Genomic DNA, 44,225 nt, shown 5'->3' on the forward strand with positions numbered 1-44,225 from the left:
CCCGCATCATCAGCTTGGAAGGCTGAGGTAATAGCCATTATACGATGCACGCACATCGTCTTAACGAGTTTGATAATGCCACATCTAACTGAAAACGAAACCTTTTTCTTTCATTTTTATTCTAAGTGCTCGCATAACCACCACTCCGCTAGTTTTTCCATCATGTTCGGCGTTTTCAGAGTGAATAAAATGTGACTAAAATCTCGTAAAAGGAAGGTGAGAAATAATAGTAAATGTCATGCTGCTTTTTGCGATAAATCTACATTAATTTATAAACCTGTTTTAATGGTGCTTGGCAGTCATAAATCTCATGAAAATTAAGGAATTTGGAGTGTTAACATAAACCTGGTTTTTATTCGTGTTTTGGATTTCGTTAATAACAATCTGAATGCATAAATTTAACTTATTAATTTGTCAAAATATTCAGTAAACTAATCCCAAATGACTAGAGTTATAGGCACTTATAAGCCTTTGCAGAAAAAAGTAACGAGTTCAGTTGATAATTCACGCAAAAGTCTCGTCATTCCGTCTATCGTTTGGTACATTTGCCGCACATTTTGTCTCCCCTAAAATTCCCATGCCTTCTCAGTTCCGAATTAACAAAATTGTTGAAATTGGTGACACTCTTCACCGCAGTGGTTGTGCTCCTTACAAGCTAGAGAAATACACTCAATTCTATGCAAAAAAGCATGGTGTGGATGTGATGATCCAAGCAACGCCAACTGCGATTAACTATCAATTTCCAGACGATAACAACGCCGTTATTCTTAAGCGTCTAAAGCCTGCGTCAATTAACCTGAGTTTGTTGGCCAATACGATCATTCGTATTAACCAACCGAGCAGTGAGCCTGTACCAGAGCCTGTCGGTTACTCTAAATTTGTGACGGCACTTGCCAATATGGGTATTCCGCCTGCGTATTTGATGCTGGTGGGCAGTACGTTGGAAGCGGTTGGATTTTCTGCGTTATTGGGTTTGATGGTTTGGGTATGTCAGCAAGTTCTTCATTCACGTCGTGCTATCGCGGTTGAATTCATCTCGGCACTGTTAACGGGTATTTTCGTGGCGTTTTTGGCAAGTACAGGTTTACCGATTCCTGTGTGGGCGTTGTGTATCGCCTCGATTGTCTTGTTTGTCCCCGGTTTATCCATAGCCAACGCATTAGAATGTTTGGCGTTTAATGACTTGGTTTCTGGTACCAGCTTGCTAGGGCAGAGCGCCTTAACCCTGATTAAGCTGTTTGTAGGGATTATCATGGGGCTCAACATCGGTGAAGCGATATGGGGACAAGCGGTCTCCATCGACTATACCAATGCGGTACCGATGTGGATGCACATATCTGGCTTGGTGCTGATCTCTGTTTCTATCGGTGTGATGTTCAATGCGCGACCTAAAGACATCTTACTTGGTTTACCAGTAGCGGTTCTCGGTATGTGGGGCCCGTTCTATCTAGGTTTTGATAGTGGTTGGGTTGTCGGTACTTGGGTTACGACGGTTCTTATTACTTTGTACGGAACTTGGATTGCTAAAAAGATGGAGCTCACGGGCTCTATTTATATCGTGCAAGGGATCATCATCTTGGTTCCGGGTAGCCGAGTATTAGTGAGTGCCAGCCAATCGGTGTTTGAACAATCGATTCTGCCTATCCCGAGTATTGGTTTGTCGGCGTTATTCATGTTCTCTGCAATCGTGGCAGGGCAAATCACCGCTTACTCGATTTACTCACCAAAAGTCGAACGTTAAGCCGTTCCGCTTTTCAAACCTTTAAACAAACACAGCTTAGCGGCTGTGTTTGTTCGTTTTAGGTACTGCTCTTTTTTAAGACAATTAGCTCTCCGTAAAACTTGTTAGATTTATGCTCGCTAAGCCTGACAAGAGCCATTAAAATGGAACAAATTCTATTTAAATGAAGTATTAACGTATGTCCTTACCTCCTTGTCCGCAATGCCAATCTGAATATGTCTACCCAGACCAAAACAACCTAATCTGCCCTGAGTGTGCCTATGAGTGGAATCCAGAAGAAGAGCGTTTAGAAAGAGAAGCCGCGCGTGTTAAGGACGTAAATGGCGTTGTATTGGAAAGTAGCGATAAAGTTACCTTCATTAAAGATCTAAAAATTAAAGGCAGTTCTAGCGTACTGAAAATCGGCACTAAAGCCGTGATTCGACGCATCAACGAAGGCAAAGATCACCAGCTAGATTGCAAGTTGGATGGTGGCGGTGAAATGTTGGTTACGGCGAAGTACGTTAAGAAGCAATAGTCGATAATCGGTCAAAATTGCGAGTTGCTACTGAACTAAATAGCGTAAAACCGGCGGAGAATTAACATCATATGGACATGGTTAAAGCTGCTCTTTCGCATTCAACTGCCTTTCATCACTATGTGAACGCCTGTGTTGAAGATGGGTTAGATATTTACACGGGCATTTCTGATGGCAGTGATGCCTATTTAGAAAGACGAATTGCTTATTCAAAAGGTGGGGGTTTGCCAGAAGGGTGGACGCCTGCTTCTACTTATTTTTGTTTCGAGTCTGGACGTATTCTTGGAGTGATAAGAGTTCGTCATGGCACCAGTCCGTACATTCACGATGTCATCGGACATATCGGCTACGAGACTTTGCCACAAGCGAGAGGGCGGGGTATCGCAAGTCATATGTTGTCTTGGGTTCAACGGTACGTATTGTCCGAAAGCGCTATTATTACGTGTGAGAGGGGCAATATAGCTTCGCAAAAGGTCATTGAGAAGTGCGGTGGACAATTCCTGAATACCTTTTATTCAGAGCAAGATAAACAAGAAGTCTTACGTTACCAACTAGAACCAAAATGAACATTTAAGCGTGGCATTTTTGGTTGTGTCTGGGGCTCTGAATTCCGGCTTAAACGAAAATGAAACCATAGCCAATTATTGTTGGAGGTATTTTGAAGTATTCAACAAGAGCTGCTCAGTCATCAGATTATGAATTTCTGTTCGAGCTAAAAAAGGCGGCTGAATATGAGCCAATCAAGGCTGTTTTTGGCTGGGATGACCAAATTCAACGAGACATACACGCCGAAGAGTGGGCAGAGGAAAGGCCTGAAATCATTGAGTATCAGGGCAAAGCGATTGGCAGTGTGTTGCTGCAAGATAAAGGTGACCACTTCTACTTTTGCCGATTTTTCTTGCTGCCTGAATATCATGGTAAGGGTATTGGAAGCCAAGTTTTGACTGATTGTTTAGCTCACGCAGACAAGCTCAGTAAGCCAGTAGAGCTGTGTTATTTGCAAGGTAATCGAGTTGGGGAGTTGTATCTCCGATTTGGTTTTGAAATCACCTCGCAAAACGATCAGTTTGTGTATATGTTGCGCAAGTAGATATACATTTAAAATGATCACACCGTGTCTGTAACTTGATAGGCACCTGACACCCATCTAACGTAAAACCTTGTAAAGCTCCCTATGCTTGATGACTAAGCGATTACACTTAGAAAAGATCGAGCGTAAGGGAGTGTGCAATGAATTATTACCCGACTTCAAAAATCGTGGGTGAACAAAGGTTTGGCTTTGGGCCAAAACTAGGTCAAACAACCTATTATTCTCCTGTAGAACAGTTGGATAAAAAGCCATTCGTTCACCAAGCTATACAAGACTTACCGAGTACTGAATCTACTCTGATTAAAGTAGGAGAGAATCGTGTACAACGAATGAAGGCCAAGGGTGACGAACAACAGATGCAAGCCACGAAGAAAGAAGCGCAGTCTTTTCTTCGAACGCAGTATCGACAACAAGCTCAAGCTCGCCACCTACAAAGTGTTGAAACTCCTTATGGTTTTCAAGAGCGCATCATTCAGTTTTGGAGCAATCACTTCGCCATCTCGGTCGATAATCGAAAACTGATGCCCTTGGCCGCCAGCATTGAAAACGATGTGGTTCGCCAGCATTGGAATGGTAACTTTGGCGAGATGCTGATGGCTTCTTCTAAACATCCTGCGATGCTTCTGTATCTCGACAATCAACTCTCGATTGGTCCCAATTCAAAAGTCGGAAAGCGCCGTAATAAGGGGCTCAATGAGAACCTCGCTCGTGAGATCTTAGAACTCCACACTCTTGGCGTTGACGGTTCTTACACTCAGCAAGACGTCATTGCCTTAGCAAAAGCGATTTCAGGCTGGGGCATTAAATTCAAATCTCCTGATGCTGGGTTTCGATTTGCTAATAACCTGCATGAGCCAGGAAGTATCACACTGCTTGGAAAGGCTTATTCTCAATCCGGCGTCTCGCAAGGAGAGTCGTGTTTAAAAACCTTAGCGACCCACAAAGACACTGCTGCGTACTTGGTTGGTAAGCTGTGCCAGCATTTCATTGGCGACATACCTAAAGAACTCTCAGAGCAAATGGTTGCTGAATATCTGAGAGGCGAGGGGAATTTACTGCCTGTTTATCGCTTGTTATTGAACAGTGCTGAGGCGAGTAAACCTAACCCTAATCGTTTTAGACCGCCGAAGGAGTGGCTGTTTGCCGTTCTTCGTAGTGCCGATATTTCTTTAAACGAGAAACAGGCATTCAATGCACTCAACAATTTAGGGCAGCCTCCTTTTAAACCGGGTTCACCTGCAGGCTGGTCGGATCAAGACAGAGACTACAATAGCCCTTCGGCGTTGACTCAACGTATGCAAGTTGCGAATAGGCTTGCGTCTGCTGCAATAAAATCGGCTAAAGCGTCAGGAGTTAAGCCGAAAGCGGTAGTGGATAAAGTGATCGCGGGTTTATATGGCGATGCTATTGATGAACACACCCAAATTGTATTGAACAAAGCCGACAGCGCTGCAATGCAACTTTCCCTGTTGTGGCTAAGTCCGCAGTTTCAATATCGTTAGGAGTGGGTATGAAAAAGTCAGATTGTTCTCAGAATAAAGCGCCACATAGTATTAACCGCCGCCAGTTCATGGGTATTGCGGCGGCTGTTGGCGTCAGTGCGATGCTGCCATTTCCAAGCTTTGCCAAAACAGGTTCAGACAATATCTTCATTTGGGTATCACTGCGTGGCGCGATGGATGGTTTAAATGTTGTAGTGCCGCATGCCGATCCGGATTACTCTAATTTGAGACCCAACATCGGATTAAAACCTGAACAGCTAGTGAAGTTGGATGATTTCTTTGGGCTTCATCCATCTCTAAAGCAGTGCCATCAATGGTATGAGAGTAACGAACTCAGCTTTGTACACGCTTGTTCAACCGCTTATCGTGAGCGTTCACATTTTGATGGACAGAAGATATTAGAGAATGGTACTTCCGACCCGTTTAACACCGTAGGGTGGATTAACCGTTTACTCACGTTGAGCTCAGAAAAATACGATGGAATAGCGATTGATTCGGGCTTACCACTCATCATGCAGGGCGAATCGACCGTGGCAAGTTGGTACCCAAACCGCTTAAAAACACGTGATAAACAAACGGAACTGCTGGAAGAGTTGTTTCAAAGTGACCAAATGCTGTCTTCAAACTTTGAAAGTGTCATGAAGATAGATCAACTGGTAGGCGACCAAGGTGTCGGCAAACAGTTTAAATCATTGATGGGTAAAACAGGCGACATATTGTCGGCTGATAACGGACCAAACATCGCAGCGTTAGAACTCGGTGGGTGGGACACTCACGCCAATCAAGGCAACGTAAATGGACGGTTGAGTAATCAGCTTAAAACTTTGGATGTTGGGTTAGCGGCTCTCAAAGCTTCACTAGGTGAGCGTTGGCAGAAGACAGTGATCATCGCGGCCAGTGAATTTGGTCGAACAGCAAAAGAAAATGGCACTAAAGGAACCGACCATGGCACCGGCAACGTCATGTTTGTTGCGGGTGGTGCGCTGCCATCGTTGAAAGGAGCGGGTGGTAAGGTTATTGCCAATTGGCCGGGATTGAGCCAAAGCCAACTATATGAAGGCCGAGACCTTAATCCAACGATTGATATGCGTTCGGTTATCAAGGGTGTGCTCAACCGACATTTATCGATAGAAGTGAAACAACTCAACACTATCTTCCCTGATAGTGCCGATATTAGACCGATGAATCTTGTCTAGAGGTTTACCAAGACCCAGTTAGATGCGATTCAGTCGTTTGAATCGCTTTCTATTTGTGACTCGCTTGTTTACGATTTAATCGCCAACAGTGCTCCGAACGTCACTAAGCCAAATCCACATGCTTGATTAAGCCTTTTCTTTGCTCTCAATAGATGCTTTTGCAATGTATTCGAAGTAAACAGCATAGCGACAACGCCAAACCATAAACCGTGAAGAACGATCATGTAAAGCCCATAGCCGAGCGCGACATGCTGGTTTTCTGCATCAGGTGAGATGACTTGGCTGAAGATGCTCAAAAAGAACAACATGGTTTTTGGGTTGAGCACGTTACATAAGAAGCCTTGGGCTAAATAGCTCCAAACACTGGTGCTTTGCTTTGCATCTTCCATCGGTGCAAGCTTGTTGTCCGCACTCAAGATACCTTTTAGCCCTAGAAAAATAAGGTAGGTTGCACCTGCGTATCTAATCATGTCAAACAGCTGCTCATTCTGTGAGATTAAATAACTGATCCCAAGCATTGAATAACTGATGTGAGCACAAATCGCTAAACTCACACCGATTGCAGTCCAAATCCCTGCTTGTCTTCCTTGGTTGACACTGTTTTTCAAAACTAAAACGAAATCAGCGCCTGGGCTGATAACAATCAATAGTCCCAATACTGCTAGGATTAACCACTCCATAATGACTCCAACTCTTTATATTTGATGAGCCAGCATTGTATGGTTTTTTATTGCTGCCTATAATCGAAATGAATTCCACCTATCTGTGAGAAAAAATCACACATGAGACATTTGAAAGCATTTCATATTTTCCACGTAGCAGCGCATTCGAGTAGTTACAGTGAAGCGGCGGATAAACTCAATATCACACATGGCGCGGTGAGTAAGCAGATCAAGGTATTGGAAAATCACTTATCCCAAGTTTTGTTCTACAAACAGGGCAGGAATGTGTGTCTCACCAAAGAAGGGGAATTACTCAAAGGTTACACAGAGCAAGCGTTCCAAGCCTTGGAGACTGGAGTCCATAAGCTTAATCAGCTGAATCATCAAGCGTTGGAAGTTTCATGCGAACCCACATTGACCATGCGTTGGTTAATGCCTCGACTCGGTGATTTCTATAACGAATCCGGAATTGATGTTCGATTGTCGACTGCTGGTGGGCCTGTGAACTTGAATGCGACAGGGCTCGATATGGCGATTCGCCGAGATGACTTTAAATTAACCGAGCGTTACGAACAGATACCACTAGTTGAAGAGTGGGTAGGCCCTGTGTGTTCCCCGGGTTATTGGCAGCAGGTAAAAGATAACTTAGATGATGTGAAATTACTGCACAGCAGTACACGGCCAGGTGCTTGGAGTCATTGGGGTGCTATCACTATAGATAAAGTTAATGGTGGAGAGTGGTCAAAAGCTCGAGCGAACCAAACATTTGCACACTTCTACTTTTGCTTTCAGGCGGCTGTCGATGGGTTAGGCATAGCGCTTGGGTCTTATCCACTTGTCGCCGACGATCTTGAAAGAGGTAACTTGATCGCGCCGTTTGGCTTCGTACCTTCTGGTCACCAGTACATATTGCTCACGCAAGATAGCAACCATGAAGAGCCAGAAAGCCCGTTTGTTGTTTGGCTGAAGAATGAGTTATCGCAGTGTGTTCCAACTTTATAGGAACGACATCCGACCTAGAAGTGTGCTTGTCTTATGTCAGGCTCTAGTTCGTTGTTGTGGAAATCACTCAATAGGCAAAGACAGCACGCCACCATTGAGTTCGACTTGTTTTAGCCATTCGGTTGGAATTTCGCCATCTCCTTCGTAGAAACACGCCGCTAATACCGCGCCAATTACAATCGCACGACCGCAGCTGTCACCACCACATAAGATGTTGTCGCGAATGCCTTGTTGATAACTCTGAGCACCTGCAATAATGCGAATCAGCAAGGGGAACGCGGCACTCAGTTCACAATGCAATCCAAACTTCTTCGCGGCATCTGTAATCGAAAGCTCAGGATCAGCCAGTGCTTCGTCGATTTGATCGTGTATGAACTTGCTACAAGTTTGTCGCACCATTTCTACCGATTGCAGTGGAGAGTTGCCTTGAATTGCCGCTTGAACCAATAAGGTGATGGCTTGTGCCCATTCCACGGCTTTGTCGTTGTTGTTGGTCACTCGTACCGCACTCTCTACCATTGCCGGTAAGGTGTGAGAGGTGTAAGTACACGCCACTAAAGGAATTAGCTTTGAAACAGCAGGTAGCTGGGTGTCATCAGCGCCACAGGCTGTGATTGGAGCTTCTGTTAGCTCTAGTTTATGTATGTTCAGCAAGCTCATACGAGTCGCTTTATCAATGTAACCTTGCCAACTGCCACCAAAATCAAACCAGAAACGGAAGTGCTTAATGTAACTCGCTTCGTCGTAGTGTTGATTATCGGCTAGGCTATCGACCATCGCCAATAACTGAGCACCGTATTGTGATTGGTCGCCAGCGGTTTTACCTTGGTGGGCGAAGTAGCCTTTGTCTTGATAATCGAACTGGTTTGGTGAGCGAAATTCTGGTTCAAAACCCGCCACGTGCAAGATCCTCTCTTGGTCATACAACCAATGCAGCCCCATGGAAGCGGCGTCTCCAACCAATGCGCCAACAACGGCGTAAAAAGCTCTTTCTTTATGATTGTCCATGCTGAGTGAAGTCCTTGAGAAGATCCAATGGAATTTGATACTTCAAGTATAGTGACTAAATGATGGGTTTGCTGTGTTTCAGTAGAGAGTTTTCAAGCAATTAATCCTGATTGGTCAATGAGTTAAACCAATCAGGGTAAGTGGATGAATATTATGACTTAGGTGGCTATGTTGACATCTAACAGACGCTTGAATACACGTCTAAATAAACAATGACACTAGCGGTTAAGGTAAACACTCGAGCGTTGTTCAATGACTTTGAAAATACGTGAAAGGGTGAAACATAACGCGAAGTAAACCGCACCAACAATCAGCCAGATCTCGAAGATCAAACCGGAAGAGTTCGCCATTTCAGTGCCAACAAATGTCATCTCTTGAATCGAAATCAGGGATACAATCGAGGTATCTTTTACTAGAGAAATTGCCTGACCTGCTAAAGGCGGTGTGATGGCCGTTAATACTTGCGGGCCAACCACAAATCGATACTTAGACAACGCCGATAAGCCGAGTGAATCGGCCGCTTCCCATTGCCCTTTAGGAATACTTTCTAAGCCAGCTCGAATCACTTCTGCGATGTAAGCCGAAGAGAGCAAACCAATACAGATAACACCAGACGCCAAGTTTTCCCAAAGGTTAGCAGGACCAAACAGAAAGGCTTGAACAGCGTTAATCTCGCCGTTGTGTTCACGTAAGATACTTTCTAAACCAAGTAATGGAATCAGTTGGTTAGAAACGAAGAAATAGAATATGAAGACAAAAACCAGTGGTGGAATATTTCGAACCAGTTGGATAAAAATCAGTGCAGGCGTTCTGAAGAAAGCGATTTTAGAGTGCCTAGCAACGCCAAGTAATGTGCCAAAAGAGAGTGCTAAAACCATGCTCCAAACACTCAAGCGCAGTGTCGCGATCAAGCCTTGGAAAAAGTAAGGAATATTGCCTTGAGAAGGCGGAATGAAAATCAGGGTAAACGCATCTTCCCAGCGCCAATGGTAGTTAATACCAACAGCGGAACGATAATAAAGCCAACCTGCGAACGCGAAAATGATCGCAAACAACACTCCATCTAATAGATTGAGGCGTTGATACCAAGGCTTCGTGTGAAGGTTGGGCTTGGGCGTTGATAATGCGCTAGTACTACTCACGTCATTCCTGTTTAAACAATGATAATTAATATGCTGTGAGAGTGGCTATGAGTTTATAGCTATCTCGGGTGTTTCTTAAAAGACAGTACCAGCAAGGTACTGCCTTGATTGGTTCTTTAGCGTCTAATTGGCAGTTGATTACTGACCTTGAGCAATCTGGTCTTGCCAATCTAGAGTAGAGAACCAGTACTCGTAACGCTCTTTCAACCAACCGTCTTCAGTACGTGCTTTGATCCACTCGTTGAAGAATTCTGTCTTGTCAGTTTCACCTAGGCGAACTGCAAATGCTTCATTACCTTTTGATAGGCGTTCTTCGAATGGAATAAATAGCGTGTCTGCGTTTTTAATCGCTTCGTGTTCTGGTTTCGGGCTAGACGCGATAACCGCGTGTGCGTTGCCGTTTAATACTTCTTGGAATGCTTGAGCATCGTCATCGAACTGTAGAACTTTCGCTTTAGGGAAGGTTTCACGAGCTACTTGCACTGTGAATGCACCACGACGCGCTGCAATTTTTACACGGCGAGAATCAAAATCAGAGATTTGTGTAAAACCTTCTGCTAGCTCTTTATTCGCTGCCAGTTGAACGCCAGAGTGCGAGTAAGGTTCAGTGAACAATACGCTTTTAGCGCGAGCTTCAGTGATAGACATACCGCCAATGATTACATCAAACTTGTTCGAAAGTAGAGAAGGAATAATGCCATCCCATGCCGTCGGTACGAATTCAACTTTCCAGCCAGAATCTTCAGCAAGACGTTTTGCTACATCGATTTCAAAGCCAACAAGATCGCCTTGTTTGTTACGCATCGCCCAAGGAACAAATGTCGACATACCAACGCGTAGAGAGCCACGTTCGTTTATTTTGTCTAGGTTAGGCGTTTCAGAAGCAAGTGCAGGCAAACTGACGGCAAGCGCAAGTAGGGCTGTAATTGCGGTTTTAAATAGCTTCATGCTGATAAATCCTTATTGTGTTCGCCAGTTAGCTCCGAGCTTATGCTCAAGCCAAGCTGCAACGGCAGAAAGTGAAAGTGTAAGTGCAAGGTAAATGATCGCCACAGAGAACCAAATCTCAAATGGCATCGCGGTTTCAGAAACTATGTTTCTGGCTTCGGTTGTTAGGTCAAAGATAGCCATGACACTCACAATTGAAGAGTTTTTAATAAGAGAGATCACTTCATTGGTCAAAGGTGGCAAGGTGCGTTGCACCACCTGAGGAAGAATCACATCCCAGTAAGTATAGGTCTTTGATAAGCCCAAGGATTGAGCTGCTTCAAATTGTCCTCTCGCAATACCATTTAAACCAGCACGAAATATCTCGGCGGTGTAAGCGCCTTGGAAAAGTGCCAAGGCTAAAACGGCAGTGCTAAAACGATCCAGCCCTAATACGGGGCCAAATACAAAATAGAGCAAATAAATTTGTACTAATAACGGCGTGTTACGAATCAACTCAACATAGCTGGTGGCTAAGGTGCGTCCAACCACCGAATTGGAGTTTCGCAATAGGGCTGTGGTTAAGCCAATCACCAGCGTTGCAACCAAAGAAATCAGAGAGATATTGATGGTAACCAGTAGCCCTTCAACTAACTCTGCAGGCCACCATTCGCCATCTTCATAGAAAGCAATATAGTCCGGCACGCGCTCCCATTGCCAGCTGTATCCCATGGTTTGTGCGCCAGAATCGAGAATCCAGACAACAGCGGCCACTAGTACAACAATTTGTATTAGAGCGGAAAGGGCTGGTTTAATAATTCGAATCAACATCAATAAGTCAGGATCTGATTTAGGAACGCTTGAGTACGTTCATGTTGAGGGTTTTCAAAGAGCGCTTGTGGGGTATTCGATTCCACAATTTGTCCTTCATCCATGAAGATAACGCGGTCGGCCACTTGTTTTGCAAAGCCCATTTCGTGGGTCACACACACCATAGTGATGCCTTCGCTCGCCAGTTCAACCATCACATCGAGCACTTCGTTGATCATCTCCGGATCAAGCGCTGAAGTGGGTTCGTCAAACAAGAGTAATTCCGGCTTCATACACAGGGAACGGGCGATAGCCACGCGTTGTTGCTGACCGCCAGAAAGTTGCACTGGGTATTTGTTGGCTTGTTCTGCAATGTGCACACGCTCGAGATAGTGCATTGCTATTTTTTCGGCTTCTTGTTTGCTTTTTTTAAGCGTACGAATTGGAGAAAGAGTAAGGTTCTCAAGCACGGTAAGATGGGGGAATAAATGAAAGTGCTGAAACACCATTCCGACTTGGCCCGGTGTGTTGAACTTACCCGGGAGTACTTTTTCTAGCACGGAAAGTTCGCCACTTTCGAAAGGTTCTAGCTGATTGATACAACGGATCAAGGTTGATTTACCCGAACCAGACGGCCCGCAAATCACCACTATCTCTCCTTGTTCAATATTTAAATCGATATCCTTTAGGGCATGAAAATCACCATACCACTTGTTAAGTGACTTAAACTTAACCATTTCCTTGAGATTGTTCAAATCGTTGTTCATACCTAGTAAAGAGACAGGTTTACCTTAACAATATAGAAATATGATTGCACATAAAATTAGGGACTTATGAGAATTTAATAGCATCTTGTAGGGCAAATTAAAAAGCAGCGCCCAAAATGAACGCTGCTTCTGTTGTACGAAAGAAAAAAGTAATGGGTTCAGTCAGATGTGAAAATTCATCGTTGTATGACCAATATCTTTACTTTCTCTCTATTTTCCCGATTCTTAGTGAATCGCAGACTCTAGAATCTCACGTGTTTTCTCTGGCGTGATTGCTTGGTTCTCACCAAGTTGTAGGTAGCCGTGTGATTCAAGTTGAGCAACAACATTGTCAATCGCCGTTGCTTTGTTTGTTTCGTAGCCGTCGAACATGGTTGCTACGTCTAGGCTGTGGTAGAACGCTTCGATTGCAGCGATTGTGCGTTCTGCTAAATCAGCACCCGCTTCTAAGCCAAATACGTTACGACCCATTTGCTCTAGCTTGCCACGTTTCGCTTCGATTTGGTTACGAAGTAGTGAAGGTTGAACAATCGCAAGCGAACGTGCGTGGTCTACGTGCCATAGTGCAGTGAATTCGTGGCCAATCATGTGAGTTGCCCAATCTTGAGGAACACCTGTACCAATCAGGCCGTTAAGCGCTTGGTTTGCTGTCCACATTAGGTTTGCACGCCATGCATCGTTGTCATGCTCGTCGTATTGCTTACCCAGTACAAGTAGGTTCTTAAGCAGTGTTTCTGCGTAACCGTCTTGAACCATTGCGTCTGTTGGCATCGTGATGTATTGCTCACATACGTGAACCCACGCATCAACTAATCCGTTGATCAGCTGGCGCTCAGGTAGAGACTTCATTACATCTGGGTCCATAACCGCAAACTTAGGCTGTACTGCAGGGTTCATGAATGCCAGTTTCTCTTGAGTCGCTTTACGCGTGATTACCGCACCCATGTTAGATTCAGAACCTGTCGCAGGAAGTGTCAGTACCGCACCGATTGGCGTCGCTTCAGTTACTTGGTGTTTGCCCGTTAGGATGTCCCAACCGTCGCCGTCATATTTAGCCGCTGCAGCAACGTACTTAGAGCCGTCGATTACTGAACCACCGCCAACAGCGATAATGAATTCTACGTTTTCTTCTTTAACAAGAGCGACTGCTTTGTCTAGCGTCTCTTTGGTAGGGTTTGCTTCAACGCCAGAGAACTCGATCCAAGAGTGATCTTTCAAAGATTCTACAACTTGGTCGTAAACACCGTTGCTCTTGATTGAACCGCCACCATAGATGACCAGTACTTTCTTCGAAGTATCAACCGCTTGGCTGATAGCGTTGATTTGGCCTTGGCCGAAGTGAATTACTGTAGGGTTAACGTAAGTAAATTGCATCAGAGATTCCTTGTGTAAAGCGAAATTTGTTATTTTGGTTTATTGCTCAATTTCTATATTTGCATATTAGTACAGTAATCTAGGTCAATGAAGAGCTGTTCCTCCAAATAAATTGCCTATTTCTACAAACTTGATATTCTTCCTCTGCTTTAGCTTACTTACTCTTAGCACTTAGAATGGAAAGTCGCCACTTATGAAAACACTCGCTCAGTTATTACAGTCTTATGTAGAACACAAAGGTTGGGATGATCTCGAAGGGATCAGAGAAACTGAAATTAGCGGCGTGTGGTTGTATAGAAGTAGTGGCGGGAATCAGCGTCAGCCATTTACTTACCAGTCTGGCATTATCATGCTCGGACAGGGTAAAAAGAACATCTACATTGGCGAAAGGCCAGTGACTTACGCTGCAGGTGATTATCTTGTGGTAGGTGTGCCAATGCCGTTAGAGTGCGAAGCCTTGCCTGTTAATGGTGAACCATTGCTTGGCTTGTCGATAAGCATTGATTCTCAACGTTTACATAGCTTAGTGAAAAAGCTCGAAGACCAAGGCTTCTTAGAAAGTTATTGCAACAAGCACAAACAGAACTCGAGTGGCTTAGAATCGACGCCGATGGAAGAGCAAATGCTAGAGAGCTTTACCCGGTTGGTGAAAACGCTGCATTGCGACATTGAAGCCAATATATTGGGCGATGCGATGGTGACAGAGATTGTCTACCGCGCATTAACCGGTTCAGAAGGGCGTGTGCTGTTTGATTTAGCTCATCATGATGGCCATTACGCACGTGTCGCTAAAGCGCTGTCTAAAGTGCATGAAGAATACGACCAAACCATCACTGTTCAATCGTTAGCCGATGAAGCCAACATGAGCGTGTCTGCCTTCCACTATGCATTCCGTAATGTCACTTTTGAATCACCACTGCAATATTTGAAGAAGGTTAGGCTCAACAAAGCCAAAGAGCTGATTCAACTAGAAGGCCTTCGTATTAGTGATGCTGCACGTCGAGTCGGTTACTCCAGCCCATCTCAATTTAGCCGCGAATTTAAGCGCCACTTCAATACTACTCCAAGAGCGGTTTAGTTCTTCTTTCAACGAAACTATGTGTTGAGAGCTATAATGCCAAAAGCTATGGTGACGATTGCTCATATTTGTTGAATTATATGAGTAAATGTATCTAATCATAGGCATTGTCAGATTGTAGGTATTTGATTCTCGAATATATTATTAACGTACTTATATAAAATAAGCTCTCGAAAATAATTAATTAAATAGCCTAAGAGTTTATGCACAGGTATAGGGGAGAAACTCACTAACTTAGCTATTAACGAAGTTTTTGTGTGAACAACCTATCAAATATTATCTAAAATTCTGGAATTACTCACCGTACTATCAGAGAGAGTATTCAGGATTATTGAATAGACTTAAAATTAAAGATAATTTAGCAGTTGATAAAGCCTAGTACAACGGATAATTAGTCGTTTGATGACTAATTATTCTGTAACTTGCTGATTTATAGTCAACTGAGAGTCTGATGGATATCACGTTTACCCTAAAATAATTCACTTAACATGGTGCTACTTTAATCATTCTTCCAAATACGATTGTTAAATATAAATACGTATACCTATTTTATTTAAAGGATAATACCGATGAGTAGCGATATCATTAAAATTTCAAGAAACACTGAAAACGCACCAATTAATTCTGTATCTACACAAACGGTCGCTTTTTCTCATTATAATAACTTTTCTGCTCAACTTCCGATTGACCCTAAAACGGGTGAAATAGTCATCGGTGATATTAAAGATCAAGCAGCACAATGTTTGAATAATATTAAAGCGATTGTTGAAAGCATCGACCATGTTATGGATGATGTCGTGAAGATTAATGTTTTCGTTAAGAATATTTCTGATATCGATGCTATTGATGAAGTTTACAAAAGCTTCTTCCACAACAGTCTGCCAACACGCACTGTCGTGGGTGTCGCTGCACTGACAAACAGCGATGCGCTGGTTCAAATGGATGCTCTCATTTCTAACGGTGAAGGCACTAAACCACAAGCTCCTTGCGCGCTAATTAAGGTCTCAAGAAATACGGATAACGCACCTCAAAGTGCTGTGTCTACGCAGACTGCAGCCTTTTCTCACTACAACAATCTTTCAGCTCAGTTGCCTATAGATGTAGCCACAGGTGAGTTGGTTGATGGTGGTATCAAAGCGCAAACAGCGCAATGTCTATCAAACATTAAAGCTATTTTAGAAAGCATCGGACACGTCATGAATGATGTGGTTAAAACGACTATCTACCTAAAAAATATCGCAGATGCGGAAGTGGTAAATGAAGTATGTGCTAAATTCTTCCCAAGCTACGTTCCTGCTCGTACTGTTGTTAACGCAGCTGAATTAGCAATGGGTGCTTTAATTCAAATTGATACATCCATTTCACATGGCGACGGTACACCGCCGCAATTACCAGAAGACACTCGCTTACTGGTTATTGAAACCAATAATACTGTTTCTGCACCATTCATGCCTTATTCGCATACTGTTGCTTTCTCTCACTACAATCATATTTCAGCCCAATTACCTTTAGATCCGAAAACAAATGAAATCGTTGCTGGCGGGGTAAAAGAACAAGCGGAACAATGTTTAAACAATATTAAGGCGATAATTGAAAGCGTTGACCATAGCATGGACGATACGGTGAAAATTAATATTCAACTTAAGGATATTTCAGATATTGATGTGGTAAACGAAGTCTACACCACATTCTTTAATGCTGAGCTGCCTGCAAGAACGGTAGTAGGGGTTTCAGAAATCCCAATGAATGCTTTAGTACAAATTGATGCTGTCGTTTCTAACTGTGAAGGGACACCTCCACAAGACGTTGTTGCATAAATCAATTGAACCCTTCTCGATAATATCGATCAGATCTCGGTTTAGCTTCCAAATAGGGAGCAAACTCAACAGGCCGAGATCTGATCCGTTCACTTCATTACTCAAGTCCATCGAAGCGACACACCTAAGCTTATCCCGTAAACATGGTATTTATAAGGTTGAAGTGTTTTAATATGAAAAACAGACGCTTAACGTAATAAAGAAAACCAGTTTATGCAATTTCGAGCCATTTTACTGCTATGCCTTACCCTAATAGGGTGTTCGTCCAATCAAGAGTTGGTACCCGACCCAACAACCATCACGCTATTTTATGGTGATACATCCATCGCCGCAGGTGTTTTAGAGGATAAAACATTCAGTTCAGTCCTTGCCGATAGGGTTGAAAGCGTTACGTTTTCGGGCTCAATATCAAAGAAAGACTCTGGCTATTTTGTCGATATGTTAGTGATTCGAGAAACAAAAGAGCCACGTTCAACACGACAGCTTAACACCTCGCTTCTAATGAAACCGGGAGAGTTAGTAGATGTTGGCGGCGTGAATAACGATGTGTTCAGGGTAATCCTCGAGTAACAAAAATAAAGTGTTCAATTAATCTGATTTTTTGCTTTACCTCAACCTAACTTCAAGTCTTAAGCTTCTCTTACTGATTAAGAAGGATCTTATTATGCAAAATAACTACGTAAAAGAACTCGCCGTTAAAACTTACCAAGAAGACCTTCAAAAAGAGTACGTTAGATCTAAAGCTCAGCCATTCCACGCCCCAAGTTTTATCGGTGGGGTGCTGTTGTCAGTTGTGCTGGTAGGACTGTTTTAATTTATGCAGAATTTCTGATCCATTGCCAACTCTCAACATATCTATTTGCTGCACTTTAATGCTTACGGCACAATCTCTTAGGTTGAATTGTGACGCTAATGTCGAGAGGAAGTGAAGTATGGCAAGTCCAAGAGTATTAAAGTCACAGATTACTGATATTACCTGTGGCGAGAATGTCACTATCATCGAGCCAAGTAACGTTTATGGCTGTGAGCTTAAAGATGATGTGTTCGTTGGCCCCTTTGTTGAGAATCAAAAGAACACCGTGATAGGTGCGAGAAGCAAGATTCAATCTCACACCTTTATCTGTGAGTATGTGACCATTGGAAGTGACTGCTTTGTTGGTCACGGAGTCATGTTTGCCAACGACTTATTCAAAGAGGGCAAGCCAGATCCTAATCCTGAAAGTTGGGGGCGTACCTTGATAGCTGACAACGTCACGATCGGTTCTAACGCTACGCTACCCGAAACTAAATCGGGTCAGGTATTAAGCGATACCTTGATCTCTTGCCATCTGCTTCGCGATCTTCGGCGCGTGCCATAGACTCGGGAGCAAGATAAACGATACCGGAACCGCTGTGATTACAATGAACGACTGTAGAGCGGAGATGCCGCCTGAACCCATCGAGATAAGTGTGATCGCTACCGCACCCATGATGATACCCCAGAAGGTACGTACCGCTGCGTTTGGCTCTGTCGTACCCGTCATTACCACACTGATTGTGTAAGTCATTGAGTCACCTGTTGTCACGATGAACGTGGTCGTCAGGATCAGGAACAGAATTGCAATCAAAGTCGGGAACGGCAGTTGAGCGGTAATGGCCAGTAGCACAGCAGGAAGGTTAAAGCCTTCGAATGCACTAGAGATCACACCTGGGTTCTCTAATTCAAACGCTAAACCGCTACCACCAACGATGCTGAACCAGAAACACGTTACAAGCGGTGCAACGATGCTGATAGAAACGATCATTTGGCGAATAGTACGGCCACGTGAGATGCGAGCAATGAAGATCGCCATCATTGGGCCATAACCTAAGAACCAACCCCAGAAGAACACAGTCCAGCCACCTAGCCATGCTGTATCTTGGCGGTATAGCGCCATTGGGATGAAGTTATCAACCATTTCGCCCATACCTTGCAGGTAGCCATCAACGATGAAGCTCGTTGGGCCAACAAGAAGGATGTAGCCGATTAGACACACAGACAAGATGATGTTGTAACGGCTTACCAGTTGGATACCTTTGTTCACGCCGCTCAAAGCAGAAAGCGTGTACATTGCGATAGCAAAGATAATAACAACACTTTGAGTTGCAAAGCTGTCTGAAATGCCAAACAGTTCGCTCAGTGCGTAGCTGATTTGTAGGCCAAGGAAGCCGATAGGGCCGATAGTACCTGCGGCTACAGCCACGATGCTGCATGCGTCGACAACGTTACCAACCCAACTGTTAATCGCTTTGTCGCCAAGTACTGGGTAAAGCAGAGTGCGAGGCTTAAGAGGAAGGCCTTTGTCGTAATGCAAGTGCATTAACACGATGGAAGACAAACCACCTAAGATTGCCCATGCAAGGAAACCCCAGTGCATGAAAGATTGTGATAGAGCATTGAACGCCATCGCTTGAGGATCTGCGTTGCCATACAGTGGCGGAGCTGAAACAAAGTGAGCAATAGGCTCTGCGGCTGCCCAGAACACCCCACCGCCGGCTAGCAGCGTACATAGGACGATAGACATCCATTTAAAGGTGGTCATTTCAGGTAGGGCAAGCGTTCCTAAGCGAACGTGGCCAGTGCGACCTAGTGCAAGCACTAAACCGATAATGAAGTTGAGAAGTAGTAGGACTTGCCAGAAAGCACCGAACCATTTAGTTGAATAACTAAAGCCGATGTTTACAAGTTCGGACAACACGGAGGTGTTGGTGAAGGCTAGGATGACAAAGAGGGTTAAAAAACTGCCACTAAGCCAAAAGACTGGGTTTCCGAGTTCCAGTTTTTCACCCAAAGATTGAGCTTTATTGAAATCGATAGAAGTAGATTCTGCGTTGATGTTTTCGTTGGCGACTTGCGTCAAGTTGGACATTATTTCTTCGCTATATTTGGCTCTTTCGAGCCTATGTATTTCTCCCACACTTGCATTGGAAATGTGAGGTTCGTCAAAAAAATCCGCGATACTACCACAATTGTTAAGGAAAAGTGGGCAAATTTAGAAAAGAAATCAGTTCTACGGCGAAATCAATCCCTTTTGGTTAGTTTTAAAACGAAATTTCAGAACGAACAAATAAAGCAGATATGAATAGAGTTTTGTAATTAAGGATACGAATTAGGCGATATTTTTTAGCGTACCGAAATAAATTTAATATTAGTTGTTCGTGCAAAATAAGTGTCGACTCATTGCATGCTATAAACAAATTAATGCGAGTCATTTTATAAATATCGAATATTTTAGGTGTTAAATTGGCACTGTTACCTACAGTTGTTTTGCGAAGAGATTTAAGTGATGAGAAATATGACACTTAAATTAAGCATCTTGAAACAATAACTTAAGGGACAGCTAACATGCACCTAAACCAAGGAAGAGTGGCCAAGAAGGTTTTTACACTCAGTACTCTCACCGCGTCATGCTTAATGGCGTTCAACAGCTACGCGGCTGTGGATTGTTCAACGTTAGAAGCGTGGGATTCCGCCACGGTGTACACCGGTGGTGATCAGGTTTCACATGACGGCAGCGCGTACTCAGCGAATTACTGGAATCAAAATAACAACCCGAGCCAATTTGAGGGTGACTATGCACAATGGAAAAAGATTGATGTGTGTAGTGGTGGCGGAGGTGGCGGTACGCCAAATGAAGTACCAACGGCTTCATTAACGGCACCCTCTGCTTCTGACGTGATTACTGAAGGCGATAATGTTGTATTGAGTGCAACAGCACTAGATTCTGATGGCAGTGTGGCTTCGGTTGAGTTCTTTGTTGATGGCGCATCTGTTGCGGTAGTCACAGCGGCACCTTTCGAAGCGACTTGGGCTGCAACGTCGGGTAATCATCAGGTTTCTGTTGTTGCAACGGATAATGAAGGCGCAGCAAGTGTTGCAAGTGCGGTTTCTGTTTCTGTTGATTCAGCACAACCAGGGAATGAAGCACCGACAGTTTCAGTTGCACTTTCAGTGACATCTGTTGATGTTGGTGGTGTAGTCACACTGACAGCAACGGCAGCAGATAGCGATGGCACGGTTGATAAGGTTGATTTCTACGTAGCGGGTGCTCTTGTGGGCACTGCTGCAACGAGCCCTTACACGTTAGATTACAAAACAACTCAAGCGGGTTCTTTAGCGGTTTACGCGAAAGCAACAGACGACCAAGGTGCGACTGCAGATTCTGCGTTGGCATCTTTGACCGTGAACGGCGCTCCAACAGTGAGCACATGTCGCCCTGATGGCTTATATCAAACTCAAGGTGTCGATGTTCCTTACTGTACAATTTACGATGATGAAGGCCGTGAGAAAATGGGCGCAGACCATCCCCGTCGTGTCATTGGTTACTTCACAAGTTGGCGTGCAGGGGATGATCCACAAGCTGCTTACCTAGTAAATGATATTCCTTGGGAACAACTCACACACATTAACTACGCTTTCGTGAGCATCGGTTCAGATGGCAAAGTAAACGTCGGTGATGTAAACGATCCAAATAACGCAGCGGTTGGTAAAGAGTGGCCGGGTGTGGAAGTTGATCCGGCATTAGGCTTCAAAGGTCACTTCGGTGCATTAGCGACAGCGAAGAAAAAACACGGCGTGAAAACGTTAATCTCAATCGGTGGTTGGGCTGAAACAGGTGGTCACTTCGCGACTGATGGCAGCCGCGTGGCTGATGGTGGTTTCTACACCATGACGACCAATGCTGATGGTTCTATCAACCATCAAGGTATCGAAACATTCGCGACTTCAGCGGTCGAAATGCTGCGTAAGTACCAGTTCGATGGTCTAGATATCGATTACGAATACCCAACTTCTATGGCTGGCGCAGGTAACCCATACGACAAAGACTTCATGGAGCCGCGTCGTCAATACCTGTGGGCGTCGTACCAAGTGTTGATGAAAGTGCTACGTGAGAAGCTCGATGCGGCGTCTGCGCAAGATGGCAATCACTACATGTTAACGATCGCAGCGCCTTCTTCTGGTTACCTATTACGCGGTATGGAAACATTCGATGTAACCAAGTACCTCGATTACGTAAACATCATGTCTTACGACCTTCACGGTGCGTGGAACGATCACGTAGGTCATAACGCAGCCTTGTTTGATACGGGTAAAGATTCAGAGCTAGCGCAGTGGAACGTATACGACACGGCGGCTTACGGTGGTATTGGTTATCTGAACACGGATTGGGCTTACCATTACTTCCGTGGTTCTATGCCAGCAGGCCGTATTAACATCGGTGTGCCTTACTACACTCGTGGTTGGCAAGGCGTAACGGGTGGTGAGAATGGTCTTTGGGGCCGAGCAGCACTGCCAAACCAATCTGAATGTTCAGCGGGTACGGGTGAAGGCGAGAAAAACAACTGTGGCCATGGCGCTATTGGTATCGACAACATGTGGCACGATACCGATCCAAAAGGTAACGAAATGGGCGCGGGTTCTAACCCTATGTGGCACGCGAAGAACCTAGAGAAGGGTATTTGGGGCTCTTACGCTGAAGCTTACAAGCTTGATCCTGTGAATGATCCTTCAGATGTTCTAACGGGCACTTACACGAGAAACTACGACAGTGTGGCGGTTGCCCCTTGGTTGTGGAACGCAGAGAAGGGCGTATTCCTTTCAACAGAAGATAAACAGTCTATCGACGTGAAAGCGGACTACGTTATCGACAAAGAGATCGGCGGCATTATGTTCTGGGAACTAGCAGGGGATTATAACTGTTATGTTCTCGATGCGAATGGCAACCGAAGCTCTATCGATACGACTGAGCAAGCGTGTAACAGCGGTAACGGTGAGTTCCACATGGGTAACACCATGACGAAAGCTATCTACGATAAGTTTAAGTCTGCAACACCATATGGAAACAAAGTAGCGACGGGTGCTATTCCAACAGAAGCGCTAGATATCGCGGTATCGGTTGGTGGCTTCAAAGTCGGTGACCAAAACTACCCAATCAACCCTAAGATCACGTTCACGAACAACACAGGGCAAGCTCTTCCGGGTGGAACTGAGTTCCAATTCGATATCCCAGTATCTGCACCTGATAACGCGAAAGATCAATCGGGTGGTGGTTTGACCGTGATTGCTTCAGGTCATACTCGCGCGGATAACATCGGTGGACTAGATGGAACCATGCACCGAGTGGCGTTTACGTTGCCGACATGGGAAGAGCTTCCTGCTGGCGGTGTGTATGAGTTAGACATGGTGTATTACTTGCCAATTTCTGGCCCTGCTAACTACGCGGTGAATGTCGGTGGCGTTGATTACGCGTTTAGCTTCGAGCAGCCAGATCTACCATTAGGTGATATCAGTTCAGGTGGCGGTAACCCTGGCGATGGTGGCACCAATCCAGGTACATGTGATACGGCAGGTTTAGCGGTTTACCCAGACTTACCTCAGAAAGATTGGGCAGGTAACCCAAGCCATGCAAACACAGGAGACCAAGTGGTTCACAACGGTAGTGTTTACCAAGCAAACTGGTGGACAAGTTCTGAACCGGGTAGCGATGGTAGCTGGACTCAAGTTTGTTCTTAATTTAATGCTAAGCAAACTATTTATAGACAATAGAGTGTAGTAATAGGTAATAAACACAAATGCTTTTAAGTCTATTTATCAGGAATTAGTATCAATTAAGTAATCAATCTAGAGGTAAAATCAAAAAGCCGAACTGAATCCAGTTCGGCGTTTTTGTTATAAGTCACAGATTACGTATAGAAACCCTTAAAAATATCGACACTCGTTCAGTAAAAAATAAAAACATGATATAAAACAGTCTGTATATAAGAGAAGTCACAGCGTTACCTGAAATTATAAATCTACGGGGTAATCTTGAAAGTCAGACGTAAATACATTCTTAGTTTCTCAATTGTGCTGGCCGTAGTTTCTCTGCTCCTCTCTGCAGTTCAATTCAACCGAACGAAAGAATCACTATTAGAATCCAACCAATTCTTCTTTCGTACTATTGTGAACGCGAGTTACGACATCGTAGACACCACAGTCAACGAAGCGATCAAAACCTATCTAAAAGGTGTGACTGATACCGTCGCCTCTCACGCACTGCGTGTCTCTCCAGAACAAGAAGTTGAAGAAGTCATTCGAATTGCCAACGAATTGGTGATTGGAGAGTCTGGTTATATCTACCTGATGTCACCACAAGGTATTCATCTATATCACCCGTTTTTACAAGGGAAAAATCGCGCGCATTTAACCCATATTCAACAACAACTGAGCTTACAGTCTGGAATGACCCAATACTCGCACGCCAATCCACATGAAGTTGGCAAGCGTGCGAAGGTCGCATATTCAGTGAGGCTACCGAGTGGCAATACATTGGTGGCGACCACCTATAAAGATGAACTGATGTACCTGGTTGATCTCGAAGCACTTAAAGACAAATTGAGAAAGTACTCGTATGGCGATAGTGGCTATGTATATATCGTTGATTTACAAGGCACGTTAGTCCTTCAACCTAACTTTGAACACGAGCACTTAAAAACCTTGATTGATGACTCTTCAGAGTTGCTTATCGATAAAGTCGCCGATGAACCTGAAGGTCACTTTAGTTACTCTATCTCTACGGCAGATGGCACGACGAGTAAAAACATCTTCTACAAGTTTTATCCGTATCTTAATTGGGTTATTTCTGCTGGTGTCTTAGAACAAGAGCTCAACAAAAACCACAGCTTGTTGTTGGCAAGTTTGATGACGTTGGTTGTTAGTCTACTGAGTATCATTGTTGTTCTGGTGCTTTATTTGCGACATCGTCACTTAAAGCTCTTAGATGTGGCTAGCCTCGATTACCTTACTGGGCTTCCTAGTCGACGGAGTTTTATCGAGCAGCTAAAACTGAAAATTACTCAGAAGTCACCTTATCCGATAACGAATGTCGGCGTCATTTTGCTTGATATTGACCATTTCAAACGGGTCAACGATCAATATGGTCATGCTCAAGGCGATAGGGTTATCTGTGCGGTCGCAAAGTCACTTAAGAGATTTGTTAATCGTCGTCGCTTGATTGCGCGCTATGGCGGTGAAGAGTTTATTTTGGTGACGTTTGATTGTGATGAACATGAGTTATTCGAATTATCAGAGGCGTTACGGTTATGTGTTGAGCAACTTCAAGGCTTAGTGTCGCCAGTAACAATCAGCGCTGGTTGTTGCCATGCTCAAGCACTGACTGACATTGAAACCGCTATCGATAAAGCCGACAAAGCGCTTTATCAAGCAAAAGAGAGTGGACGTAACAACACTCAAGCGTATCGAGAGAACGAATATCACGTTGCTTACATATGATCGGTTGAAAGCCTCATTGAATTGAAAAGTTTTGTTCACACAAATCGAGCTCTTGAGAACGACAAACACAAAAAAGCCCAAATAGATCGCTCTATTTGGGCTTTTTCAGAATTATTTGAAAGGCTAATCGTTAATTTAAGCTTTCGCTGCTTTCATCGCTTCCGTTTTTTTTTCCTTTTGCATTTTTGCAAGGAAGTAGATGTTTACACAAGCGATAAAGCCGTTGGTGGCTGCAACTGGCCATGCGTCAATCATGATGCCGTATGCTGTGAAGAGTGCACAGCCAATAAAGTTAAGGACACGCAGACGAACGATATCTTTCATTGTTAATGAAATTGCGACCATAATAGACGCAGCGTAACCTAAAATTTCAACCATATTGAATTCCATTGTTTGACCCTCTTAAATTTGCCGATACTTTGTCGGTACCAATTCTTCTCTTCATGAGATGATTGAGGAAGCTCCGTGCCTCGAATGGTCTGGTTTTGTTTAACGGGGAGAACTATACCAACTCTGTTTTTGTGATTAAACCCCCAAAACAGACAGAGGTGAAGGTTAGCGATTACGCAAACGTTTAATGACCTTTCTATTAACATAATTACTATTTATGTTGGAGGTTGAATTGATAGTTATTCTTATATAGGTAAGGAAGCCTCGAATGATAAAACGATCCATTTGTGCAACAAAAAGCATAAAAAAAGCAGCACTATTGGCTTTGATGGCTTTGATGGCTATTGGGCTGACCGCATGCTCTACGCAAGAAATACCACCCACACACAATTATGGTGTGGTCACTAGCGGTGACTTTGGTTTCATGAAACACGGCGTGATGACGTACTCCTGGCACCCTGAGTCAGAAAAGGTTTACCTTTCTCAAAAATACGATGAAACCGTGGTAACCGATTTAGTGCGTGATTCGATTCAAGAACAGCTCTCAAGTAAAGGTTATCAGTTAAAGCAGGATGGTGTCGGTGATGTTGTTGTAGGCTTTGGATTAGCGGAAGAATCGGAACTGAACGATGAGTCTATCTTCGATGCGATTAGGCTATCTACTGGTGTGCCATTTTACGATGGTGAAGGTAAAGTCGCGGAGAAAGGGTCGTTGTACATTGCGTTTTTCGTACCTAACTCAGAGGTCGTACAATGGCAAGCATTAGCACAGTCTGGCATCCAACCTGATTTAGAGCCAAGCGAGAGCAAACAGCGTATTACTGGCTTTGTTGAAATGTTATTTAGACGCATGCCTGAGCGATAGCATTAGGCGTTGAATGCATTCGTGGAGTAAATATTAGTTGTGGAAAATATGGTCAGATCGCAGATTATACTTTTTTATTTGTAACGAATGGTACAAATACGTAAAGCAACGTAAAGTTCGCGCTTCTTTTGCTAGCATTTGTCTATACTGCTCAAAACGTTAACTTAGGTTTGATTCAATGAAACTGTTTTCCAAATACTCTCTCCCTCTATTAAGTATATTCATTGTAAGTAACGCCGCGATGGTAAGTAATGCAGCTATCGCAGCACCTTCTATAGTACCAAGCCCACCTAGCCTAGGCGCAAAAGGGTATGTGTTAATTGATTTTAATTCTGGTGATGTGCTGGTAGAAAAAAACGCACATACGAAGTTAAACCCAGCAAGCTTGACCAAACTGATGACCAGTTATGTGGCAGGTCAAGAGATGAAGCGAGGCAACATCTCTGCTGATGATCAGGTACGAATCAGTGAGAACGCGTGGGCGAAGAACTTCCCAGACTCTTCAAAAATGTTCATCGAAGTAAACACCGATGTAGCAATGATGGATCTTTATCGTGGCTTGATTATTCAATCCGGTAATGATGCTAGCGTTGCGATTGCAGAGCATGTTGCAGGCTCACAAGATGCATTCGTTGACCTGATGAACTCTTGGGCTACCTCTCTGAAGCTAGAAAACACCCATTTTGCCAATGCACATGGTTTGGATGCAGACGACCTCTATTCGACTCCTTACGATATCGCGTTACTCGGTCGTGCCATTATTCGTGATTTACCGGATGTGTATGGCTTATACAGCGAACGCTCTTTCAGTTACAACGGCATCACTCAACATAACCGTAATGGCTTGTTGCGTGATAGAAGCTTAACCGTTGATGGCATGAAAACGGGCTACACCTCTGGTGCTGGCTACAGTTTGGCGAGTTCAGCGACACAAGGTGAGATGAGACTTATCGCGGTTGTGATGGGCGCATCAAGCGTTAAGAGCCGTGAATCAGACAGCAAACAGCTGTTGAGCTACGGTTTCCGTTTCTTCGATACACTAAACCCGCATAAAGGCGGCGATCAAGTGGCTGAAGAGAAGGTATGGTTTGGTGAGCAAGACACATTGAAATTAGGTGTGGCAGAAGACACGTTCATTACGTTGCCTAAGTCAGACAGTAAAAAGCTGACTGCATCTATCGAGCTTAACTCTGAACTGAAAGCGCCAATTGCAGAAGGTCAAACTCTAGGTGTGGTTCATTACACCGTTGATGGCGAAGATGTTCAAACTCAGCCTTTGATCGCGCTTGAAGCGGTTGAACAGGGCGGTTTGTTCAAACGTTTAATAGACTACGTTAAGCTGTTCTTCGCGAGCCTGTTCTAAATAGAGCCTGTGGCGATAAGCCGCGCTGAAAAGTCGAAATATTATGGGTGTTGTGAGTGAATCACAGCGCCCTTTGTTATTTCTACATCAATGAAAACGCCGCGCCGCACTATCTTTATTAGCCGTAGCGGGCGGTTTCGATTACTATACGCAAAATTTAGCAGTGTAGTCACTTATGACGATAGATATAAAGAACGTAACCGAACCCGAAGTAACCTGTGCAAATTGTCAGGCATGCTGTTGTCGTTTAGAGGTTATGATCATCACAGATACGGGCGTACCTGAAGAGCACATCGCTTATGATGAATGGGGCGGTGAAACCATGAAGCGCTTAGACGACGGCTGGTGTTCTGCGGTAGATAGAGAAACACTGATGTGTACTATCTACGAAAACCGACCATGGATCTGTCGCGAGTTCGAAATGGGCTCTTTCGAATGTGTTGACCAGCGCAAAGATGTGATGGGCTAGGCGTCTGCAGTATTGAACTCAGTAACTAAAGTACGCTAATGAACTGTGATAATCACATTAAAATTAAATATCAGGGTTCTATACCTTAAGCAGTTGTAGAACCTTGATGCGTTTTATGAGATCAAATATTGAGTGAGATAAGAGTCTTAGCTCGATAAGTTAGAGTTTAGAACTCGGAAGGCACTTCAAACTCCATCCATTCACCGGTTGTCGGGTGAATCAACTTTAAGTAGCCAGCGTGCAGGTGTAAGCGCTCGCGTTTGTATCCGTATAAGTCGTCACCACGAATAGGTACACCAAGCCCTAATGGATGAGCACAGTGCACTCGCAGCTGGTGGGTTCGCCCTGTTTTAGGGTACAAGTGAACCTTGGTTTTGCCATTGTGAGTGCTAACCACTTGCCAATGGGTCTCTGTATTTCGGCCGTGTTGGTGACAAACCAGTTGTCTTGGTCTGTCCGTGATGTCGCCGCGCAAAGGAAGGCTGATATTGCCAGATTCGCCCGTTATCTCGCCATCTAACAAAGCGGTGTAGCGTTTCTCTACGGTTCTATTAATGAACTGCTTCTGAATATGCTTGTTTGATTCCGCCGTGAGCGCCAAGATCAACAAACCTGACGTCGACATATCCAACCTATGGATAATCAAAGGACCAGTCGCATCCGGGTAACGCGCTTTTATGCGGGTATAAACTGAATCTTCGATGAACTTACCGGGAACCGACAAGAACTCTTCAGGCTTATTGACGACTACGATTTCATCGTCTTCATAAACAATATTAAAAGACTTACCAACCGCAGGGTTCACGATAAGCGGGTTATCTTCTAGCTCTATGCCACTTAACTGGTGTTCGAGGATCTCAAAGCTTTTACTCTGACAAACAGGGTAGAGGTTTGCGTGTTGTCGAATGATGTCTGTAGGCGGTAATCCCCACCAAAACTCAGATAATGCTAACGGCTTGAACCCGTGTTCAAACGCAAAGTTAAGCAACTTAGGTAGGCAGCAGTCACCAGAGCCTTCAAGCGCGTCTTTACCATCGAGCAACTCGAGTAAATTCTTAGATTGCTTGGCTTGATTGATAAAGCGATAGTGAGAGAGGCGTTGAGTTTCCAACTGTTGTGAAACTGCTTGGTGATCTTGCTTACGGTTTTTCAGTTCGCTTTCAATCAAATCAATTTGTGATTGGCGCTCTGCGATCTTCTGTTTCCACTCAATACGAAGTGCTTTTAGGTCACGTTTCTCTTGGCTACTTTGATTGCCCAGTTGTTTGAGCAAATTCGCCGCTGACTCTAGATTCCCTAAGGCTTTTTCTTGATTGGCTTGTTCTCTGAGTTCGTTACGCTGAGCTTTGTTTGCGGCCATTGCTAACTGAAAGGCTTCGATAGCTTTTGCTGATTCGATTTTTAACCCTTCAAGCTCGGCCAATAATGTGTCTAGATTGTGCGACTGTTGCAGCTTTTCAATGTCGTCCGAGAGCTGCAATTGTCGAGCAAGGTTCGCACTGTTTTGAGATTGAAACTGTTTTGAATCGAAGGCTGGTGGAACAAAGTGAATGTTGTTTAACTGAGAGACCAAAGCCGGATCTAACTGCAAGCCTGAAAACGCAGAAAGGTAACCTAACCCTTGTGTGGTTGGATTCTGAACAAGAAGCACAGCGTAGAGATTACCTTGCGAGGTTTCATTCACACCACAGTCGACAAGTGATTGCTGAAGCTGCAGCATAGCGAATTCACACACAGGGTGCGGGGTATAGTAATACGGAAACGTAAAACGAGTCGGTAGCGCTAAATCGACATTCGTGTTTGCTAGGTGCAGAGGTGTGTATTGAGCGAGGTTTGTTGGCATTAAGATCAAACTCTATGGCTGTTCAGTTAGAGTTCGGTATTGTTGTCGAAATGAAGACAAATGAGAAGCCAAAGCAGAAGATAAATCGGCTTTGGCTTCATTTAGTTTCTTGTGTTTACTCTAGCAAGCACGTGTTTGAGTGAAACTCGATCAGTTCGAGTGTTCTAGCTCTACTTGCTCAGCTTTTTGGTAAGCAGGGTGGCTCTTTAAAAGTTCACCGTATTTAGCGATGTTAGGGTAAAGCGCAGTTGCACCAAAGTTACCCACGATTTCTACGATGAACGACATCATAAAATCTGCACCTGTTAGTGTGTCTGCAACCAAGTAGGTTTTACCTTCAAGTGCATTATTCACGTAAGTGAGGATCTTTTGGTTTTCGTCGTCTGCATAACCGCCTAGGAAGTTAGTTTCGCAGCCGTCTTTCATCACAAAGATCTTAAGTAACATTGGCAAAATACCTGAACTCTCAGCGAAGTGAAGCCATTGCGAATACTCAACGTAGTTTGCGGTGCCGCGTGTAGGTGCGAACTTACCCTGACCGTATTTGTCGATTAGGTATTCCGTGATAGCACCAGATTCAGTGATCACGACGCCATCGTCTTCAATGACAGGAGATTTACCCAATGGGTGAATGGATTTGAGTTCTGGTGGTGCAAGAAAAGTGACACTGTCTCGTTGGTAGGGTTTGATTTGGTAATCTACCCCAAGCTCTTCCAATAGCCAGATGATGCGCTTTGAGCGCGACTTATTCAGGTGATGCAAAGTAATCATGATTCTACCTAGTTAACGGGTTCAGTTTATTGAATTTATTTAGCTTCGTTCGTTTTGATAACAAGCTTACCGAAGTTCTGACCTTCCAATAGGCCCATGAATGCTTGTGGCGCATTTTTTAGACCTTCAACCAGGTGCTCACGATAGTGCATCTTGCCTTGAGACAACCATTCTGTCATTTGAACAGCAAATTCGTTGTAACGGTGTGCGTAGTCATCAAAGATGATGAAACCTTGCATCTTAATTCTTTTAACAAGCAGCATACCCATCAGGCTAGACATACGATCTGGTCCTTCAGGCAGTGAAGTCGCATTGTATTGAGAGATAAGGCCACACACAGGAATACGAGCACCTGTGTTAAGCAGAGGCATTACTGCATCGAATACCTTGCCGCCAACGTTTTCAAAGTAAACGTCGATGCCGTTGTCACACGCTTTAGCCAATTGCTCCGCGAAGTCGTCAGCTTTGTGGTCGATGCATTCATCAAAGCCAAGAATCTCTTTCGCGTACTGACACTTCTCTTGACCGCCTGCAACGCCGATAACACGACAGCCTTTTAGTTTGCCGATTTGTCCAACGGTTGCGCCTACAGCACCTGTTGCTGCTGCAACGACTAGCGTGTCGCCTTCTTTAGGTTGGCCGATATCAAGCAAGCCCATGTAAGCAGTAAAACCAGGCATACCCATGATGCCAAGCGCGTAAGAAGGGTGCGTTGGTTCTTTACCTAGTTTGATAAGGCCTTCACCGTTAGACACACCAAGATCTTGCCAACCTGTGTAAGCCAGTACCCACTCGCCAATTTCGTAATCAGCGTGGTTTGATTCTTCAACCTGACATACGGTTGCGCCTACCATCACTTCATCAATCGCAACGGGATCTGCGTAGGATTTAGCATCGCTCATACGACCACGCATGTATGGGTCTAGAGAAAGGTAAACTGAGCGAAGTAACATCTCGCCGTCTTTGATGCTTGGCGCAGCTATTGTCTCTAAACGGAAGTTGTCTTGAGTCGGTGCGCCAACTGGGCGAGAAGCCAATACGATTCGGCGATTGTCTTGTTGAGTCATTGGATGTCCTTAATTGTGTATTTTATACATTTAGAATTAGACCAGTCGTCTAGTCTTGTTGTCTAAAAATCCCGCCGTCATCAAATTGATAAGAGGGCGGGTGATTTTTTTAAGTTAAAGCCAATAAAGCGCGCTGCGCGTTATTAGCTTTCACCTTTTAAAATTCGTTCGGTAAGGCTCAAAGCTGACTGTAAGCTATGTGAGCTTTGGCTCAGCTTGCTCAATAAGCTGGCGCCTAACCACATTGAGTATAGGTTCTGAGCTGCTTCTTGGCTCTCTTCAACCTTTATGGAGCCATCTTCAATACCGCCGACAATGCACTGTTCGATGGTATTCGTCACTTTTTCTGCACCCTTTAATAGCGCTTGGCGCATAGGATCAGAAAGATCAGAAACTTCCGCGCTGAGTTTAACGACCAAGCATTTATGAGCATTGCAGGTGCCGTTTTCAATCTGTGACCATCGAGTGAAATAACTGACAATTCTCTGGTAATGGTTGCCTTCACCATGAACCAAAATAGTTTCAACTCTGCTGATGTAGGTCTCAAAATAGTGCTGGATCAGAGCCTCGCCAAATTGCTCTTTCGATTTAAAGTAGTGGTAAAACGACCCTTTCGGCACGTCCGCTTCTTTAAGCAATTGCGATAAGCCAACGCCGTTAAAGCCGTTGTTCACTATTAATTGGTAGCCAACATCTAAAATATGCAGGCGTGTGTCATTCGTTTTTTCGTTCATGGGCGGTACTATAAGTTAAATTAGACCAGTCGTCTAGTGGTCGGTTTTCGAGGGTATATTTGGTCGTTGTTACAGTAGCTAAATAGCTAAATAGCTCAATATCTAAAGAGGCTTCAAATGTTCAGATATAAAAAAGCCCCGACATAGCGCGTATGTTGGGGCTTAAATCAGTAACTTCGATTATTTGATAGAGATGAGTTCTACATCAAAAATCAGAGTCGATGATGGTGGGATAGGGCCTGAACCGCCTTTACCGTAAGCTAGAGTGCTTGGAATAAATAGACGAACTTTTTGGCCTTCAACCATGTAAGTCAAACCTTCTTGCCAGCCTTTAATTACTTGCTTAAGAGCAAATGAGATTGGCTCGCCGCGCTCAACAGAGCTGTCGAAAACAGTGCCGTCGATTAGCGTACCGTGGTAGTGAACCGTTACTTTGCTGTTCTTAGTTGGGTGCTCTGTGCCTGTACCTTCTTCAAGAACAAGGTATTGAAGACCGCTTTCAGTCGTAATCACGCCTTCTTTAGTGCCGTTTTCAATTAGAAATTGTTGGCCTTGTTCGAAGTTTTCTCCGCCAGACTTATGATTCGTCCAAGTACGGTAAATCATGAAACCCGCCAAAAGAAAGACAATGACCGGGATGACAAATTTAGACATAGTAAAACCTATTTATATTGAGTGCTGAATTTCGTAGTTAATACAAAATGTGTTAATCAGTTGACTAAAGCCGTGATTATGGTTGAGTCAAAAGGTAGTTGATCGTTTTTGCAATGCCAGCAACGTCTTGGTGACCTGCTGTTAGTACTTGGTATTTACCGTTGATGATAAAGGTTGGTACTGAGTTGATCTGACCTTTTACTGAGATCTCTTCTGCTTGCTTAACGTAGTCGAAAAGAGCGACTTGCTGTTCTTTATTCAGCTGGTATGGGCTAACCAAACCACGAGAAGTAAACGCTGTCTCTAGTGCTTGTTGACGCTGCTCAGGTGTTGCATCTGCACCCATTTGAACGGCACCAAATAGGTCGTCCATGAATGCATGGTCAGGCGTCGCATCAAGCTGCATCACTGCTGTGTAGTAGATCATTGCGCTGATTTGAGCGCTTTCGTTGAACGTCACGTGCATCTTGCCAATAGTTTGGTCTGTTAGAGATTCAATCTCTGGAATGGCACTTTCCATTTGACGGCAGTGACCACAGTTAAGAGAGAAGATTTCAGTGATCGGAGACAAGTTAAATTCTGTTAGAGCAGTAGGAAGCGCTTCGTATTGAACGCCTTTTTGTGGCTCGTCTGTTTCACTACAACCCGCGATAATGAGTACGGCAGCGAGTGCTGTGATGAATTTAGTAAATGGTTTAAACATAATGTTTGCTCTAGCGTTGAGAAGTCGTGAGATTCTAACTATTTAGTACGAATTGGAAAACAATTATAAGGTAAATAAATGCAAACAGTTCGAACTAGCGGCTGAAGACAAGCTAGTAGACGGTTAACTGTGATCAACAGCACTTTTTTGGGTTCTGCTTTCTTTTCGTCTAAAGTTTTTCCCTCGGTGCCGATATAGACATTAGTGAATGGTTTATCTGCATGAGTGGTTGGTGAAGTAATGAGATATTTAGCGATAATGTTAAGCATAGCTTTGGCTGGGTGTGAAGCCACGTCACCAACTGACTTACTTGGCGGTGACATGCTAGAGACTGCACCACAAACCGATTACGACTTGATGCATCCTGAATGGGGTGTGGTTCAAACGACTCATGTAGCAAGCAATCGTGGGTACTCTATCCAGAGTAGCACTCATCAACACAGAACCATCACGACCAACTACGGACGTGGCGTTTCGACTAACGACCCACTGGAAGTCTTTTTAAGACAAAACCGCATCGATTTTGAAGTGTTGCCGGGTAACCATGTGATGGTAAAGCTTGAGCAGCACGTGAACTTTAAAACAGGTTCAGCATTCCCTGAGCCAGCGTATAATCAATGGCTAGATACGCTAGGCAGCTACCTTGCTCAACGCCAAGATATTGATGTGGTGATTGAAGGGCACACCGATAACACGGGCACAGATCGAATCAATGATCCGCTTTCAGAGCAGCGAGCAAAAGAAGTGAAGGCTCGATTAGAGAGTAACTACGTATCAAGTCGTTCCATCTATACTCGTGGCTTCGGTGAGTATGTTCCAGCTTGTACGAACGCTTCTGCGCAAGGCAAGGCGTGTAACCGCCGTGTTGAATTGATGCTGATTGTCACGAAGTAGTCGTTTGAACTTTCGCGCCCAATTTGAAGCGATTAACGCCAAATAACAGACATAAAAAATCCCTCACATTCGAGGGATTTTTTGTATCTGACTTTTGTTGCTTTATTGCTTATGCAAACTGCTTTTCTAAGTAAGTCACGATATCTGAAGATTCGTACATCCACTCAGTTTTACCGTCTTTTTCGATACGTAGACAAGGCACTTTCACACGACCGCCGCCAGCTTCAAGCTCAGCACGGTGTTGCTCGTTGTTTTTTGCATCACGAAGTTCAAATTGAACCGACTGACGTTTCATCGCGCGGCGCACTTTCACACAAAATGGGCACGCTTCGAATTGGTATAACGTGTGCGTTTTTGCTTGCTCATTTACTTTGCTTTGTTCTTCTTGAGAACGCTTCACACCACGTGGGCTGAAAACAAAATTCAATAACAAGATGACACGACCTAAGAACCAACGGATAAACTTCATAACTCTCTCTACATATTTAAAATTAGCGTTACAATTTGCAGCATTATATACACAAGTTTTGTCAGATGCTCGCAACAAACCGCTAATATCTATTTTGTCCGTTCGATCGTATGAGACTTAGCCACATTTAGCCCTAAACGCTTAGACAGTCGAGTTAGATTTGCTCGGTCTGTTTTCAGAACTCGCCCTGCTTGTGCCCAGTTAAAGTTGGCATCTTCCAACACCTCAGTAATGATACTGCGTTGAAAATCGTCCGTTGCACCACGTAGCCCTGCAGAAAGGTCGATCGTTGGTGTCGATAATGGTGTGTTTTTCACCTGAGTCGTCGCAATTGGCTGATCTTGGTCTAGAGGACCACAATCTTCCTTGGTGATTGTCACCAGGTTTTTATTGGTGCTGCGCGCTAACGCTTTCAATGCGGAACGACTGATCACATGCTCAAGTTCACGCACGTTACCCGGCCAACCATAACGGTTTAGGAAAGAAAGAACGTCGGAGCGGAACTTAACTTGGTTGATACCAAGCTTACGACGCGCTTGTTCTAAGAAGAAACCCGCTAATAGGCTGATGTCGTCACCACGATCTTTCAGTGCTGGCACCGCGATAGGATACACACTCAATCGGTGGTACAAATCGGCTCTGAATCGACCGTCTTCAACTTCTTGTTTTAGATCTCGGTTTGTCGCTGCCAATACTCGCACATCAATGGTTTGAATGTTGTCTTGGCCAACCGGTTGGATTTCGTTGTTTTGCAGCGCACGTAGGAGCTTACTTTGAGCGGCCAAAGGCAATTCACCAATCTCATCAAGGAACAGTGTGCCACCATCGGCTAAAGCAAATTTACCTAAGCGGTTTTTGTCTGCGCCAGTGAACGCGCCACGAACGTGACCAAACAGTTCACTCTCTACTAAGTTTTCAGAAATTGCAGCACAGTTTACGTAGACGAGTGGGTTACGTTTACGTTGAGATTGGTGGTGCAGGGTGCGAGCCACAAGCTCTTTACCAACCCCGGTGTCACCATGAATCAAGATATTAAACTCAGATGGAGCTACAACAGCGATGTCGTTCTTAAGCGCGACCATGGTGTCACTGTTACCAATCAACTCACCGCCGTCACGTTCCCACGCTTCTACGTTCAATTCTTCGAGTAATTGCTTTGACTGTTTTGCTTGATGCTCAAGTTGCGAGAAGGTCAGTGCCATCTGCATGGTTGAGGCTGCAATAGCTGCCAGTACTTCAAGGTTCCGCGCCGGAATATTCGCGAAGACATCAGGTTTCAAGCTATCTAGAGTCAGAATGCCCAATAACTTGTCGCCAAATAGCAAAGGCAAGCCCATACAAGCATGCATTGGTAAATCGCCATCATGGTCAATAAGCAAACCATCGAAAGGATCGGGTAGGGAGCTGTCAGCATCGAAACGAACAGGAGAGCGAGACGCGCAGATCTCTTCAAATCGTGGGTGTTCTGAAATGATAAAGCGACGACCGAATGTATCTCGGCTGAGCCCTTGCATTGCGATAGGTACTAGCGTGTCGCCTTGAAGGCTTAAAAGCGCGACACAATCACACGTTATGGTTTTGCGAATGGCATCGATCAGGCGATTGAAACGATCTTGATCGTTGACACCACTTGCGAGGCCAATGGTCATTTCCATGAGGGTAGATGCGGAGATATCTTGCATAAAAAACTCTAACTGTGTGTTTATCTACATAATAGAGTCTTATTGACTTAAAAAAAAGGTCTTTTTGACATTTTTATAAGATGAGTTTTGAGAAGAAAACCAGTAATGACGGGGATTGATAAAGTTGGCACTGATTGTGCAGAAGATACAGAGAAGCCCAATTATAGCGCTGATTAAACAGACTATTCTTGATCTCAATCAATCAGGTTGCGCGATTTTTTGAAATGAAAACGAGTCAAAATAACTCAGTTTCTAAAAATAACTAAGGTTTCAGAAAATCGATAAGTCATTCTTAATTTTTAGTAGTCAAAATGACATATAGGTCATAAGGCTCAGTGTTCGGAGTAAATTCATGCTTAACAATGCACATATCGAAATCATCAAATCTACTATTCCTCTACTTGAGAGCGCAGGCCCAGCTTTAACTCAGCATTTTTATCAACGTATGTTCACGCATAACCCTGAGTTGAAAGATATCTTCAATATGACTCACCAAAGAACAGGTCGCCAAGGCGTAGCACTGTTTGAAGCTATCGCGGCATATGCAAAGAACATTGAAAATCTAGCAGCGTTAACAACTGCCGTTGAACGTATTGCTCAGAAACACACAAGCTTTAACATTCAACCAGAGCACTACCAAATTGTTGGTTTGCACCTGATTGAGACATTACGTGAACTAGCTGCTGACGCCTTTACTCCAGAAGTGGAAGAAGCATGGACAGCCGCTTACCTATTCTTGGCGCAAGTATTCATCGATCGTGAAGCTGAACTTTACCTACAGCGTAAGCAAGCTGTTGGTGGTTGGGAAGCAGCGCGTGCGTTTGTGATTGCAGACAAAATCGAAGAGTCAGCGCTAGTAACAAGCTTTATCCTTCAGCCAAAAGACGGCGGTGAAGTTCTGGATTACACACCAGGTCAATACATCGGTATCGAAGTGAAACCAGAAGGCTCTCAATACAGCGAGATTCGTCAATACTCACTGTCTGATAAGCCAAACGGCAAGCAATACCGTATTTCTGTTAAACGTGAAGGACAAGGCCAAGAGACACAAGGCGTTGTATCTAACCACCTACACGATACGGTTGCTGTTGGTGATGAGGTTAGCCTATACGCACCAGCGGGTGACTTCATGTATCAAGAGCGCAGCAAGCCAGTAACACTTATCTCTGCAGGTGTTGGTGTAACGCCAATGCAGTCTATGCTTGAGTTCCTAAACACGGAAGATAAAAACGAGCCAGTACTTTACCTTCACGCTTGTGAGAACGTAGGCCAACACTCTTTCACGACTCGTGTTAAAGATATTGTTGCCGACAAAGGTTGGGAAGCGAAAACGTGGTACATGAACAAAGATGAATCTGCATGTGAAAACACGCATCAAGGCCAAATGGATCTAGCGTCTATCTCTGATACTAAAGGCTTTGAAGAGAGCGATTTCTACATCTGTGGTCCTGTTGGTTTCATGAAGAACATCGTAGAGCAGCTAGATGCAATGAAAGTTGACCGTTCACGCGTTCACTACGAAGTATTCGGCCCTCACGCTAACTTCTAATAGGTCTCGGCATTTCTAGTAACACTCGCCTGAACTATTAATACCTTGCCTATTCAAAGGCCTCACAGTGTGAGGCCTTTTTGGGTTTGGTTGGTTTTGTCTGACATCATCGACTCCTGCAGAACACGATGGTTCAGCTAAGATCTTTTCGCTTCTATCTAAGAACGTTTCATCTTCTTGGACATGTAGTCGGAATCGAAAAACTCAGGCCAGTACATTTTTACGTAACCACCGGCAACCCAAATCACTAGAATGGTGGCGATGGTTAGCTCAAAGAAACCAAACTTGTGTAGCCAATACCATTGTGGGTATTCCGCGCCGAAAAATGTAGTTAGACGATGCATGGCAATAGCGCTGATCACAGATGGGAAGGTGACGGCAGCAATCGAAGGTTGGAACTTCAAACGCATTAGGCGGATGTAACACAAGTAAATCAACAAAGTCATGGTGATGGCAATGCCCGCCAATGCACCTGTTAGAATCGGGTCTGGGTTGTCGAAGTTAACCAAGTAAGCGGCTAAAGACAAGTTAACCGGAGCTGCCATGATAGCGAGTGTTGGTCTTGCTCGGCGAGGAAGGTTGCCTTCGAACACCAAGCGGTACAACACCACTGGCAACATAAGGAAATAGATACCAATACAAGTGACCGCAAGTGTTTCTGAAAATACGGTGTGCCCGAACTGTGTGCCAGCTAAGGAACTGCTGATCAAACCGACCGGATACAGAAACCAACTCGGTACAATGTTCGACATTTTGAAGTTGATGATCTGAAAACTAAAGAACAACACCATCATGGTAAAGTGCAGCAATAGCGCGCAGAACCAAACTGGGTAGGCGATAGCTGGCGATATCTCGGCTAAATAGTCGCACAGAATCAGTAAAGCCATGCTCATTGGTGCCATCAAGCTTCCACTTAACGGGTGGCGAATGTCATTAAGGAAGGTATTAAAGCTCGTTAAATAGCGCAGTAAAACAGGCAGCAATAATAGCGCGCCGAATGCAGCGAGGTAGGGACGAATTATCTCACCAATGCCCGGGATATATAACGCCCAAGCTTGTCCTAACCCAATAACGCCAAGTGCTAAAGACGCCTGAGATGGCGGCACATTTTTTACTTGGGTTAATCTTCTCCAGTTCAACGACTTACTCCGACTTAGTTAATTAAAGACTTTTAGAATATTTGCTTTATTTAGAGTGTGTAGGCCTTTCATCAATAGATTTTGAGGGCACTCAACTAATTTTGAGTGGATGATACCAAGTTTAACGTTTGCTTTTTTGATTTTGATACGGAATCGGGAGATTAAGCACGTTGAATATGTGCTTTTGTTTCATGAGTCATTTGTAATTAACGTACTTTCTCTTGTTGAGGGAGATCTTGTTGTCTTAGTTTTTCGTTTTTCAGCGTACGGTTAAGCAGTTGACTGTAAATTGGCTGCCCACCCAACATTTGAGCAATGATTACCGCACCTAAGCAGGTGATGATCAACGGCAGGATCAGGTAGTAGTTATTGGTCATTTCAATAACCAACAGTATGCCAGTGATAGGCGCTCGAACAGTGGCAGCAAATAAGGCTCCCATGCCAGCAATGGCAAACATACCCGGTTCAATATTCAGTTCAGGAAAGAATGCCGCCGCGATAAGCCCGAACGCATAACCAAAGAGTGTTCCTAGCGCAAGCATTGGTGCAAAGATACCGCCGGGCGCACCAGAGCCGAAACAAAGCAGGGTAGTGAGGACTCGGCCTAAGAAAATCAACAGCAACACATTGGCGCTGTAGCTGCCATTCGTGATGTTCGGGATGATACCAATACCACCACCAGTTAATTCAGGTATATAGAGCAGCAACAAGCCAAAGCAACCACCAAGTAGGGTACCTGTCATCAAGTAGCGTTTACGGTCATTCTTGTGTATCGCCACAAACAGGTCTTGGGAAAGCGTGATCAGCTTATTGAAAATTACACCGAACAGACCGAACAACACACCTAACAGCAAGAACAACCAAAGTGCGTCGAGTTCAGGTGGCTGGTACTGAGGTATTGTAATAACGGCTGATTGACCATTGATAGAGCGAAATACAATGTTGGCCGAAACTGCTGAGATGATGACGGCTTTGATTGATATGAGTGAGTAGCGAAACTGTGGTCTCATCTCCTCAACCACAAACATGATGCCAGCTAGCGGTGCATTGAATGCGGCGGCTAAGCCACCAGCGGCACCTGAAGCCAACAGTGAATGGCGAGTGTCATCATCTTTGACTCGAAAGATATCTGTGACCATACGACCGATACTGCCGCCCATTTGAACGGTTGGCCCTTCGCGGCCTAAAACCATACCAGAGCCTAACGCGCCCATGCCGCCAAAGAATTTTACGGGTAATACTCTCCACCATCGAACAGGGCGCATGCCGTCCATTGCACCTTCGATTTCAGGGATACCTGAACCGGCAGCTTCTGGAGCAAAGCGGTGAACGAGAAAATAGCCAATAAAGGCGAATGCAGCACTAATAAGGAAAGCGGCAAGCCACAGTGGTAGATGGCTACCGATTTCATCTTTTAGCCAATCGGTACGGGTTTCTGTGATGAAATGAACCGCAACTTCGAAATAGGTACCCACTACACCTGCCAGTACACCCACAATACAAGAAAGGAAGAGAACCGAAGCTGGGGTCTTATCTCTTGAGAGAAATTGATTAATAGCATCCCTTGGCATTTTGGCTAATAAGGACTGCTTAATTTTCTCTCTTCTGGTCATAGAGATAAGTTTCCTGAATGAGTTAAGGCGGGGTTGCATTAAATTATACGCTTCCTCTGCATATCCTATAGCAACAAAGTTGAAAAGTTGAATTTCATTTATTGAATGTACGTGTTACATAAATGGAATCTATGGCCAATAGTGGAATCACCGTCACAATTTTGATCGATTCTCTGGCGGCGGCTTGAATATCCCCAAAAATGAACCATAGTTAAATCGTAAAGCAACATAACGAACCGCAAGGAGAAGTGAGGTTTTACACACAATTTGGATGGATTCAGAAACAAAGTTTTAGTTCCTCGTTAAATGTTCAGGTCGATATTTAAGGCTTCCTGATTCGCGAACTCACGATTGAGTAACGAGGGTGAGGCGTACTGAGTAAGTACGCCTTTAGTTCGTCTGGAGCATCCCATTTCCTCATTCCGCTTCTACTGCTTTATCTCTTCTGATTATTTTCGCGCCAACCTCTATTAACGAATCTCAGTGTAAACAATCGATTGGGGTCAACTTTTTGGTGATTGAGTATATACTCCCTTAAAAAGGAGAACTGATATGACTAAAAAAGTTCCTACAAACATCATTACGGGTTTCTTGGGTGTTGGTAAAACGACAGCCATCTTGAACCTGCTAAAAAATAAACCTGAGAATGAAAACTGGGCTGTTCTGGTTAATGAATTCGGGGAAATCGGCATTGATGGTGCATTGATGACAGATCAAGGCGCTTTGATTAAAGAAGTGCCGGGTGGATGCATGTGCTGTACTGCGGGCGTGCCTATGTCAGTGGGTATTAATGCCTTACTTCGCCAAAAGCCAGACCGTTTATTGATTGAGCCGACAGGGCTTGGTCACCCTAAACAGGTTATAGCGACACTGACTTCCGATCAGTACACACCATATGTCGATTTAAAAGCGACGCTTGGTTTGGTTGACCCACGAAATCTGTCTAATGAAAAGTACACCTCGAATCAGAATTTTAATGATCAACTAAATAGTGCAGATGTGATTCTTGGTACTAAGGTTGACCTTGTTCATTCTGAAGACATCGATGTGTTCAATGATTGGGTGACGGATCAAACGCCAGCAAAAGTCTTCCATAAGCTAATTCACGATGGTGAAGTGCCATTGGAAGTGTTGGACATTGAAAGAGTATACGGCAGTGCTTCCTCTCATCTTGAAGCGCATCATCATGACCACGCTGAACAAGAGCCTCAATTCCAACTGCCTCCCGGTGAAGCGTTTATCCGTAAAGAGAATAAAGGGCAGGGTTATTTTAGTTGTGGTTGGTTGTTTGGCGCAGAGCATAAGTTTGACTTCGATGCGCTATTCTCAATGTTGTCGGAGCTAACGGCTGAGCGTGTAAAAGCCGTGGTGAATACTGACCAAGGTTGCTATGCGTTTAACGTGGCGAATCAAGTGGTGTCAGTGAATGAAATTTCCCTTGATGGCTTTGAGTCTCGTCTTGAAGTGATCGACTCGCAGTTAATGCCTTGGGACGATCTCGAGCAGATTCTACTCAAGCTGTGTGGCATCAAATAGCGCCATTTTTACTGTTTGAATTGATGATCTCGGTGTTTACCTCGTTGAAGGCGGGATAAACACCAGATTAAATGAGAAAGTTTGCGTTATATCACGATAAATGTGAGATAAATCACTCTAATTACTTTATAGTGCTCGGCTGAAATAAGAATGTAGGCTGTCTGCTTAAGGAACCCGTAACAATGTCATTTTCCTCTCAAGGTTTTGCTCCTGAATTAGTCAAAGCGTTGACTGAGTGTGGTTATGAAAAACTCACTCCAATTCAACAAAAAGCGATTCCAATGGCTCGTAAAGGCCATGATATTTTTGCTACTGCTCAAACCGGCACGGGTAAAACAGCGGCATTTTCATTGCCTGTTATTCAACACCTTTTGAACAGCGGTAAAAAAGCGTCTAGAGGAACGGCTCGCGGCCTTATTCTTGCTCCAACTCGTGAGCTTGCTGCGCAGATCGCTCAAAACATTAAAGACTACGTTAAATACACGGATCTAAGCGTTTCTGCGGTTTACGGTGGTAACAAGATGTCTTCACAAGTTCGTCAACTAGAACTGGGTGTGGATATTTTGGTTGCAACCCCTGGCCGTTTAGAAGAGCACTTAGAAGCGGGTAACGTGTCTATTGCTAACCTAGAATTCCTAGTATTTGATGAAGCTGACCGTATCCTTGATATGGGCTTTATCAATGCCGTTCGTAAGATCATGTTGGATGTAGAAACATCACCGCAAATCATGATGTTCTCTGCAACGACTTCTACTCAGTTAAACCAACTGTCTGTTGATATTCTGCGTAAACCAAAACGTATTAGTGTTGAGCGCGAAAACTCTACGGCTGCTACTGTTGGTCACGTGGTTTACCCAGTGGATCAAGAACGTAAAACTGAACTGCTTTCTGAGCTTATTGGCCGTAAAAACTGGCGCCAAGTGCTTGTGTTCGTGAACTATAAAGAAACAGCGAATGATGTAGTTAAAGAGCTTAAGCTTGACGGTATTAAAGCGGTACTTTGTCACGGTGATAAAGCGCAAAGTGCTCGTCGTCGTGCTTTGGATGATTTCAAAGAAGGTAGAGCACGTGTGATGGTAGCAACCGACGTTGCAGCTCGTGGTCTTGATATCGAAGACTTACCACACGTAATTAACTACGACATGCCTTTCCTAGCGGAAGATTACGTTCACCGTATTGGCCGTACAGGTCGTGCTGGTAAACAAGGTCACGCAATCTCTTTCGTTAACCGCGAAGAAGAGCTGACTGTTGTTCAAGTTGAAAAACTGATTCAACAACGTATTCGCCGTGTTGAACAACCGGGTTACGAACCGAAGAAACGTGATGCTTACATCGAGAAGCTGAACACTAAATCGGCTTACAAAAACCGTCAGGGTCGTAAGAACAACGCGAACGAAGAGCCACAAGATCAAGCAAGCGCTGAACGTCGTTTGACTATGATGAAGCGAATTAAAAACCGTCGTAAGTAAAATTACGGTTGGTAATGAAAAAGAGCCACTGTTATGTGTAATGCCGATCAGTTAAAGCCAAAGCGATCGGTTGAAGGATCCTTCAGAGCTGT

Annotated in this window: 40 protein-coding genes; 21 read left to right on the plus strand and 19 right to left on the minus strand. The window is 44.3% G+C overall.

Features of this window, described 5'->3' with window-relative positions; translation table 11 throughout:
* Positions 1-577: 577 nt before the first annotated feature.
* From AB6E52_RS15635 to AB6E52_RS15660, 6 genes are all read left to right on the plus strand, one after another.
* Positions 578-1,741: a threonine/serine exporter family protein gene (locus tag AB6E52_RS15635; protein WP_004731486.1), complete on the plus strand. Its 1,164-nt coding sequence runs from the start codon at positions 578-580 to the stop codon at positions 1,739-1,741.
* A gap of 178 nt (positions 1,742-1,919) precedes the next feature.
* On the plus strand, positions 1,920-2,258 hold the full coding sequence (locus AB6E52_RS15640) for a zinc ribbon domain-containing protein YjdM (protein ID WP_102320743.1): 339 nt from the start codon (positions 1,920-1,922) through the stop codon (positions 2,256-2,258).
* 71 nt (positions 2,259-2,329) lie between these two features.
* A complete protein-coding gene (locus tag AB6E52_RS15645; protein ID WP_102320744.1) occupies positions 2,330-2,824 on the plus strand; it encodes a GNAT family N-acetyltransferase in 495 nt (164 codons plus the stop codon).
* 92 nt (positions 2,825-2,916) lie between these two features.
* Complete coding sequence (locus tag AB6E52_RS15650; RefSeq protein WP_102320745.1) at positions 2,917-3,348, plus strand: GNAT family N-acetyltransferase; 432 nt, start codon at positions 2,917-2,919, stop codon at positions 3,346-3,348.
* A gap of 140 nt (positions 3,349-3,488) precedes the next feature.
* A complete protein-coding gene (locus AB6E52_RS15655) occupies positions 3,489-4,850 on the plus strand; it encodes a DUF1800 family protein (protein WP_102320746.1) in 1,362 nt (453 codons plus the stop codon).
* Positions 4,851-4,858: 8 nt separating this feature from the next.
* Entirely contained in the window at positions 4,859-6,046 is a 1,188-nt protein-coding gene (locus AB6E52_RS15660) for a DUF1501 domain-containing protein (protein ID WP_102320747.1), read from the plus strand.
* A 68-nt stretch (positions 6,047-6,114) separates the two neighbouring features.
* Here the strand turns inward: AB6E52_RS15660 and AB6E52_RS15665 are convergent, their stop codons facing one another.
* Positions 6,115-6,726, minus strand: coding sequence for a LysE family translocator (locus AB6E52_RS15665; RefSeq protein ID WP_102320748.1), 612 nt, complete (start codon positions 6,724-6,726; stop codon positions 6,115-6,117).
* 102 nt (positions 6,727-6,828) lie between these two features.
* Between AB6E52_RS15665 and AB6E52_RS15670 the strand changes: the two genes are divergently transcribed.
* On the plus strand, positions 6,829-7,710 hold the full coding sequence (locus AB6E52_RS15670; RefSeq protein WP_017062668.1) for a LysR substrate-binding domain-containing protein: 882 nt from the start codon (positions 6,829-6,831) through the stop codon (positions 7,708-7,710).
* A gap of 63 nt (positions 7,711-7,773) precedes the next feature.
* On the opposite strand, the gene AB6E52_RS15675 is transcribed toward AB6E52_RS15670, so the two are convergent.
* The 6 genes from AB6E52_RS15675 to AB6E52_RS15700 all read right to left on the minus strand — a co-directional run bounded on the left by AB6E52_RS15675 (position 7,774) and on the right by AB6E52_RS15700 (position 13,738).
* Complete coding sequence (locus tag AB6E52_RS15675; protein ID WP_102320749.1) at positions 7,774-8,718, minus strand: ADP-ribosylglycohydrolase family protein; 945 nt, start codon at positions 8,716-8,718, stop codon at positions 7,774-7,776.
* Between the two features lie 218 nt (positions 8,719-8,936).
* A complete protein-coding gene (locus tag AB6E52_RS15680) occupies positions 8,937-9,860 on the minus strand; it encodes an amino acid ABC transporter permease (protein WP_102320750.1) in 924 nt (307 codons plus the stop codon).
* 138 nt (positions 9,861-9,998) lie between these two features.
* Positions 9,999-10,808, minus strand: a complete 810-nt coding sequence (locus AB6E52_RS15685) for a transporter substrate-binding domain-containing protein (RefSeq protein ID WP_017067595.1) — start codon at positions 10,806-10,808, stop codon at positions 9,999-10,001.
* A gap of 12 nt (positions 10,809-10,820) precedes the next feature.
* A complete protein-coding gene (locus AB6E52_RS15690) occupies positions 10,821-11,618 on the minus strand; it encodes an amino acid ABC transporter permease (protein ID WP_102320751.1) in 798 nt (265 codons plus the stop codon).
* Entirely contained in the window at positions 11,618-12,364 is a 747-nt protein-coding gene (locus AB6E52_RS15695; RefSeq protein ID WP_065583924.1) for an amino acid ABC transporter ATP-binding protein, read from the minus strand. Before AB6E52_RS15695 ends, AB6E52_RS15690 begins: the two co-directional genes overlap by 1 nt.
* A 225-nt stretch (positions 12,365-12,589) precedes the next feature.
* Positions 12,590-13,738, minus strand: a complete 1,149-nt coding sequence (locus AB6E52_RS15700; protein WP_102320752.1) for an iron-containing alcohol dehydrogenase — start codon at positions 13,736-13,738, stop codon at positions 12,590-12,592.
* Positions 13,739-13,931: 193 nt separating this feature from the next.
* Here AB6E52_RS15700 and AB6E52_RS15705 point away from each other — a divergent pair, with 193 nt between their 5' ends.
* From AB6E52_RS15705 to AB6E52_RS15725, 5 genes are all read left to right on the plus strand, one after another.
* A complete protein-coding gene (locus AB6E52_RS15705) occupies positions 13,932-14,816 on the plus strand; it encodes an AraC family transcriptional regulator (protein ID WP_017062661.1) in 885 nt (294 codons plus the stop codon).
* A 569-nt stretch (positions 14,817-15,385) separates the two neighbouring features.
* Positions 15,386-16,633 (plus strand): RidA family protein, encoded by a 1,248-nt coding sequence (locus AB6E52_RS15710; RefSeq protein ID WP_102320753.1) that lies wholly within the window; start codon positions 15,386-15,388, stop codon positions 16,631-16,633.
* Between the two features lie 213 nt (positions 16,634-16,846).
* A complete protein-coding gene (locus AB6E52_RS15715) occupies positions 16,847-17,203 on the plus strand; it encodes a hypothetical protein (protein ID WP_102320754.1) in 357 nt (118 codons plus the stop codon).
* Between the two features lie 94 nt (positions 17,204-17,297).
* Entirely contained in the window at positions 17,298-17,447 is a 150-nt protein-coding gene (locus AB6E52_RS15720) for a hypothetical protein (protein WP_017062658.1), read from the plus strand.
* Between the two features lie 118 nt (positions 17,448-17,565).
* Positions 17,566-17,991 carry an N-acetyltransferase gene (locus AB6E52_RS15725; RefSeq protein WP_347231776.1) on the plus strand — a complete coding sequence of 142 codons (426 nt, stop codon included), beginning with the start codon at positions 17,566-17,568 and terminating at the stop codon, positions 17,989-17,991.
* Here the strand turns inward: AB6E52_RS15725 and AB6E52_RS15730 are convergent.
* The gene (locus AB6E52_RS15730) at positions 17,935-19,521 is read right to left on the minus strand and encodes a BCCT family transporter (protein WP_102320755.1); all 1,587 of its coding nucleotides are present in this window, start codon (positions 19,519-19,521) and stop codon (positions 17,935-17,937) included. The two genes, AB6E52_RS15725 and AB6E52_RS15730, sit on opposite strands and share 57 nt — an antisense overlap.
* Positions 19,522-19,997: 476 nt before the next feature.
* Here AB6E52_RS15730 and AB6E52_RS15735 point away from each other — a divergent pair, with 476 nt between their 5' ends.
* On the plus strand, positions 19,998-23,165 hold the full coding sequence (locus AB6E52_RS15735; protein WP_102320756.1) for a chitinase C-terminal domain-containing protein: 3,168 nt from the start codon (positions 19,998-20,000) through the stop codon (positions 23,163-23,165).
* 294 nt (positions 23,166-23,459) lie between these two features.
* Positions 23,460-24,923: a sensor domain-containing diguanylate cyclase gene (locus tag AB6E52_RS15740; RefSeq protein WP_102320757.1), complete on the plus strand. Its 1,464-nt coding sequence runs from the start codon at positions 23,460-23,462 to the stop codon at positions 24,921-24,923.
* Positions 24,924-25,058: 135 nt separating this feature from the next.
* Here AB6E52_RS15740 and AB6E52_RS15745 read toward each other — a convergent pair whose 3' ends face one another.
* Positions 25,059-25,313, minus strand: coding sequence for a YgjV family protein (locus AB6E52_RS15745; RefSeq protein WP_017068159.1), 255 nt, complete (start codon positions 25,311-25,313; stop codon positions 25,059-25,061).
* Positions 25,314-25,581: 268 nt separating this feature from the next.
* Here AB6E52_RS15745 and AB6E52_RS15750 point away from each other — a divergent pair, with 268 nt between their 5' ends.
* The 3 genes from AB6E52_RS15750 (at position 25,582) to AB6E52_RS15760 (ending at position 28,010) form a co-directional block, all read left to right on the plus strand.
* Complete coding sequence (locus tag AB6E52_RS15750; RefSeq protein ID WP_102320758.1) at positions 25,582-26,178, plus strand: DUF4136 domain-containing protein; 597 nt, start codon at positions 25,582-25,584, stop codon at positions 26,176-26,178.
* A gap of 178 nt (positions 26,179-26,356) precedes the next feature.
* The gene (locus tag AB6E52_RS15755) at positions 26,357-27,541 is read left to right on the plus strand and encodes a D-alanyl-D-alanine carboxypeptidase family protein (protein WP_017064476.1); all 1,185 of its coding nucleotides are present in this window, start codon (positions 26,357-26,359) and stop codon (positions 27,539-27,541) included.
* A gap of 175 nt (positions 27,542-27,716) precedes the next feature.
* Complete coding sequence (locus AB6E52_RS15760; protein WP_080582263.1) at positions 27,717-28,010, plus strand: YkgJ family cysteine cluster protein; 294 nt, start codon at positions 27,717-27,719, stop codon at positions 28,008-28,010.
* Between the two features lie 166 nt (positions 28,011-28,176).
* Here AB6E52_RS15760 and AB6E52_RS15765 read toward each other — a convergent pair whose 3' ends face one another.
* The 6 genes from AB6E52_RS15765 to AB6E52_RS15790 form a co-directional block, all read right to left on the minus strand.
* On the minus strand, positions 28,177-29,853 hold the full coding sequence (locus tag AB6E52_RS15765) for an RluA family pseudouridine synthase (RefSeq protein ID WP_102320759.1): 1,677 nt from the start codon (positions 29,851-29,853) through the stop codon (positions 28,177-28,179).
* 150 nt (positions 29,854-30,003) lie between these two features.
* Positions 30,004-30,624 (minus strand): glutathione S-transferase family protein, encoded by a 621-nt coding sequence (locus AB6E52_RS15770; protein WP_017064479.1) that lies wholly within the window; start codon positions 30,622-30,624, stop codon positions 30,004-30,006.
* Positions 30,625-30,659: 35 nt separating this feature from the next.
* Positions 30,660-31,691, minus strand: a complete 1,032-nt coding sequence (locus AB6E52_RS15775; RefSeq protein WP_102320760.1) for an NADP-dependent oxidoreductase — start codon at positions 31,689-31,691, stop codon at positions 30,660-30,662.
* 143 nt (positions 31,692-31,834) lie between these two features.
* Entirely contained in the window at positions 31,835-32,425 is a 591-nt protein-coding gene (locus tag AB6E52_RS15780) for a TetR/AcrR family transcriptional regulator (RefSeq protein ID WP_102320761.1), read from the minus strand.
* 180 nt (positions 32,426-32,605) lie between these two features.
* Positions 32,606-33,079: an FKBP-type peptidyl-prolyl cis-trans isomerase gene (locus tag AB6E52_RS15785; RefSeq protein WP_017062642.1), complete on the minus strand. Its 474-nt coding sequence runs from the start codon at positions 33,077-33,079 to the stop codon at positions 32,606-32,608.
* 76 nt (positions 33,080-33,155) lie between these two features.
* Positions 33,156-33,782: a thioredoxin domain-containing protein gene (locus AB6E52_RS15790; RefSeq protein ID WP_017062641.1), complete on the minus strand. Its 627-nt coding sequence runs from the start codon at positions 33,780-33,782 to the stop codon at positions 33,156-33,158.
* 258 nt (positions 33,783-34,040) lie between these two features.
* Here AB6E52_RS15790 and AB6E52_RS15795 point away from each other — a divergent pair, with 258 nt between their 5' ends.
* Entirely contained in the window at positions 34,041-34,676 is a 636-nt protein-coding gene (locus tag AB6E52_RS15795; protein ID WP_029235219.1) for an OmpA family protein, read from the plus strand.
* A 109-nt stretch (positions 34,677-34,785) separates the two neighbouring features.
* On the opposite strand, the gene AB6E52_RS15800 is transcribed toward AB6E52_RS15795, so the two are convergent.
* Together AB6E52_RS15800 and norR are read right to left on the minus strand one after the other, a co-directional pair.
* The gene (locus AB6E52_RS15800; protein ID WP_017062638.1) at positions 34,786-35,145 is read right to left on the minus strand and encodes a glutaredoxin; all 360 of its coding nucleotides are present in this window, start codon (positions 35,143-35,145) and stop codon (positions 34,786-34,788) included.
* A gap of 89 nt (positions 35,146-35,234) precedes the next feature.
* Positions 35,235-36,827, minus strand: coding sequence for a nitric oxide reductase transcriptional regulator NorR (norR, locus tag AB6E52_RS15805; RefSeq protein ID WP_017062637.1), 1,593 nt, complete (start codon positions 36,825-36,827; stop codon positions 35,235-35,237).
* A gap of 352 nt (positions 36,828-37,179) precedes the next feature.
* Between norR and hmpA the strand changes: the two genes are divergently transcribed.
* Positions 37,180-38,376 carry an NO-inducible flavohemoprotein gene (gene hmpA / locus AB6E52_RS15810; RefSeq protein ID WP_017062636.1) on the plus strand — a complete coding sequence of 399 codons (1,197 nt, stop codon included), beginning with the start codon at positions 37,180-37,182 and terminating at the stop codon, positions 38,374-38,376.
* Positions 38,377-38,534: 158 nt separating this feature from the next.
* On the opposite strand, the gene AB6E52_RS15815 is transcribed toward hmpA, so the two are convergent.
* Together AB6E52_RS15815 and clcA are read right to left on the minus strand one after the other, a co-directional pair.
* Positions 38,535-39,482 (minus strand): TDT family transporter, encoded by a 948-nt coding sequence (locus AB6E52_RS15815; protein WP_017062635.1) that lies wholly within the window; start codon positions 39,480-39,482, stop codon positions 38,535-38,537.
* Positions 39,483-39,721: 239 nt separating this feature from the next.
* Positions 39,722-41,128 carry a H(+)/Cl(-) exchange transporter ClcA gene (clcA, locus tag AB6E52_RS15820; protein WP_102320762.1) on the minus strand — a complete coding sequence of 469 codons (1,407 nt, stop codon included), beginning with the start codon at positions 41,126-41,128 and terminating at the stop codon, positions 39,722-39,724.
* Between the two features lie 552 nt (positions 41,129-41,680).
* Here clcA and AB6E52_RS15825 point away from each other — a divergent pair.
* Both AB6E52_RS15825 and AB6E52_RS15830 read left to right on the plus strand, forming a co-directional pair.
* Positions 41,681-42,664: a GTP-binding protein gene (locus AB6E52_RS15825; protein WP_102320763.1), complete on the plus strand. Its 984-nt coding sequence runs from the start codon at positions 41,681-41,683 to the stop codon at positions 42,662-42,664.
* A 182-nt stretch (positions 42,665-42,846) separates the two neighbouring features.
* Positions 42,847-44,133: a DEAD/DEAH box helicase gene (locus AB6E52_RS15830; protein WP_019821956.1), complete on the plus strand. Its 1,287-nt coding sequence runs from the start codon at positions 42,847-42,849 to the stop codon at positions 44,131-44,133.
* Positions 44,134-44,225 lie beyond the last annotated feature (92 nt).

The sequence above is a fragment of the Vibrio sp. 10N.247.311.13 genome, from assembly GCF_041467595.1.
Classification (GTDB): domain Bacteria; phylum Pseudomonadota; class Gammaproteobacteria; order Enterobacterales; family Vibrionaceae; genus Vibrio; species Vibrio crassostreae_C.

Bases quoted from the DNA above. Each gene is read 5' to 3' on its own strand.
- AB6E52_RS15665 (WP_102320748.1), bottom strand. From the start codon at position 6,726: ATGGAGTGGTTAATCCTAGCAGTATTGGGACTATTGATTGTTATCAGC.
- AB6E52_RS15775 (WP_102320760.1), bottom strand. From the start codon at position 31,691: ATGACTCAACAAGACAATCGCCGAATCGTATTGGCTTCTCGCCCAGTT.
- AB6E52_RS15730 (WP_102320755.1), bottom strand. From the start codon at position 19,521: ATGTCCAACTTGACGCAAGTCGCCAACGAAAACATCAACGCAGAATCT.
- AB6E52_RS15755 (WP_017064476.1), top strand. From the start codon at position 26,357: ATGAAACTGTTTTCCAAATACTCTCTCCCTCTATTAAGTATATTCATT.
- AB6E52_RS15635 (WP_004731486.1), top strand. From the start codon at position 578: ATGCCTTCTCAGTTCCGAATTAACAAAATTGTTGAAATTGGTGACACT.
- AB6E52_RS15825 (WP_102320763.1), top strand. From the start codon at position 41,681: ATGACTAAAAAAGTTCCTACAAACATCATTACGGGTTTCTTGGGTGTT.
- AB6E52_RS15640 (WP_102320743.1), top strand. From the start codon at position 1,920: ATGTCCTTACCTCCTTGTCCGCAATGCCAATCTGAATATGTCTACCCA.
- AB6E52_RS15790 (WP_017062641.1), bottom strand. From the start codon at position 33,782: ATGTTTAAACCATTTACTAAATTCATCACAGCACTCGCTGCCGTACTC.
- AB6E52_RS15780 (WP_102320761.1), bottom strand. From the start codon at position 32,425: ATGAACGAAAAAACGAATGACACACGCCTGCATATTTTAGATGTTGGC.
- AB6E52_RS15830 (WP_019821956.1), top strand. From the start codon at position 42,847: ATGTCATTTTCCTCTCAAGGTTTTGCTCCTGAATTAGTCAAAGCGTTG.
- AB6E52_RS15760 (WP_080582263.1), top strand. From the start codon at position 27,717: ATGACGATAGATATAAAGAACGTAACCGAACCCGAAGTAACCTGTGCA.
- AB6E52_RS15750 (WP_102320758.1), top strand. From the start codon at position 25,582: ATGATAAAACGATCCATTTGTGCAACAAAAAGCATAAAAAAAGCAGCA.
- AB6E52_RS15695 (WP_065583924.1), bottom strand. From the start codon at position 12,364: ATGAACAACGATTTGAACAATCTCAAGGAAATGGTTAAGTTTAAGTCA.
- AB6E52_RS15745 (WP_017068159.1), bottom strand. From the start codon at position 25,313: ATGGAATTCAATATGGTTGAAATTTTAGGTTACGCTGCGTCTATTATG.
- AB6E52_RS15675 (WP_102320749.1), bottom strand. From the start codon at position 8,718: ATGGACAATCATAAAGAAAGAGCTTTTTACGCCGTTGTTGGCGCATTG.
- AB6E52_RS15735 (WP_102320756.1), top strand. From the start codon at position 19,998: ATGCACCTAAACCAAGGAAGAGTGGCCAAGAAGGTTTTTACACTCAGT.
- AB6E52_RS15765 (WP_102320759.1), bottom strand. From the start codon at position 29,853: ATGCCAACAAACCTCGCTCAATACACACCTCTGCACCTAGCAAACACG.
- AB6E52_RS15670 (WP_017062668.1), top strand. From the start codon at position 6,829: ATGAGACATTTGAAAGCATTTCATATTTTCCACGTAGCAGCGCATTCG.
- AB6E52_RS15655 (WP_102320746.1), top strand. From the start codon at position 3,489: ATGAATTATTACCCGACTTCAAAAATCGTGGGTGAACAAAGGTTTGGC.
- AB6E52_RS15785 (WP_017062642.1), bottom strand. From the start codon at position 33,079: ATGTCTAAATTTGTCATCCCGGTCATTGTCTTTCTTTTGGCGGGTTTC.
- AB6E52_RS15720 (WP_017062658.1), top strand. From the start codon at position 17,298: ATGCAAAATAACTACGTAAAAGAACTCGCCGTTAAAACTTACCAAGAA.
- AB6E52_RS15715 (WP_102320754.1), top strand. From the start codon at position 16,847: ATGCAATTTCGAGCCATTTTACTGCTATGCCTTACCCTAATAGGGTGT.
- AB6E52_RS15800 (WP_017062638.1), bottom strand. From the start codon at position 35,145: ATGAAGTTTATCCGTTGGTTCTTAGGTCGTGTCATCTTGTTATTGAAT.
- AB6E52_RS15660 (WP_102320747.1), top strand. From the start codon at position 4,859: ATGAAAAAGTCAGATTGTTCTCAGAATAAAGCGCCACATAGTATTAAC.
- AB6E52_RS15685 (WP_017067595.1), bottom strand. From the start codon at position 10,808: ATGAAGCTATTTAAAACCGCAATTACAGCCCTACTTGCGCTTGCCGTC.
- clcA (WP_102320762.1), bottom strand. From the start codon at position 41,128: ATGACCAGAAGAGAGAAAATTAAGCAGTCCTTATTAGCCAAAATGCCA.
- AB6E52_RS15645 (WP_102320744.1), top strand. From the start codon at position 2,330: ATGGACATGGTTAAAGCTGCTCTTTCGCATTCAACTGCCTTTCATCAC.
- AB6E52_RS15705 (WP_017062661.1), top strand. From the start codon at position 13,932: ATGAAAACACTCGCTCAGTTATTACAGTCTTATGTAGAACACAAAGGT.
- norR (WP_017062637.1), bottom strand. From the start codon at position 36,827: ATGCAAGATATCTCCGCATCTACCCTCATGGAAATGACCATTGGCCTC.
- AB6E52_RS15770 (WP_017064479.1), bottom strand. From the start codon at position 30,624: ATGATTACTTTGCATCACCTGAATAAGTCGCGCTCAAAGCGCATCATC.
- AB6E52_RS15710 (WP_102320753.1), top strand. From the start codon at position 15,386: ATGAGTAGCGATATCATTAAAATTTCAAGAAACACTGAAAACGCACCA.
- AB6E52_RS15795 (WP_029235219.1), top strand. From the start codon at position 34,041: ATGTTAAGCATAGCTTTGGCTGGGTGTGAAGCCACGTCACCAACTGAC.
- hmpA (WP_017062636.1), top strand. From the start codon at position 37,180: ATGCTTAACAATGCACATATCGAAATCATCAAATCTACTATTCCTCTA.
- AB6E52_RS15725 (WP_347231776.1), top strand. From the start codon at position 17,566: ATGGCAAGTCCAAGAGTATTAAAGTCACAGATTACTGATATTACCTGT.
- AB6E52_RS15690 (WP_102320751.1), bottom strand. From the start codon at position 11,618: ATGTTGATTCGAATTATTAAACCAGCCCTTTCCGCTCTAATACAAATT.
- AB6E52_RS15700 (WP_102320752.1), bottom strand. From the start codon at position 13,738: ATGCAATTTACTTACGTTAACCCTACAGTAATTCACTTCGGCCAAGGC.